Genomic DNA, 56,201 nt, shown 5'->3' on the forward strand with positions numbered 1-56,201 from the left:
CGACAGGACGTTCAACCTGGTGTCCGTCAGCTCGGGCAAGTGCGTGACACCCAGCGGCGGTTCGTCCGCGTCGAACACCAACCTCGTCCAACTCCCGTGCGCCACCGCGAACGGCAGGGTGTGGCGGCTGCCCGGCTTCACCAGCGGCGGCGGCACGGGCACGCACACCTTCACCAACCCGCTGTCCCAGCACGGGCCCGACCCCTGGCTGACGTACTACGACGGCTACTACTACCTCGCCACGACCACCTGGAACTCGACGGTCACCATGCGCAAGGCGAGCACCCTCGCCGGGCTCGCCACGGCCACCGACCAGGTGATCTTCAACCTGACCCGGCCCAACGGCGCCGGCACGATGTGGGCCCCCGAATTCCATCTGCTCGACGGCCCGAACGGCAAGCGCTGGTACTTCTACTACACGGCCGGACGCGAGCCGTACGACCTCGGCACCCAGCGCATCCATGTGCTGGAGAGCGCGGGCCTGGACCCCATGGGGCCCTACAGCTTCAAGGCCGACCTGCTCGACCCGACTCAGGACAACACCTGGGAACTCGACCCGGGCATCCTCCAGTTGAACGGTCAGCTCTATCTGCTGGGCACCTTCTACAACGGTTCGCAGCCCATGTTCATCCGGCCGTTGTCCAACCCGTGGACGGCGAGCGGCACCCGCCGGGTGCTGTCCACCCCGACCCTGAGCTGGGAGACGGTCGGCGGCGCGGTCAACGAGGGCGCCGAGGTGCTCCAGCGGAACGGGAAGACGTTCATCGTCTACTCGGCCAGCCACTGCTCCACGCCCGACTACAAACTGGGGATGCTGACGTACAACGGAACCGGCGACCCGCTCAACTCCTCGTCCTGGGTCAAGTCGCCGAACCCGGTGTTCCAGCGGTCCAACGCCAACGGTGTGTACGGGCCGGGCCACAACGGGTTCTTCAAGTCGCCCGACGGCACGGAGGACTGGATCGTCTACCACGCCAACAACTCCGCCTCCGGCGGCTGCGACATGAACCGCACCACCCGGGCGCAGAAGTTCACCTGGAACGCCGACGGCACACCGAACTTCGGCACGCCGGTGGCGCTCGGCGTCACACTGACCGCGCCTTCGGGCGAGTAACGGCCTTCTCGGAGGCCGGAGTCGCAGTACCGGTCGGTGCGCAGGCCGACGGTTCGGGAACCACGACCTCCCGGACCGTCGGCTTGCGGATGAGGAGCAGCGCCGCGTCGTCGTGGAGCCGACCGCCCACATGTGCCAAGAGTTCGTCGTGGAGCGCGTCGAGGGTACGGGAGGGGTCGTCACCGGCGTGGCGGACCAGTCCTTCGTGGAGCGGGTAGAAGGCGCGGCCCCGGTCGCGGGCCTCGGTGACTCCGTCGGTGTACAGCAGGAGCTGGTCGCCGTCGGTGAAGGGCAGCACCTGGAGGTCGGGGGCGTGGCCGGTCATGGCGCGCAGTCCGAGAGGCGGGGCCGGATGATCGGGCTCCACGGCCGAGAGGGCGCCGGAGGCGCGCACCAGCAGCGGAGGCGCGTGTCCGCAGTTCACCACTTCGAGCTGCCCGGTCCTCGGGTATCCGGCGACGACGGCGGTGACGAAGTCGTCCGCGCCGAGGTTGCGGGCGAGGCTGCGCTCGATCCGGTCGACGACGGCGAGGAGATCGGGTTCGTCGTAGGCGGCCTCCCGGAAGACGCCGAGCACCAGTGCGGCGGTCCCCACTGCCGGCAGCCCCTTGCCGCGCACATCGCCGACGATCAGTCTCACCCCGTACGGCGTGGGTATCAGCGCGTACAGATCACCGCCGATCCTGGCCTCGGCCGCCGCCGCGCTGTAGCGGACGGCCACCTGGAAGGGGCCCACCGTCGCCGGGACGGGGCTGAGCAGTGCGTGCTGGGCGGTCTCCGCGACCGAGCGGACGGCGGCGAGCACCCGCTCCCTGCGTCCGCGCAGCGCGCTGGCCAGACCGCTCGCCAGGGTGACGGCGACCAGGGCGGACAGTACGGCGGCCAGTTCCGGGGCCGGTATGCCGTCCCAGCGGCCGAGCGCCGCGCCGAGCACACCGGCGAGGAGGCCCACGCCGAGGACACCGCGCGGCCCGTTGGTGGTGGCGGCCAGCGCCGGCCCGGCGACGAGCAGGGGCAGCCAGTTCGTCCCCGCTCCGCCGAGGAGGTCGCCCAGGACCACGGCGGCGACGATCAGTACGGGCAGCACGGACACACGGTTCCTGAACACTCGTGTCCGTCGATGGTCTCGACCATGCTGTCGGGCCTGACTCATGTTCTGTCCGCAGTCCTCACCTGTGTCCGGGGTGAACCCCGAAATGCCGGTTTCGTCCAGGTGTCCAGGAAACGCGATCAGCCGGGGCCGCTACAAGAAGCGGATTTTCAGATAGTGAGCGAAAGACTCCTGGTCACCCGGTCGGCGATCGGAAGCAGCCGCGCCCTGATCTCCGGCAGCCTGGTGAGCCGGTCCGCGGGCAGGGAGACGCCGAGCGAGCCGATCGTGTCGCCCCGGTAGACGGGGACGGCGACACAGACCGTGCCGAGGGAGTACTCCTCCAGGTCCGTGACGGCCGGGGCCACGGGTGAGGAGTCGATGCGTCGGAGCAGTTCCAGTCGGCTGGTGATCGTTCTCGGGGTGAGGTCGTTGAGGTGGTGGCGGGAGAGATAGTCGTCGCGGGAGGTGTCGTCCAGCTCGCGCAGTACGGTCTTGCCCAGCGCGGTGGCGTGGCCCGCGTCCTCGAAGCCCACCCACAGGTCGACGCGGGGCGCCCGGGGGCCGTCGACGATCTCGGCGACCCGGATCTCGCCCTCCTCGTAGAAGGTGAGGTAGGCGGCGGTCGCCAGCTCGTCCCGCAGCGCGGCGAGCGTGGGACGGACCCGGCTGAGCAGCGCCTGCCCGCCTCCCGCGACCTGCAGCGACCCCAGCTTCTCCCCCAGGATGAACCCGCCGTCGTCCAGTTTCCGCAGGTAGCCGTCGTGGACCAGGGTCCGCAGCAGATGGTAGGCGGTGGCCAGTGGCAGCCCCGTCTCACGGGCCAGCAGCTTCGCCGGCGCCCCGTTCTCATGCGCGCTCACCGCCTCCAGCAGGCGAAAGGCCCGCTGGACGGAGGTGATCAGCGTGGGGCCGTCATGCGCAGCCATAGGACCAGCGTGCGCCCGGCGCCCAGCGCGGGCAAGGTGTGAGGGGCCTCTCGTGAAGCCGGGTGTCGCCGGTCGCCGGAAGGCACCGAGCATCCGGGGCGAGGCCCGGAGCGCGGGCGCTACCGAACACTTGCCCAGTGCTCCACCCTTCAGGGTGGAGGTGAAGGGCATCCTGCCCATCGCGGCCCGGAGGGCCGCAGCGCCATTGCTAGAGTCGCCCTGTCCGACAACGTAGTTGGCGGACCTACCGCCGGACTGGCGGGAAGTCAAGCCTGTGGAGACCTTGTCAGACCACCTTCGGGTGGCAGGGGCCGATGAAGCAGGAACCCAAGGGAGCACCGCGATGGGGGTCCCCCCGGCTCGAGCGAAGCCGAGAGTTGGGGGAGGTGCTGACCGGAATCGCCTGCGTTCACGCAGGCGAGGATGTCAAATGAGGTCCGGTACACCCCGGGTTCCGGCGCGTTCCGACCCGCCACCGGGCCGACGCTACCGTGCGCAGAAGGGGCAGCGGTGAGCCGTGGCCGACGGCCGGTGGCCGACGGCGGCCCATCGCCCTCGCCGGTGGCCCGCGGTGGCTCATCGCCCTCGCCGGTGGCCCGTGGCCCGTGGCCGCTGGCCCGTGGCCCATAGCCGCTGGCCAGCGTCATAGCAGCGCCGCCGGCCTCCGCCCCGTCCACCCACGCCGACCGCTCGGCCCCCCGCCCTGGGACCCCGTCCAGCCGGCTCGCGGCCGGGACCCGGTCAGGCCCTCGTCTTACCGCGTACCCGGCGGCGCCGTGCTCTGCCGCACGACCAGCCTTGTCGGTACCAGCGTCGTGCCGTGTTCTGTCGCGTCCTGTCTCATCTGTCGCAGCACGCCCTCCACGCACAGCCGCCCCACCTCGGCGAAGTCCTGGTGGACGGTGGTGAGCGGCGGCAGGAACGAACCCGCCTCCGGGATGTCGTCGAAGCCGATCACGCTGACGTCCTCCGGCACCCTGCGACCGCTCTCGTGCAGCGCCCGCAGCAACCCCAGCGCCATCTGGTCATTGGCCACGAACACCGCCGTGCAGTCCGGCAGTTCGGCGATCCGCAGACCGGCGTGGTAGCCGGACTCCGCCGACCAGTCGCCGCGCACCAGGGGCGGTGCGGTCCGTCCGGCCGCGAGGAGTTCGGCGCGCCAGGCGTCGGTGCGGCGCTGCGCCGCGTACGAGCCCTCGGGGCCGGCCAGATGCCAGACCGTGCGATGCCCGAGGTCCAGGAGATGCCGTACGGCGGTCCGCGTGCCGCCCGCCTGGTCGGTGTCGACCACGGTGTAGCGGTCGCCCGCGTCGGAGTCGGCGACGACCACCTGGACGTGCGGGGGCATGGAGAGGGTCGAGTCGTCGAGGAGGTGTACCTCGAGGATGACGATGACGGCGTCGACGGCGAGTTCACCGAGCCGCGAGAACGCGCCGCGCACCTCGTCCTGCGTCGGCACGGCGACCGGCAGCAGGGTGACCGAGTACCCCTCGTGCGCGGCCGAGGTGGCGATCGCCTCCAGCGTGCGGACGTTTCCCGTGGTGGACAGGCCGAAGGTGATGACGCCGATGGTGCGGAACTCACCGCGTTTGAGGGCACGGGCGGCGCTGTTGGGCCGGTAGCCCAGCTCCTTCATCGCCGCGAGGACCTGCCGGCGGGTCTCCTCGTTGACGCCCGGGAAGCCGTTGGACACCCGGGAGACGGTCTGCGAGGACACTCCGGCGACCCTGGCGACGTCCGCCATGGACGCACTCTGCGTACGACGGGCGGCCCGTTTCCTGGTGCGCGCCCGCGCCCGCGCCGGATCCGCCGAGGTGCCGTCAGCTGTGTCCACCCGTCAATCCTCGCTCTCGGTCCACCATTGCGCCCGACGACCCTTGACCTGCGTCCGGGGAGCGGTGTAGACATGCCGCCATCAGATGTTTACGTAAACATAACAGCCCGTGACCTCTTGTGGGGGTTTCCGCGAGCAGGAATGTTTACGCAAACATCGGGGCGGCGGCGGACCAGCGCCGGTTCGAGACGGACGAGCGAGGCACGACAATGACAACCCTAGAACCGCCGGTGGCCGTCAAACGCGCCCCGGCCCGGCCCGCGGCGAAGAGGGACCGCCGCTCATGGACGGGATGGGGGTTCATAGGCCCGTTCGTGGCGGTGTTCGCCCTCGTCTTCCTGGCACCCATCGGATACTCGATCTACCTCAGCCTCTTCAGGGACCAGCTGATCGGCGGCACGAGTTTCGTCGGCCTGGACAACTACACCCAGGCCCTGAAGGACGACCAGTTCTGGGACTCCCTGGGCCGGGTGTCGCTCTTCCTGGCCGTGCAGGTGCCGATCATGCTGGGCATCGCCCTGCTGATCGCCCTGGCCCTGGACAGCGGACGCCTCTACGGCAAGGACTTCTTCCGCATCGCGATCTTCCTGCCGTACGCCGTGCCCGCCGTGGTCGCCACCCTGATGTGGGGCTTCATGTACGGCACCAAGTACGGGCTGGTGGGTGACATCAACAGCGCGTTCGACGTGACCCTGCCCGACCCGCTCTCCAGCGGTCTGGTCCTGGCGTCGATCGGCAACATCGTCACCTGGGAGTTCATCGGCTACAACATGCTGATCTTCTACTCCGCGCTGCGGGTCATCCCGCTCTCGCTCTACGAGGCCGCGGAGATCGACGGCGCCGGTCAGTTCCGCGTCATCACCGCCATCAAGCTCCCCGCGATCCGCGGTGCCCTCGTCATCGCGACGATCTTCTCGATCATCGGCAGCTTCCAGCTCTTCAACGAGCCGGCCATCCTGCGGCCCCTGGCGCGCAACGCCATCACGACCGACTTCACCCCGAACTTCTACACGTACTCGCTGTCCTTCAACGGCCAGCAGCACAACTACTCCGCGGCGGTCGCCATCATCATGGGGCTGATCACCATGGTCATCGCCTATGTCGTGCAGCTCCGCGGCATGCGCAAGGGAGCGTGAACCATGAGCAGCTCCGTCACCACCACCTCCCCGTCCGCATCCGCGCCGGACACCGCCGGTTCCAAGAGCGCGCCCCGGCTGCGCACCGGCCGTAAGCACACTCCCGGCCGCCCCAAGCGCAGCATCCTGCTGACCGTGCTCACCGGGCTCATCCTGGTCTACACGGTCGTACCCCTGATCTGGCTGGTCATCAGTGCCACCAAGACCCAGGACGGGCTGGCCAATTCGTCCGGGATGTGGTTCAGCGACGACTTCGCCCTCTGGTCCAACATCCACGACACGTTCACGTACCACGACGGCATCTTCGTCCGCTGGCTGCTGAACACCCTGCTGTACGTCGTGCTCGGCGCCGGCGGTGCCACTCTGCTGGCGATCCTCGGCGGCTACGCGCTGGCGAAGTTCACCTTCCCCGGGAAGCGCGCCGTGTTCGCCGTGGTCATCGGTGCCGTCGCCGTCCCCGGTACGGCCCTGGCGGTGCCCACCTTCCTGATGTTCAGCAAGATGGGCCTGACGGACACCCCGTGGGCGGTGATCATCCCCTCGCTCGTGTCGCCCTTCGGTCTGTATCTGATGTGGGTCTTCGCGACCGAGGCCATCCCCACCGAACTGATGGAGGCGGCCCGTATCGACGGAGCGGGCGAGGTGCGCACCTTCTTCCAGGTCGCCCTGCCGCTGCTCGCCCCCGGCACCGTGACCGTCCTGCTGTTCACCACGGTCGCGACCTGGAACAACTACTTCCTGCCGCTGATCATGCTCAAGGACCCGAACTGGTATCCCCTGACCCTGGGTCTGGACGCCTGGAACTCCCAGGCCCAGACGATCGGCGGCGACGTCGTCTTCAACCTGGTGATCACCGGATCCCTGCTCACCATCATCCCGCTGATCGCCGCGTTCCTGCTGCTCCAGAAGTACTGGCAGTCCGGCCTCGCCGCCGGAAGTGTCAAGGAGTGACACGCCCTCAGGCCCCACAAACCCCCCTCGGCTTCACCGCAGTCAACCCTCACCAGTCCCACCCACGAAGAAGTGGAAGCATCTCGATGCGTAGAACCACCGGCCGCCTGATGCGCGGCATAACCCTGCTCTCCGTCCTCGCCCTCGGCGCGACCGCCTGCGGTGGCTCCGACGACGACAGCTCGGACCAGAAGGCCGTCTCCGCCGCGGACATCCAGGCGGCTCTCAAGAAGGGCGGCACGGTCAACGTGTGGGCCTGGGAGCCCACGCTGAAGTCGGTCGCCGCCAACTTCGAGAAGAAGTACCCCAAGGTCAAGATCAACCTGGTGGCCGACCGGTCCGGCGACAAGCACTACACCGCCCTGTCGAACGCCATCGCGGCCAAGAAGGGTGTCCCGGACGTCGCGCAGGTCGAGTACTTCGCGCTGAGCCAGTACTCCCTCACCAAGGGCCTGACCGACCTGGCCCCCTACGGTGCCGACAAGCTCAAGGCCAAGTACACGCCCGGCCCGTGGAACGCCGTGAACGACGGCGACAAGGTCTACGGCCTGCCGATGGACTCGGGCCCGATGGCGATGTTCTACAACAAGAAGGTCTTCGACAAGTTCAAGATCGCCGTCCCGACCACCTGGGACGAGTACGTCGAGGCCGCGCGCAAGCTGCACAAGGCCGACCCGAAGGTCTACATCGCCAACGACGCCGGCGACGCGGGCTTCACCACCAGCATGCTGTGGCAGGCCGGTTCGCGCCCCTACAAGGTCGACGGCACCAAGGTGACGATCAACTTCGACGACGCGGGCGCCAAGAAGTACACGGACACCTGGCAGAAGCTCATCGACGAGAAGCTCGTCTCGCCGATCAACGGCTGGACCGACGACTGGTACAAGGGCCTGGGCGACGGCACCATCGCCACCCTGACCACCGGCGCCTGGATGCCCGCCAACTTCGTCACCGGTGTCCCGAACGCGTCCGGTCAGTGGCGTGCGGCCCCGATGCCGGCCTGGACCAAGGGCGACAAGGCGAGCGCGGAGAACGGCGGCAGCTCGCTGACCCTGCCCGCGCTCGGCAAGAACAAGGAGCTCGCCTACGCGTTCGTCGAGTACGCGAACGCCGGTGACGGTGTGCAGACCCGGGTCGACGAGGGCGCCTTCCCGGCGACCACCGCTCAGCTCCAGGACCCGGCGTTCCTGAGCAAGAAGTTCGACTACTTCGGTGGCCAGGAGGCGAACAAGATCTTCGCCGACTCCGCCGCCAACGTCGCCAGCGACTGGTCGTACCTGCCCTTCCAGCAGTACGCCAACTCGATCTTCAACGACACCGTCGGCAAGGCCTACGTCTCCAGCGAGAAGCTGGCCGCCGGTCTGAAGGCATGGCAGGACGCCTCCGTCAAGTACGGCACGGAGCAGGGCTTCACCATCGAGAAGTAACAGCTGGGCAGTAACAGCCGAGGAGCGGCCGGACAGCGTCAACGCCGGCCGCTCCTCGTACCCCCCGTACCTGGAAGGACCACCATGACCTCCGCCTCCCCGTCCCGTCTGCCGTACGGGCCGGACGGTGACTCCGCGCCCCGTCTCGCGTACGGCGCCGACTACAACCCCGAGCAGTGGCCTCGGGAGGTGTGGGAGGAGGACGTACGGCTGATGCGCGAGGCCGGTGTCAACATCGTCTCGGTGGGGATCTTCTCCTGGGCCCGTATCCAGCCGGACGCGGACACCTGGGACTTCGGCTGGCTCGACGAGGTCATGGACCTGCTCCACGAGGGCGGGATCGGCGTCGACCTGGCCACCGCGACCGCGTCCCCGCCGCCGTGGCTCACCACCGCGCACCCGGAGATCCTCCCGGTGACCTCCACCGGCGAGACGGTCTGGCCGGGCGCGCGCCAGCACTGGCGCCCCACCTCACCGGTCTTCCGCAGCCACGCGCTCGGTCTGGTCCGGAAGATGGCGGAACGATACGCCAACCATCCGGCCCTGGTGGCCTGGCACATCTCCAACGAGCTGGGCTGCCACAACATCTACGACTTCTCGGACGACGCGGCCCGCGCCTTCCGCGACTGGCTGCGCGCCCGCTACACCACCCTGGACGCCCTCAACCACGCCTGGGGCACGGCGTTCTGGTCGCAGCGCTACAGCGACTGGGCACAGATCCTGCCGCCCCGGCTGGCCGGCTCGCACCCGAACCCGACCCAGCAGCTGGACTTCAAGCGGTTCTCCTCGGACGCGCTGAAGGACTACCTGGTCGCGGAGCGGGACATCCTGCGCGAGTACACGCCCGAGGTTCCGATCACCACCAACTTCATGGTGATGGGCGGCACGAAGGGCATGAACTACCCCGACTGGGCCGGCGAGATCGACTTCGTCTCCAACGACCACTACGTCCACCCCGGCCCGCAGGACCGCGACGAGCTGTCCTTCTCCGCCAACCTGACCAGCGGTATCGCGGGCGGCCGTCCGTGGTTCCTGATGGAGCACTCCACCAGCGCGGTCAACTGGCAGCACGTCAACGTGGCGAAGCGGCCGGGTGAACTGGCCCGCGACTCGCTGCTGCACGTCGCGCACGGCGCGGACGCCGTCTGCTTCTTCCAGTGGCGTCAGTCGGCGGCAGGCGCCGAGAAGTACCACTCCGCGATGGTGCCGCACGCCGGCGCCGACAGCGAGGTCTTCCGCGCGGTGGCCGCCCTCGGCCAGACCCTCAAGGACCTGGCGCCGATCACGGGCTCCGAGCGCGAACCGGCCCGCGTCGGCATCGTGTTCGACTGGGACTCCTGGTGGGCCAGCGAGCAGGACTCGCACCCCACCGCCCTGCTCGACTACCGCCAGGAGGGGCTGAACTGGTACTCGGCGCTCCTCGCCCTCGGCATCCGCGCCGACGTCGTCACCACGCGCACCGAGTTCAGCCGCTACGACGTGCTGATCACCCCGGTCCTGCACATGGTCCCGGCGACCCTCGCCAAGGAGCTGACCCGGTACGCGGAGACCGGCGGCCACCTGATCACGACGTACTTCTCCGGTGTCGTCGACGAGAACGACCACATCTGGCTCGGCGGCTACCCGGGCGCCCTGCGTGACGTCCTCGGCATCCGCGTCGAGGAGTTCGGCCCGCTGCTCGAGGGCGACTCCGTCGAGGTGGACGGCGGCGGTACGGGCACGGTGTGGACCGACCGGATCGACGTGACCGACCCCGAGGTCGAGGTCCTCGCCCACTACCGCTCCGGCGCGTACGCGGGCCGCCCGGCGGTCACCCGCCGTACGACGGGCACCGGTTCGGCGTCGTACGTCTCCACGCGCCTCGGCGCCGACGGTCTCGCGGCGCTGCTGCCGGGGCTGCTCGCGCCGGCCGGGGTCGACAGCGAGCTGCCCGAACCCGCCCGTGGGCGCGTCGAGTTGACCGTACGGCAGGGCGGCGGAAGCCGGTTCCTGTTCCTGGTGAACCGGAGCGAGGAGGAGGTGCCGCTGCCGGGCCTCGACGGAGAGCGCCTCTCCGGCGGTTCCGACGCCGACGGTGTTCTCGTCCTCGCGCCGAGGGAGGTCGCCGTACTGCGCCGGCCCGCCCTCTGACCGGCACCCCGCACCACCCCTGTACCACCCCCTGAACTCCCCTGATCCAAGGGGCACACCGTCGTGCCCCGTCCGTGCGCACCCGCGCACGGTGCGGGCACGGCGGTCCACCGCAGCGACCACATCCGAGTTGGGAGCACACGTTGGCACGCCGTACCCGCACACGACACCTTCTGGGTGTCGTAGGCATCACCGCTCTGGCCACTTCGGCCGCCCTGGTCAGCGCGCCTTCACCGGACGCACAGGCGGCTGTCGAGGCAGCGGCCTCGTCCGTCACGGTCACCCCCGATCCCTCGTACAAGCAGGAGAGTTTCGAGGGCTGGGGCACCAGTCTGGTCTGGTTCGCGAACGCGACCGGCGACTATCCCCCGGCGATCCGCGAGAAGCTCGCGAAGCTGCTGTTCGGCGACGACGGGCTGGCGCTGAACATCGCCCGTTACAACATCGGCGGCGGCAACGCCCCCGACGTGAAGGACTACCTGCGGGCCGGCGGGGCCGTCGAGGGCTGGTGGAAGGCGCCCGCGGGCACCACCCGCACGGACACCGACTGGTGGAGCGCCGACGACGCGGCCGACTGGAACCCGAAGGCGGACCAGACCCAGCGCTGGTGGGTGGACCGCATCAAGAAGGACATCACCCACTGGGAGACGTTCAGCAACTCGCCGCCCTGGTTCATGACCGAGAGCGGCTACGTCTCCGGCGGTTTCAACGCCAACACCGACCAGCTGAAGGCCGATTCGGTCGACGACTTCGCCGCCTACATGGCGGGGGCGACGAAGCGGCTGGAGAAGGCCGAGGGCATCAAGGTCGACACCGTCGACCCGTTCAACGAGCCCAACACCGGCTACTGGGGCACCAGGCTGGGTGCGGACGGCCAGCCCGTCGGCGGCCGTCAGGAGGGCGCCCACATCGGCCCCGCGCTTCAGGAGAAGGTGCTCGCCGCGCTGGCGCCCGCCCTGAAGAAGGCCAAGGTCAAGTCCGAGATCTCGGCGATGGACGAGACCAACCCGACCATCTTCGCGAACAACTGGAACTCCTACTCGCAGGGCTCCAAGGACCTCGTCGACCAGATGAACGTCCACACCTACGGCACCGGGCAGCGCACCACCGTGCGCGACCTCGCCAAGGCGGCCGACAAGCCGCTGTGGATGAGCGAGGTCGAGGGCGACTGGGGCGACGGGCAGAGCTTCACGGACATGCGTCCGGGTCTCGGTCTCGCCCAGCAGATCGTCAACGACCTGCGTGAACTGGAGCCCAAGGCCTGGGTGTTCTGGCAGCCGGTCGAGGACTACGACAACATGAAGCCCGGCGGCGAGTCCGCCAAGGGCGGCAACTGGGGCAGCATCCAGCTGTCGTTCAGCTGCAAGTCCACGGACACACTGGCGTCCTGCCCGATCTACACGAACACCAAGTTCGACACCGCCCGCAACTTCACGCACTTCATCAAGCCGGGCGACAAGCTGATCAAGGTGGACGACACCTCCAGCGCCGCCGCCGTGACCAAGGACGGCAAGGGCGCCTCGCTCGTCCACGTCAACAGCACCACCGCGGCCCGTGAGGTCACCATCGACCTCTCCAAGTTCCGCACCATCAAGGGCAACGCGACCGTCACGCCGACGGTGACCAGCGCCGACGGCAAGCTCAAGCAGCAGGCCCCGGTCAAGGTCGTCGACGGCAAGGCCACGTACACCGTCCCCGCGCAGTCCGTGACCTCCTTCGCCGTCAAGGGCGTCTCGGGTGTCGCGAAGAACGCGGGCCTGTTCAGCAAGGGCCACTCCTACACGCTGACCGGCGTGCAGAGCGGCAAGGCGGTGACCGTCGCCGCCAACGGCAAGAGCCTGGTCATCGGCTCCGCCAACGGCACGGTCGCGCAGAACTGGCAGCTCGTCGCCCGGCACGGCGACAAGGGCGCCCGCCAGCGGTACGTCTTCGCCAACCCGGCCGAGGGCAAGCGACTGGCCGTCCGCGACAACGTGCCCGTGGTGGAGCCCGACACGGGCAAGCGGGACCCGGCCACCGAGTGGATCATGTCGACCACCGGTGACGGGACGTGGACGCTGATCAACGTGGCCACCGGCCGTCTTCTGGAGGTCGGCGGCCAGGCGACCAACGAGGGCGCCGCCGTGACCACCTGGATCGCCAATTCCGGCTCGAACCAGCGCTGGAGGGTCACGGACGTGACCGCCAAGAAGTGATCGGATAGTCCGTCTCCCCGAAGGCCGCTTCTCCGCGCACCCCGGAACCCGGGTCGCGGAGAGGCGGCCTTCGCCGTGCCCGGCCCGTCCGACGCGGCCCGCAACCCTCTCGCAACGTCCCGCGCGGTCCACTATGGCGGTGAAGATGCCCGAGGAGAGCCCGCGCGTCGAACTGACCCCGGCCGCCGCCGATCTGCTGCGGCGCCTGCACGCGACGCACGGCCCGCTGATGTTCCACCAGTCCGGCGGCTGCTGCGACGGCAGCGCGCCCATGTGCTACCCGGCGGGCGAGTTCCGGACCGGCGGCTCCGACATCCTGCTCGCCGAACTGGTGGTCGAGGGTGTCGTCGAACCGGTGCCGTTCTGGATGTCGCGCAGCCAGTTCGAGGTGTGGAGTCACACCCGGTTGATCGTGGACGTCGTACCGGGGAGGGGCAGTGGTTTCTCGCTGGAGGCACCCGAAGGAGTGCGCTTCCTGATCCGTTCCCGTGTAGTCAACACCTAGCCTTCCGCGCGCCCCCGGCGCAGCTCATCGTCATCTGGTGTGCTCCCCCAGCGCCCTGCAACAGTTGACGGGACATCAGGGGGGGCTGAATGCGTGGCAGCGGACGGTTCGGAACGGGGAGATCCGCGGTCTCGGCCGTCGCGGTGATCGCGACGGTGGCCGGCGCGACCCTGACAGGGGCGGCACCGGCCGGCGGCGCCTCGAGAGCCGCCGGGATCGCGCCGGGCGTGCGCTACGCCCAGTTCGACATCAGGGCGGCCAAGGGAACGACCCACGCCCATCTGCTGAGCGTCGACCTCGGCCACGCGCGCGTCAGGGTCAACCTCCTGCACCCGGGTGCGGTGGCGGCACGGGCCGCCGTCTCCCGGATGAGCGACGCCCACGGGGCTGTCGCGGCTGTCAACGGCGACTTCTTCAACATCAGCGAGACGCAGCATCCCGGGGTCGCGGCCACGGGGGCGCCCGTCGGCCCGGCGATCGCGAGCGGCGCGGTGCTCAAGGCGGCGGTGCCGAACGGTCAGCGCTTCGGGCCCTCGATGCCGCCCGGCGTCACCACCACGGCCGTCCTCGGGGTGGGCACCGACAGAAGGGCCCGGCTGGACAACCTCGCCCTGTCGGGCAGCGTCAGTACGCCGGTGGGGAGCTTCTCGCTCGGCGGGCTCAACCAGTACGCGCTGCCGGTGGGTTCCGTCGGCGCCTTCACGCAGGCCTGGGGCAGCGTCTCCCGGGAGCGGGCGGTGTGCGGCACGGACACGGACCGGGCCGCTCCGTGCGGCACGGACGCCTACGAAGTGACCGTGCGGCGCGGCAGGGTCGTACGGATGACGGAGTCCGCCGGCAGCGGTGCCATCGCCGCCGACACCACGGTTCTGCTGGGCCGGGAAGCGGGCGCGCGGCAGCTGCGGAAGCTGTTCGTCGGCGCGAAGGTCAAGATCAAGAGCCGTCTCGTGGCGGCCAGGAGCCGGGTCCCGTACCGCTTCGCCCTCGGCGGGTATCCGGTACTGAGAGACGGTCGGCCACTGGCCGGCCTCGACACCAGCACCTCCGCCGTGCGCACCGCCGTCGGCATCGCGGACGGCGGGCGCAGACTGCTGCTGCTCGCGGTGGACGGTGCGCCCGACCACCGCAGCGGCCTGACGGCCTCCGAAGTCGCGTCCACCATGCGGAAGTTGGGCTCGGTGGACGCCTTCAACCTGGACGGCGGCGGCTCCACGACCCTCGTCGCCAGAGCGCCCGGAGCGAACAGGGTCACCGTCCGCAACCATCCGACCGGCGGCGCCGAACGTCCCGTCCCGAACGCGATCGGGGTATTCCTGACGTCGTGACGTCCTGCCCCTCAGGGCTTCAGGCTGCTCACGATGTCCGCCGTCGCGGTCAGCCCGCTGTGGATCGTCGGCGCCACGTTCGTGCTCGCCAGATAGAACCCGAGCAGGACACAGACCACGGCGTGACTGGGCTTCAGCGCTCCGTTGCGCAGGAAGACCACCGCCAGGATCAGGAGCAGCACCACCACAGAGATGGAAATGGCCATCGTCAACCTCCTCCGCCACGCCCACTTCGCGGCTTTCGGCCGCAAGTGTGACGTAGCGGAGGGTTCGTCCGTGCGGCTGACATGACGGCCGAACGTGTGGTGTCGCGTGACTACGGGGAAGCCCTGCGTCAGGGGGCGCGCAGGTCGACCAGTTCGGCCAGTGCCTCCCGGTGGGCGCCCGCCGTGCCGTAGGCGATGGAGTCGGCCTTCGCCCGCTTCAGATACAGGTGGACCGGGTGCTCCCACGTCATACCGATGCCGCCGTGCAGTTGCAGCGCCTCCTCGGCCGCTCGGACGGCGACGGGGGCCGCGTAGGCCTGGGCGACGGCGACCGCCACATCGGCGTCGACCCCGTTCGTCAGGGCGTCGGCCGCGTTCCGCGCGGCGGCTCGCAGGCTGACGACCTCCAGCCACAGCTGGGCGAGCCGGTGCTTGAGCGCCTGGAAACCGCCGACGGGCCGGTTGAACTGCTTGCGCTCCTTGAGATGACGGACCGTCTCGGTCAACGTCCATTCCGCGAGGCCGAGTTGTTCGGAGGCGAGCAGTCCTGCTCCGGCACGCAGGGCGCGGCGTACGGCGGGTTCGGCGTCGCCGAGAAGGCGGCACGGCGCCCCGTCCAGGACGACCTTCGCCACCGGCCGGGTCAGGTCGAGGGACACCTGCGGGGTGACGGTGGCCGCGGCGGCGTCCACCGCGTACAGGCCGCCGTCGTCGGCGGGCACCAGCAGCACGTCGGCGACGGCCGCGTCCGCGATACCGGTCAACTCCCCGTGCAGGCCGCCGTCTTCGAACCGTACGACGGGGTAGGCGCTCCCGGCGGGAACGCTCAGCGGGATCGCGAGGGCGCCGATCGTCGTCGCGGACGCCAGCTGGGACAGCAGCTCGTCGGCTCCGCACTCCAGCAGCGCCTCGGTGGCGACGACGGCACTGGTGAGATACGGGACGGGCGCGACCGCCCGCCCCAACTCCTCTATTACGACGGCGACTTCGCGGTGCGTGGCACCCTGGCCGTCCAGTTCCTCGGGGACGAGCAGGCCCGCGAGCCCCATCCCCTCGGTGAGGGACTTCCAGAGCGGGATGTCGTGCGGGGTGTCCGACTCGACGCGGGCGATCACACCCGCCGCCTCGCAGTGGTCGGCCAGCAGATCGCGGACGGCCGCGCGGAGGGCGTCCTCCTCCTCCGAGTACAACAGGTCGGGCTGGGTGCTCATCGGGCGAGGTCCTTCCAGGCGACGTCCTTGTCGGTGCGCGGTTCGCTGGGCAGGCCCAGGACGCGTTCGGCGACGATGTTCAGCAGGACCTCGCTGGTCCCGCCCTCGATGCTGTTGCCCTTGGAGCGGAGGTAGCGGTAACCGGCGTCACGGCCGACGAAGTCCACCAGTTCCGGCCGGCGCATCGTCCAGTCCTCGTACAACAGGCCTTCCTCGCCGAGGAGTTCGACCTCGAGGCCGCTGATCTCCTGGTTGAGGCGGGCGAAGGACAGTTTCATGCCGGCGCCCTCGGGGCCGGGCTGGCCGACGGCGAGCTGCTGGCGCAGCCGCTCCCCCGCGAGCCGGGCGACCTCGGCCTCGACCCACAGCTTGAGCAGCCGCTGATGCAGGTCGTGGGTGCGCAGCTCCGGACGCTCGCGCCAGGTCTTCGTGACCGGGCCGATCATGCCGCCCTCGCGGGGCAGGCGCATGCCCCCGATGGCCACGCGCTCGTTGTTCAGCGTGGTCTGCGCGACCCGCCAGCCGTCGCCGACCTCACCGAGACGGTGGGCGTCCGGGATGCGGACGTCGGTCAGGAAGACCTCGTTGAACTCGGCCTCGCCGGTGACCTGCCGCAGCGGCCGTACCTCCACGCCGGGGTCGGTCATGTCGCAGACGAAGTAGGTGATGCCCTTGTGCTTGGGCACGTCCGGATCGGTGCGGGCGATGAGGATGGCCCAGCGGGCGAGGTGGGCGCTGGACGTCCACACCTTCTGCCCGTTGACGGTCCAGTGGTCCCCCGACCGGACGGCCCGGGTGCCCAGCGCGGCCAGGTCGGAGCCGGCCCCCGGCTCGGAGAACAGCTGGCACCAGACCTCCTCCCCCACCCACAGCGGCCGCAGGAACTGCCGCTTCTGCTCCTCCGTGCCGAAGCGGAGGATGGTCGGGGCGGCCATGCCCAGACCGATACCGATGCGCCGTGGGTCGTTGTCGGGAGCGCCCGCGGCCTCCAACTCGGCGTCCACGACGGCCTGGAGGGCGCGCGGCGCACCGAGCCCGCCCAGCCCCTCCGGGTAGTGCACCCAGGCGAGGCCGGCGTCGAAGCGGGCCTTGAGGAAGTCGAGCCGGTCGGTGGTGGCGGGCGGCTGTGCGGCCAGCAACTCCCGTGTCCGGCGGATGAGTTCAGCGGCGTCGGTCATGCGGCGGCTCCGTTCTCCAGCGAGGGCAGCACGGCGACCCGCCCGGTGGTGGCCCCGTCGGCGACACGCTGCACGGCGGCCGAGGCCCCGCTCAGCGGCACGCGCTCGCTCACCAGCGGGCGAATCGCGCCCTGGGCGGCCAGCTCGGTGAGCTGCTCGTGGCAGTGCTGGACCAGCTTCGGGTTCTTGGTGTTGTAGAGGCCCCAGTGCAGTCCGAGGATCGAGTAGTTCTTCACAAGGGCGTGGTTGAGGCCGGGGCTGGGAATGGCCCCGCTCGCGAACCCGACGACGACGATCCGCCCCTCGAAGGCGACGGCCTTGGCGGACTGGGTGTAGGCCTCCCCGCCGACGGGGTCGTAGATCACGTCGGCCCCCCGCCCCCCGGTGGCTTCCTTCACCGCCCCGACAACGTCCTCCGTACGCCGGTCGATGACGACGTCGCAGCCCAACTCCCGTGCCACGGACACCTTTTCGGCCCCGCCGACGACCCCGATGACGGTGGCTCCTGCGGCCTTTCCGAGCTGTACGGCCGCGCTGCCGACCCCGCCGGCGGCGGCGTGCACGAGCAGTGTCTCGCCGGCCTGCAGGGCGGCCCGCCGATGCAGTCCGAACCAGCCCGTCTGGTAGCCGATGAGAAGGGCGGCGGCCTCGGCGTCGTCCAGCGCCTCGGGGGCCGTGAACAGCCCCCGGGAGTCCGCCACGACGTACTCGGCGAAACCGCCGTACGGCAGGGCGGGGTTGGCGATCACCCGGCGTCCGTCCTCGGTCTCGCCGCAGATCTCGACGCCGGGGGTGAACGGCAGCGGCGGCCTGACCTGGTACTCCCCGCGGCACATCAGCACGTCCGGGAAGTTGATGTTCGCGGCCCGCACCTTCAGCAGCACCTGGCCCTCACCGGGCACCGGCCGCTCCACCTCACCGAGGACCATCACCTCGCCCGGCTCACCGTTCTGGTGCACTTGCCATGCCTGCATGGGGGGCCTCCACGGGACTGCGTTCGCTTGTTCACCTGACCGGACTCGACCGCATACTAAGCGGTCGCTTGCACATCAGGGAACCGTCGAGGAGCGGTCGACGGCAGTCGCGTACGTCACGACCGCTGACCCTTCGCACGAGCGGGCCGCGCCCGTACGTGCATCCGCTCCCCCTGCGGCCCGAACAGGCTGAGGAACTCCACGGGCCCGTCCCCCATCGACCCGAACCAGTGCGGCACGCGCGTGTCGAACTCGGCGGCCTCTCCGGACCCGAGCACCACGTCGTGCTCCCCGAGCACGAGCCGTAGCCGCCCCGCGAGCACGTACACCCACTCGTACCCCTCGTGCGTACGCGGATCGGGCTCCTGGCTGCCGGCCGGGAGGATCACCTTGTAGGCCTGGAGTCCGCCCGGCTGCCGGGTCAGCGGAAGATACGTCCGCCCGTGCCGTTCGATCGGCTTGGCCCGCACCCGGGGATCGTCGACCGGCGGAGCCCCGACCAGCTCGTCGAGCGCGACCCGGTGCGCACGCGCGATGGGCAGCAGCAACTCGAGACTGGGCCGCCGCAGCCCCGACTCCAGCCGCGACAGGGTACTGACGGAGATACCGGTGGCGGCCGAAAGCCCGGCGAGGGTCGCCCCCCGTTCCTTCCGGATCCGCCGCAGACGGGGGCCCACCTCGGCGAGTACCTGGTCGGCGGCGGGCTCGTCGTTCGTGGCATTCATGCCGCCATTGCAGTTTCGGCAAAGAGGTTTGTCAATACGGCAGGGCCGGAGCGACGCTCGCGGTGGAGGTGGTCACCATGACCGAGCAGTACGAGGCGGACACGTACGAGGCCGACATGTACGAGGTCGTCGTCATCGGAGGCGGCGCGGCCGGGCTGTCGGCCGCGCTGGTCCTCGGCCGGGCCCGTTGCCGCACACTGGTCGTCGACGCGGGCGAGCCGCGCAACGCGCCGGCGGCACACATGCAGGGCTATCTGTCCCGCGACGGCATGCCGCCGGCCGAGTTCCTGGCGGTGGGGCGTGCGGAGATCGCCCGGTACGGGGTGGAGCTGGTCGTCGACCGGGTGCTGGACGTCGTCAAGGGCGAGGACTTCACGCTGACGCTGGCGAGCGGGGACCGGACGGTACGTGCCCGGCGGCTGGTCGTCGCGACGGGGTTGCGCGACGAACTCCCCGAAGTACCGGGCGTCGCCGAGCACTTCGGACGGGACGTGCTGCACTGTCCGTTCTGCCACGGCTGGGAGGTGCGGGACCGGGCGTTCGGCGTGCTGGCCTCGACCCCGGCGAGCGTGCACCAGGCGATGCTGGTCGCCCGGTGGTCGAAGGACGTGACGCTGTTCCTGCACACGGTCGCGGAGGAAGAACTCACCGACGAGGCCCTGCGCGGGCTGGCGAGGGCAGGGGTGAAGGTCGTCCCCGGTGAGGTCGAGTGCCTCACGTCGGACGCCGGCCGTGTCACCGGCGTACGCCTCAGGAACGGCACGACGCATGCCCGGGAGACGGTGTTCGTCGCGCCCCGGGCCGTCCCGCGCAACGCCCTGTTCGAGACCCTGGGCGCGGAACTGACGGAGACCCCGTTCGGCACGTACCCCAAGGTGGACGCGACGGGCCTGACGACCGTGCCGGGCGTCTGGGCGGCCGGGAACGCGATCGGCTTCGGCGAACAGGTGATCCACGCGGCGAGCGGCGGCTACCGCGCGGCCACAGCGATCGTGGCGGACCTGGTGTTCTCGGAGGTGTCACCCGGTATGTAGCGCCCGCGGCGGAGCGGGGGCGCCGACCGTGCCGTTTCGACCAGCATCGAAACCATGGCGGCGGACGCGCCCCCGCACGGAGCATGTCGTGGCCAGGCTCAAGTGGAACCCGTGAATTCAGGAGGAATCATCGTGACCCACTCACCTGCCCACGAGACTCAGGCCCGCCCCGAGAGCCGACCGTCCGTCGAGGAGGACCTCGACCTCGTGATCGGCGAACTGGAGCAGCAGATCCCGGATCGCACCCGTGCCGCGGCCAACACCTGCCAGGGCTGGTACTGCGTCTGATCCTGGCCCCGGCCACCACGCCCCACCGGAGAAGCGCGGTGCCGCCCAGCCGAACGGGGGGCGGCACCGCGTATGGGATTCTCAGTCCCCGCCGGGCCCGGCCCAGTCGACCCCCGCCCGGGTGTGCATCCGCCACCCCCGTTGCACCATGGCTGCATGCTTCTGACCAGGCTCGCCCACGTGTCCCAGGAAGTCGCCGCCACCTCCGCCCGGTCACGCAAAATCGCGCTGCTCGCCGAACTGTTCCGGGACGCGGGCCCGGACGACGTGCCGATCGTCATCCCCTATCTCGCCGGCCGTCTGCCGCAGGGCCGGCTCGGCATCGGCTGGAAGGTGCTGGACCAGCAGGTCCCCGGCGCCGCCGAGCCCACCCTCACCGTCCTCGACGTGGACGCCCGGCTCACCGCGATCGGCGCGGTCACCGGAGGCGGCTCCCAGGCCGAACGCAGGCGTCTCATGGGCGAGTTGCTGGCCGCCGCCACCGCGGACGAGCAGCGTTTCCTGTTCGCGCTGATCACCGGCGAGGTACGGCAGGGCGCGCTGGACGCGGTCGCCGTGGAGGGACTGGCGGCGGCCACCGAGGCCCCGGCCGCGGACGTACGACGGGCGGTGATGCTCGCCGGCGCCATCCAGCCCGTCGCGCAGGCACTGCTCGCCGACGGACCTACCGCGCTCGCCCGTTTCCGGCTCACCGTGGGCCGGCCCGTCCTGCCGATGCTCGCGCACAGCGCCTCCTCGGTGCGGGAGGCCGTCGAGAAGCTCGGTGCGTGTGCCGTCGAGGAGAAACTGGACGGCATCCGGGTCCAGGTCCACCGGGACGGCGACGACGTACGTCTCTACACCCGCACGCTCGACGACATCACCGACCGACTGCCCGAACTGACCACCGCCGCACGGACGTTGAGAGGCGAGCGGTTCATCCTGGACGGCGAGGTGATCGCCCTCGACGCGACCGGGCGCCCGCGTTCCTTCCAGGAGACCGCCGGGCGCGTCGGCTCGCGCGTGGACGTGGCAACGGCGGCCCGGGAGACACCCGTGTCGCCCGTCTTCTTCGACGCCCTGTCGGTCGACGGCCACGACCTCCTCGACCTGCCGTTCGCCGAGCGGCACACGGCTCTGGCCCGCCTGGTCCCGGAGCCGATGCGGGTACGGCGTCTGCTGGCCGGCGGCCCCGCCGATCTGCCCGCCGCCGAGCAGTTCCTCGCCGACACGCTCGAGCGCGGCCACGAGGGTGTCGTCGTCAAGGCCCTCGACGCCGCCTACAGCGCGGGCCGGCGCGGTGCGGCCTGGCTGAAGGTCAAGCCCGTCCACACACTCGACCTGGTGGTGCTGGCGGCCGAATGGGGGCATGGACGCCGTACCGGCAAGCTGTCGAACCTCCATCTCGCGGCCCGTAACCCCGACGGGTCGTTCGCCATGCTCGGCAAGACCTTCAAGGGCATGACCGACGCGATGCTGACCTGGCAGACCGAACGGCTCAGGGAGCTGGCCGTGTCGGACGACGGCTGGGTGGTGACCGTACGGCCCGAACTGGTCGTCGAGATCGCCTACGACGGCCTCCAGCGGTCCACCCGCTACCCGGCCGGTGTCACCCTCCGCTTCGCCCGCGTCGTCCGCTACCGGGAGGACAAGACGCCGGAGGAGGCGGACACGGTCGAGACCCTGCTCGCCGCGCACCCGGAGGCGACCCGGTGACGGAGAGGGCGCCCGCGCGGGTGCGGCGCAGCGCCGGCCTGCTGCTGTTCCGGCGGGCCGCGTCCGGTCGGGAGAGCGACGGTCTGGAGGTCCTGCTCGGGCACATGGGCGGGCCCTTCTTCGCCCGGCGCGATGCCGGGGCCTGGACGATTCCCAAGGGCGAGTACGGGGACGGGGAGGCGGCCTGGGACGCGGCGCGCCGCGAGTTCCGGGAGGAACTGGGGCTGGCGCCGCCCGACGGTGAGGCCGTACCGCTGGGCGAGGTCAGGCAGGCCGGCGGGAAGCTGGTCACGGCGTGGGCGGTCGAGGCGGACCTCGACCCGGCCACCGTGGTGCCGGGCACCTTCCGGATGGAGTGGCCCCGGGGGTCGGGCCAGGAGCGGGAGTTCCCCGAACTGGACGAGGTGCGGTGGTTCGGGCTCGAAGCGGCGCGAACGGTGATCGTGAAGGCGCAGGGCGGGTTTCTGGACCGGCTGACGGAGCACTCGGGGCGCTGAGACCGTGCCGGTGGCCGGCCGCGTACACGTTGCGGGGGCCGTCGGCGCGCGGGAAGGTCTAAGGACAGCTTTCGAGCAGGAGGCACGGCATGCCCATCGCGACGGTGAACCCGGCGAACGGCGAGACGCTCAAGACGTACGAGGCGATGAACGGCGAGGAGATCGAGCGCAGGCTCGCGACCGCCGAAACCGCCTTCCGTACGTACCGTACGACCGGCTTCGCCGAGCGTGCCCGGCTGTTGGGCCGGGCCGCGGCCCTGCTCGACGAGGACCGGGACGACATCGCCCGCACCATGACGACCGAGATGGGCAAGCCGGTCAAGCAGGCCCGCGCGGAGGCCGCGAAGTGCGCGAAGGCGATGCGCTGGTACGCCGACCACGCCGAGGAGCTCCTCGCCGATGAGAAGCCCGCCGAGGCCGACGTCAAGGACTCCGGCGGGTCCCGGGCCGTGGTCCGTTACCGGCCGCTGGGGCCGGTGCTCGCGGTGATGCCGTGGAACTTCCCGCTCTGGCAGGTGATCCGCTTCGCCGCGCCGGCGCTGATGGCGGGCAACGTGGGCCTGCTCAAGCATGCCTCGAACGTCCCGCAGACCGCCCTCTACCTGGAAGATCTGTTCCGGCGGGCGGGTTACCCCGAGGGCTGCTTCCAGACGCTGCTGATCGGGTCGGGCGCGGTCGAGGAGATCCTGCGCGACCCCCGGGTACGGGCGGCCACGCTCACCGGCAGCGAGCCCGCCGGGCGCGCGGTGGCGTCAGTCGCCGGGGACGAGATCAAGCGGACGGTCCTTGAGCTGGGCGGCAGCGACCCGTACATCGTCCTGCCGTCCGCCGATGTCGAACGGGCCGCGCAGGTGGCGGTCACCGCGCGTGTGCAGAACAACGGGCAGTCGTGCATCGCCGCCAAGCGGTTCATCGTGCACACGGACGTCTTCGACGCGTTCACGGAACACTTCCGGGCGGCCATGGCGGCGCTGAAGGTCGGCGATCCGCTGGCCGAGGACACGGAGGTCGGACCGCTCGCGAGGGAGCAGGGGCGCGCGGATCTGGAGGAGCTGGTCGACGAGGCCGTGGAGAGCGGCGCGACGGTCGTGTGCGGTGGCGAACGTCCCGAGGGGTTCATGGACAACGGCTGGTATTACGCGCCGACCGTCCTCGCCGACGTGACACCCGAGATGCGCATCCACCAGGAGGAGACGTTCGGCCCGGTCGCGACGCTGTACCGCGTGGCCGACCTGGACGAGGCGTTGGCGATCGCCAACGACACGCCCTTCGGCCTCAGTTCGAACGTGTGGACCCGCGACGAGGCCGAGGTGGACCGCCTCGCACGGGATCTGGAGGCGGGCGGCGTGTTCGTCAACGGGATGACCGCGTCCCACCCGGCGTTCCCGTTCGGCGGCGTCAAGCGGTCCGGATACGGGCGTGAGCTGTCGGGACACGGAATCCGAGAGTTCTGCAACATCACCACGGTATGGCACGGAGCGTGAGCGTTCCGCGGCTACGATCGCCCTTGTGAACCGCGAAGTGACTCTGCCTCTGATCGTCGACGACCGCGGCACGTTGCAGGTTGCCGCCTCCGACGTCAGCAAACTGCTGCGCACGGTCGGCGGTCGCTGGCTGCATCTGGTGGAGGCCGGCCAGGACCTCGACGAGGACACCGTGGCTGCCCTCACCATCGAACTGGCCAAACTGGCCGACCGCATCGACGTGGCCTGCATCGCCCACAGCAGCGGGAGCGCCCCATAGGGGCGCGGGGAACTGCGCGACCAGCCACAGCGCACCCGCAGCCCGCACACGACCGCACCCGCACGGCGCTACCGAATCGGCATCCCCGCAAGCGTTCGCGCAATCACCAACCGCTGAATCTCACTCGTACCCTCAAAAATGGTGTAGATCGCCGCATCGCGGTGCATCCGCTCGACCGGGTACTCCCGGGTGTACCCGTTCCCCCCGAGTATCTGAATCGCCTGCCCGGTCACCTTCTTCGCCGTCTCGCTGGCGAACAGCTTCGACATCGACCCCTCCGCCGCCGTGAACGGCTTCCCGTTGATCGCCATCCACGACGCCCGCCACGTCAGCAGCCGCGCCGCGTCGATGGACGTACGCATGTCGGCGAGCTGGAAGGCGACGCCCTGGTTGTCGATGATCGGGCGGCCGAACTGCTCACGGGTCCGCGCGTAGTCGAGGGCGACCTCGTACGCGGCCCGGGCGGTGCCCACGGCCATCGCGGCGACGGCCGGCCGGCTCGCCTCGAACGTGGCCATCGCCGCGTTCTTCACCCTCCCCCAGCCTCCGGCCGGGGGGACCCCCATCTCGCTTCGCTCGCCGCCGGACTTGGCACGCTCGTGGGCCCGGGCGAGGCGCTCGTCGAGCTTCTGCTTGCCGCCGAGCAGGCAGGAGCCGGGAACGCGCACGTTCTCGAGGACGACCTCGGCGGTGTGCGAGGCGCGGATGCCGTGCTTCTTGAACTTCTGGCCCTGGGACAGGCCGGGCGTGTTCGGCGGGACGATGAACGAGGCGTGGCCCTTGGAGCCCAGGTCCGCGTCGACCACGGCGACGACCACGTGGACGTTGGCGATGCCACCGTTGGTCGCCCAGGTCTTCGTACCGTTGAGGACCCACTCGTCCTTGGCCTCGTCGTACACGGCACGCGTGCGCATGGAGGCGACGTCGGAGCCTGCGTCGGGCTCGGAGGAGCAGAAGGCGGCGACCTTGACATCGTTGGCGTCGCCGTACATCTGGGGGATCCAGGTGCCGACCTGCTCCTCGGTGCCGTTGGCGAGGACGCCTACGGCGGCGAGGCCGGTGCCGACGATGGACAGGGCGATGCCCGCGTCACCCCAGAAGAGTTCCTCCATGGCCATCGGGATGCCGAGTCCGGTGGGGTCGAAGTACTGCTGGGCGTAGAAGTCCAGCGAGTAGATACCGACCTTCGCGGCCTCCTGGATGACCGGCCAGGGAGTCTCCTCGCGCTCGTCCCACTCGGCGGCGGCGGGCCGGATCACATCGGCGGCGAACCCGTGGAGCCAGTCGCGGACCTCTTTCTGTTCGTCGTTGAGCTCCATGGTGAATTCGGCCATGACCCCTCCATCGCTGCACTAGCATGTTACCTACGGTAACTGGAGTCTGTTACCCGCCGGTAGGAAAAGTCAACTCCCAGACGACGGTCGGCAGCCCGTTCGATGAGCATGAGCCGATCAGTGCTAGTTTGCGCAAGCGTCACCGAAATCAGCACGGGTGGGGAGAAACCATGGACACCACGCAGCAGAACGATCAGCAGCGGTCCGCCGACCGCCGCCGGCGCGAGCTGCTGGAGGCCGCGGACCGGGTCGTGCTGCGCGACGGCCCCGGCGCCTCGATGAACGCCATCGCCGCCGAGGCCGGCATCACCAAACCGATCCTCTACCGCCACTTCGGTGACAAGGGCGGACTCTACGCCGCCCTGGCCAAGCGGCACACGGACGCCCTGCTCGACTCCCTGCGGGCCGCGCTGGACGCTCCGGCGGAGCGGCGGGAGCGGGTCGAGGCCACCCTGGACACCTACCTCGCGGCGATCGAGGCGCGGCCCCAGGTGTACCGGTTCCTGATGCACCCCGCGGACGCGGTGTCACCCGGTGATCCCGGGTTCGATGTGCGGAAGCACTCGTTGCCGTTGCTGCGGCTGATGGGTGAGGAGTTGGCCCAGGTGATCGAGGATCGGCTGGATCTTGGTCCCGGGAGTCAGCAGTTGGCTCGGGTGTGGGGGCACGGGATAGTCGGGATGATGCATGCGGCCGGGGACTGGTGGTTGGGGGAACAGCCCTGTTCCCGGGCCGAGTTGGTGCGGAGTTTGGCTGATTTGTTGTGGGGGCGGTTGGCTGCGGCCGGGGATCGCGTGGGGGGTCCGGGGTTCTGAGGGTTGTGTGTTGTCCGCGGGCCGGTGGGGGCTTGTCGCCCAGTTCCCCGCGCCCCTAGGTGAGTTCACTGGCCCTGTGCCAAGAAGCTCGGGTTGCTTGTCGCATGAGTTTCTTGTGGCGCCAGCCCGTTACTCGGTCCGCGTATGTCCTGCCTTCCAAGTGGTCGATCTCGTGTTGAAGGCAGCGGGCGAAGAAGCCCGTGCCCTCGATCCGCACCGGGTCGCCCGTCACCGTGAAGCCCTCGACCACCGCCTCGTCGTGGCGTTCCGTGCCTGCCTCCAGGCCGGGGAGGGACAGGCAGCCCTCGGGGCCCCGCAGGACCAGGCCGTCGGCCCGCACCAGGCGTGGGTTGACCACATGGCCGACGTGGCGGACGTCCTCGTCGTCGGGGCAGTCGTAGACGAAGACCCTCAGGGGGCGGCCGATCTGGCTCGATGAACGCCATCGCCGCCGAGGCCGGCATCACCAAACCGATCCTCTACCGCCACTTCGGTGACAAGGGCGGACTCTACGCCGCCCTGGCCAAGCGGCACACGGACGCCCTGCTCGACTCCCTGCGGGCCGCGCTGGACGCTCCGGCGGAGCGGCGGGAGCGGGTCGAGGCCACCCTGGACACCTACCTCGCGGCGATCGAGGCGCGGCCCCAGGTGTACCGGTTCCTGATGCACCCCGCGGACGCGGTGTCACCCGGTGATCCCGGGTTCGATGTGCGGAAGCACTCGTTGCCGTTGCTGCGGCTGATGGGTGAGGAGTTGGCCCAGGTGATCGAGGATCGGCTGGATCTTGGTCCCGGGAGTCAGCAGTTGGCTCGGGTGTGGGGGCACGGGATAGTCGGGATGATGCATGCGGCCGGGGACTGGTGGTTGGGGGAACAGCCCTGTTCCCGGGCCGAGTTGGTGCGGAGTTTGGCTGATTTGTTGTGGGGGCGGTTGGCTGCGGCCGGGGATCGCGTGGGGGGTCCGGGGTTCTGAGGGTTGTGTGTTGTCCGCGGGCCGGTGGGGGCTTGTCGCCCAGTTCCCCGCGCCCCTAGGTGAGTTCACTGGCCCTGTGCCAAGAAGCTCGGGTTGCTTGTCGCATGAGTTTCTTGTGGCGCCAGCCCGTTACTCGGTCCGCGTATGTCCTGCCTTCCAAGTGGTCGATCTCGTGTTGAAGGCAGCGGGCGAAGAAGCCCGTGCCCTCGATCCGCACCGGGTCGCCCGTCACCGTGAAGCCCTCGACCACCGCCTCGTCGTGGCGTTCCGTGCCTGCCTCCAGGCCGGGGAGGGACAGGCAGCCCTCGGGGCCCCGCAGGACCAGGCCGTCGGCCCGCACCAGGCGTGGGTTGACCACATGGCCGACGTGGCGGACGTCCTCGTCGTCGGGGCAGTCGTAGACGAAGACCCTCAGGGGGCGGCCGATCTGGTTCGCGGCGAGGCCCACGCCCTGGGCGGCGTACATCGTTGCGAACATGTCCTCTACGAGCCGCGCCAGTTCGGCGTCGAAGTGTGAGACTTCCGCGCAGGGGCTGTGCAGAACCGGGTCGCCGAGCAGTGTCAGGGGGCGGACGCGCCCTCGGGTGCCCGGGATGGAGCCTTGTCGCATGGCCGCAAGGGTACGGTCACCCATGTCGCGCGGGTGCCGTGGTGGTGCCGCGATGCGGATCCGGTAATCGGATCTCGATAGGCTGAGGTCCACACCACGTGGCCGGAGGCAGAGGCGCGGCGCGTACGCAAGGAGGATCGAGATCTGATGGCAGGCAACTCGGACCCGCTCACTCCGCGGGCCAAGCTGGCGGTGACGGCCGGCAAGGCCGTCGCGGCGGCATCGCGTGCGGCAGGGCGCGGCAGCGGGTCGGTGATCGGCGGCAAGGTAGCCCTCAAACTCGACCCCGATCTCCTCGCCCGACTCGCGCAGAACCTCGACGTGATCCTCGTCTCGGCGACCAACGGCAAGACCACGACCACGCGGCTCATCGCGGAGGCCCTGCGGGCCGCCGGGCCGGTCGTGTCGAACGCGCTCGGCGCCAACATGCCCGCGGGCATCACCTCGGCGCTCGCGGGCGGTTCGGACGCCAAGTTCGGGGTCATCGAGGTCGACGAGAAGTACCTCGCCGGTGTCGCCAGGGACACGGACCCCAAGTGCATCGCGCTCCTCAACCTCTCGCGCGACCAGCTCGACCGCGCCGCCGAGACCCGCATGCTCGCCGAGAACTGGCGTGAGGGGCTCGCCGGTTCGAAGGCCGTGATCGTCGCCAACGCCGACGACCCGCTGATCGTGTGGGCCGCCTCCTCCTCCCCCAACGTGATCTGGGTCGCCGCCGGCCAGATGTGGAAGGACGACGCCTGGTCCTGCCCGTCCTGCGGTGGCGTGATGCAGCGCCCCGGCGACGACTGGTTCTGCGGTCAGTGCGGCTTCCGCCGCCCGACGCCGAGTTGGGCCCTGTCCGGCGACCATGTGCTCGATCCGCACGGGTCCGCCTGGCCGATCCACCTCCAGCTGCCCGGGCGCGCCAACAAGTCGAACGCCGCCGCCTCCGCGGCTGTCGCGGCCGTGTTCGGCGTACCGCCGCAGGTCGGCCTGGAGCGCATGTACCAGGTGCAGGCCGTGGCCGGACGGTACGACGTCGTGCAGTTCATGCAGCGGGATCTGCGGCTGCTGCTCGCCAAGAACCCGGCCGGCTGGCTGGAGACGTTCTCCCTGATCGACCCGCCGCCGACCCCGGTCATCCTCTCGGTCAACGCGCGGGGCGCCGACGGCACCGACACCTCGTGGCTGTGGGACGTCGACTACACGCAGCTCACCGGGCACCCGATCTTCGTCATCGGCGACCGCAAACTGGACCTCGCGGTGCGCCTCGAGGTGGCCAACCAGCACTTCCAGGTCTGCGAGAACGCCGACCAGGCCGTGCAGATGGCGCCGCCCGGCCGGATCGAGGTCATCGCGAACTACACCGCCTTCCAGGATCTGCGCCGCCGCGTCGGCAACTGACCACTGCCGCCAACGACCACTGAGGACGATCACTTCATGAGCGACAACCAGCTGCGTCTGGTGTGGATCTACCCGGACCTGCTCAGCACGTACGGCGACCAGGGCAACGCGCTCGTCGTGGAACGCCGGGCCCGGCAGCGCGGCCTCGACGTGGCACGGCTCGACGTGCGCAGCGACCAGCCGATCCCCACCTCCGGCGACATCTATCTCATCGGCGGCGGCGAGGACCGGCCGCAGCGGCTCGCCGCGGAGCGGCTGCGGCGCGACGGTGGTCTGCACCGGGCCGTCGGCAACGGCGCGATCGTGTTCTCGGTGTGCGCCGGGTACCAGATCCTCGGCCACGAGTTCATCAACGACCTCGGTCAGCGCGAGCCCGGCCTCGGACTCCTCGACGTGGTCTCCGTGCGCGGCGAGGGCGAGCGGTGCGTGGGCGACGTACTCGGGGACATCGACGCGCGCCTCGGCCTGCCTCCGCTGACCGGCTTCGAGAACCACCAGGGTGTCACCCACCTCGGCCCCACCGCCCGCCCGTTCGCGAAGGTGCGGCTCGGCAACGGCAACGGCACGGGGGACGGCACGGAGGGCGCGTACAACGACACGGTCTTCGGTACGTACATGCACGGGCCCGTGCTCGCCCGCAACCCGCTGATCGCGGACCTGCTGCTGAAGCTGGCCCTCGACGTCAACGCGCTGCCGCCGACCGACGACCGCTGGTACGAGGCACTGCGCAACGAGCGGATCACCTCGGCGCAGCAGCAGCCCGCCTGACCTGCGCGCACCCCCGCTCCCGCCGCGACCTGTACACCTGCCGTGCGCGTCGGCGACACCGGCCCGTCTGACGGGGTATCCGCACAGGTGAGCGCGGGTGTCCAGCACGCGGACGGGTGCTACGGCCCAGGTCCCCGCCGCCGGTATGGTGGCGGGGATCGAGCCGGACAGCGCCGTCCGGTCCCGGCCCACGTGGAGAAGGTTTACGGGCGATGCGCATTGGTGTCCTGACGTCCGGCGGCGACTGCCCCGGCCTGAACGCCGTCATCCGGTCCGTCGTGCACCGCGCCGTAGTGGACCACGGTGACGAGGTCATCGGCTTCCGGGACGGCTGGAAGGGCCTCCTGGAGTGCGACTACCTGAAGCTCGACCTCGACGCGGTGAGCGGCATCCTCGCTCGCGGCGGCACCATCCTCGGCTCCTCCCGGGTCCGCCCCGAGCATCTGCGGGACGGTGTGGAGCGGGCCAAGGGCCATGTCGCCGAGCTCGGGCTCGACGCGATCATCCCGATCGGCGGCGAGGGCACGCTCAAGGCGGCCCGGCTGCTGTCCGACAACGGCCTGCCGATAGTGGGCGTACCGAAGACCATCGACAACGACATCGCGGTCACGGACGTCACCTTCGGCTTCGACACGGCCGTCGGGGTCGCCACCGAGGCCCTGGACCGGCTGAAGACCACCGCCGAGTCGCATCAGCGCGTCCTGATCGTCGAGGTCATGGGCCGCCACACCGGCTGGATCGCCCTGCACTCCGGCATGGCCGCGGGCGCCCACGCCATCGTCGTCCCCGAACGCCCCTTCGACATCGACGAGTTGGCCGCGCGGGTCGGCGAACGCTTCGAGGCGGGCAAGCGGTTCGCGATCGTCGTCGCCGCGGAGGGCGCGAAGCCGCGCGAGGGCTCGATGGAGTTCGACGAGGGCGGCAAGGACGTGTACGGCCATGAGCGCTTCGCCGGGATCGCCCGGCAGCTCTCCCTGGAGCTGGAGGAGCGGCTCGGGAAGGAGGCGCGGCCGGTGATTCTGGGGCATGTGCAGCGGGGTGGGACGCCCACGGCGTATGACCGGGTGCTGGCTACCCGGTTCGGGTGGCATGCGGTGGAGGCTGTGCATCGGGGGGAGTTCGGGCGGATGACGGCGCTTCGGGGTACGGACATCGTGATGGTGTCGTTGGCTGAGGCTGTGGAGACGTTGAAGACGGTTCCTGAGGCTCGGTACGCCGAAGCCGAGTGTGTGCTTTGAGGTTGTACGTCGAGTGCCGGTCCGGTGGGGGCTTGTCGCGCAGTTCCCCGCGCCCCTAAAGGCCAAAGCCCTGCCCCGCCCCCGGTTCAAGTCGTGACCGGGGGCGGTTCTACTCTTGGGGGATGGAGCACAGCGGGCACGGTATGACCATGGATCTTCCGCCCTTCACCTTGGGGCGGGGGCTCGGGTGGTCCGCCGATCCGTTCTTTCTGGTCGCCTGTCTTGTCGGGCTAGCCCTGTACGCGTGGGGGGTCGTACGACTGACCCGGCGCGGGGACTCGTGGTCCGTCGGGCGGACCGTCTCCTTCGTGCTCGGCGTGCTGACTGTCATGCTCGTCATGTGCACCAGGCTCAACGACTACGGCATGGTCATGTTCAGCGTGCACATGGTGCAGCACATGGTGATCAGCATGGTCTCCCCGATCCTCATCCTGCTCGGCGCACCCATCACTCTCGCGCTGCGGGCGCTGCCGGTCGCGGGCCGGGGCCGGAAGGGGCCGCGTGAGCTGCTGCTCGCGCTGCTGCACAGCCGGTACATGCGGATCATCACGCATGCCGCGTTCACCATCCCGCTGTTCATCGCCAGCCTCTACGCCCTGTACTTCACGCCGATCTTCGACTTCCTGATGGAGTCGAAGGCCGGGCACATCACGATGATGTGTCACTTCCTCGCCGTCGGACTGATCTTCTTCTGGCCGATCATGGGCGTCGACCCGGGCCCGAACCGGCCCGGCTATCTGATGCGGATGCTGGAACTGTTCGCGGGCATGCCGTTCCACGCGTTCTTCGGGATCGCGCTGATGATGGCGTCGACGCCGATGGTCGACTCGTACAAGAACCCGCCCGCCTCGCTCGGCATCGACGCGCTCTCCGACCAGAACGCGGCCGGCGGGATCGCCTGGGCGTTCAGCGAGATCCCGACCGTGCTCGTCCTGCTGACGCTGCTCTTTCAGTGGTACGGCTCCGAGCAGCGGCAGGCCAAGCGGCGGGACCGGGCCGCCGACCGCGACGGCGACAAGGAACTCGAGGCGTACAACGCCTATTTGGCCTCACTGAACGCACGTGGGCGCTGAATCAACTTTTATTCCCGTCACCTGAAACCCTTTTTCATTCAGTAGCATGGACGTGATGTATCCGCCGGGGGGAGCGGTATGACACTTCGTGCTTTCAGGAAACTCGGGCTTCGGCGAATGTTCGTCGCACTGTTGTGCGTTCTGGGCGTTCTGTTCGTCAGTAGTTGCGAAAGAGAGGCGCCGCCGACGGTGGTGAGGGCGGTCGCCTCGGGAGTGGCCTCTCTTGCGCCGTTCTTCGACGAGAGCAGCGGCCTCGGCCATGACGCCCAGGTCCGTTCGCGGCCCGCGCACGGCAGCAGCCTGCAGCGGGGCAGCACGCCCGGGCTGTACGGGGGCACCAGGAAGCCGACGGTCTGTGACGTCGACCGGCTGCGGCAATTCCTCACCGACCCCGGCAACAACAGGAAGGCCCAGGAATGGGCACGTGTGGTCGATATTCAGCAGAGCGGGATTCCCGCCTATCTCGACCGACTCACACCCGTTCTCCTGCGCCACGACACCCTCGTGAAGAACCACGACTACAAGAAGGGAAAAGCGGTCCCGTACGACGCGCTGCTCCAGGCCGGAATCGCGGTACTCGTCGATGAGGCGGGAGTTCCCGCCGTGAAGTGTTCATGCGGAAATCCGCTGAAGCCGTTCCAGGGCGCCACGGACCGTATTTCCGTCGAGTTCGAGGACGGCAACAAGAAGTGGCGGGACTACGACGCCGACGAGGTCGTGCTCGTACGTCCCGCTCCCGGCAAGGTCGACCGGTTCGCGCTCGTCGACGTCGACGAGCCGGAGCGGGGCATCTACCGCCGGCCCGGCACCGAGGGCGAGGCCGACCAGGTCTTCGACACACGCGAGCGGCATCAGGTGCCTCGCCTCGCCGGAACGACCTTCGGTGCCGCGAGCAGCCGCCTGACGGGTCTGGGCCTGGCGACGGCGTACGACACCGGAGGACTCCCCCCGTCCGACGCCACTGTCACCGGTTCGGACCCGGCCCCCGGCGCGGCACTCCCGTTCGGCGCGTACGTCACTCTCGGCGTGCACATCGAGTCGGGCTCCCCCGACGACGGCAGCGGCGGAGGAACCGGCGGCGGCGCGACTCCCTCCGAGTCGGCCACGAGGCCACCGTCGACGCCGGCCTTGGAATCGGAGCCACCGGCCACCGGGCCGACCTCGACGCCGCCGCCGGTGCCGGAGTCCGACACCCCGTCCCCCGAGACGACCGAACCCTCGTCGCCACCCCCACCGAGCGTCGAGCCCCCACCCCCTACGCCCGACCCCACCAGCGAGGCACCCTCCCCGGAACCGTCTCCCCCACCGCCGAGTGACACCCCAAGCCCACCACCCCCCGACCCAAGCAGCCCACCTCCGCCATCCCCCACACCTCCGCCGAGCTCGGAATCCCCGAGTGCGTAACCGCGCCTTCAAGGGGCGCGGGGAACTGCGCGACAAGCCCCCACCGGCCCGCGGACAACAACACGCCCATACCTCGGGAGGTCACTCGGATGCCCTCAGGCTCCCCCACCTCAGGAGTAGGCCGGGTAATCGCCGGCCGCTACCTCCTGCTCAACCAACTCGGCAGCGGCGCCATGGGCCACGTCTGGCTCGCCCACGATCAGCGACTCGCCTGCGAGGTCGCCCTCAAGGAGATCGCGTTCCGCGACCCCACCGAGCCCACCGCAGCACGCACCGCCCGGGTCGCCCGGGCGCGCGCCGAGGCCCGGCACGCGGCCGTTCTGCGCGGCAACCCCAACGTGGTGACCGTGCACGACGTACTCGAGCACGAGGGCCTGCCCTGGATCGTCATGGAGTACGTGGCGGGCGCCCTGGACCTGCGCGACCTGGTCGGCATGCGCGGCCCCCTCGCACCGGCCGAGTGCGCCCGGATCGGCCTCGCCGTACTGGACGCGCTGACCGCCGGACACGAGCAGGGCATCATGCACCGGGACGTGAAACCCGCGAACATCCTGCTGGCGCCGGACCGGGCCGGAACGCCGCACGCCCGGACCCTGCTCGCCGACTACGGCATCTCGGTACAGCCGGACGCGGCCGAGCCCCGCTACACGCTGACGTCCACGCTGGTCGGCACGGCGGGGTATCTGGCGCCCGAGCGGGCCACCGGCGGGCCGCCGACCGCCGCCGCCGACCTGTTCTCGCTGGGCTGCACGCTGTACTACGCCGTCGAGGGAGTCGGGCCGTTCGAACGGGACACCCCTCTCGCGGAGATCACCGCCGTGATCATGGAGGAACCCCGGAAGCCGGAGCGGGCGGGGGCGCTGGGACCGGTACTGGAGGCGATGCTCACGAAGGACCCCGCTCAGCGGATCACGGCGGCCCGGGTGGAGTCGGCCCTGCACCTGATCGTCACGCCCCAGGCCGACCCGTACGAACGCGCCAGGACGGACCCGGAGTCCTTACCGCCGTGGGGTGCGCCGGAGCTGCTGTACGGGTCCCGGCAGGCGCCACCGGTCCCGCCCATGGAACCGCACACAGAACCGGACATGAGGCTCGTGCCACCGCCCTCCCCTCGTCGCCGGGCCCTCCCCGCCGCGCTGGGCGCCCTGCTGGGGGTCGCCCTGGCCGGTGTCGGGGTCTGGTTCACGCTGGGCGACCCGCCGGGCGGCGCCGCGCAGGCCATGGGGAAGCCGTACGGCGGGCCTGTCGGTCTCGCCGAGCCGCTGGCGGAGGGCGACTGTGTGATCGCCGACTGGCCCGGCGGTACGCGCTTCAAGGGGGCGCCTCGGCTGACCGTGGACCCGACCTGCCGGGACGCCTCCCCGGACGGGCAGGTGCTGGCGGTCGTGGCCGCCGGGTCCGTCGCCGAGGCACGGGCCCAGGGGCCCGCCCAGTGTGAGGAACTGACCGGGGATCTGCGGGAGAAGCTGGCCGACGTACGCGGATACGCCGTCGTGCCGGCCGAGGACGGGTTCGGGACGGCCCAGGGGCGTACGGCCTGTCTGCTGCTCGGCGCGCACGGGCCGGTGTACGGGCCGCTCGGGCCGTTCCGTGAGCCGGGGCAGTCGTTCGGCGACACGGCCTCCATGCAGAAGCGGGACTGTCTGCGGTCGCCGTCCGGGCGGGAGGCACGGCTGGTCGCCTGTACCGAGCCGCACGACGAGCAGGTCCTCGGGTTCACGAGGCTGGACGCCCGCGTGCCCTTCGAGAAGGCGCGGGACATGTCGGACACTGCCTGCGCGAGGGACGTGCCGCCGACCGACTACGGCTTCGATCCGTCGGTCTACCGGGCCGGGTCCTGGACGAGTCGTGGAGCGTGGGACTCCGGAACGCATTTGGTCGTCTGCACTGTTTCGAGGCAGAACGGGGGCACCATGGAGGGAGAAGAGCCATGAGGAGGGTGTTGCGATGCCCGGTTCCACGAACGGTTCCACGAAGACCATGGGGGTGCTCACCGTAGGCGGGCTCGTCGTGGTGACGGCCTACACGGTGGCGCTCGGCAGCAACGGCTGGCTGTGGTTCGGCTGGGTGGTGCTGGGTCTGATCACGCTCGGGATGGTCGTCACCCGTCCCACGTGACCTCCTCCGTACACCTGAATGGCCTAGCGGCCGGGTCGGTTCGGGTCAGTTCTCGAAGAGTCGGCCCGCGGAGTGCACGCCCGGCTGGTATTTCGGCAGCCGGGCGGTGATCTTCATGCCTGCGCCGAGCGCGGTCTCGATGACAAGGCCGTGGTCGTCGCCGTAGACCTGGCGGAGTCGGTCGTCCACGTTCGAGAGACCGATGCCGCCGGACGGGCTGATCTCGCCGGCGAGGATACGGCGGAGCAGTACCGGGTCCATGCCCACGCCGTCGTCCTCGATGACGACCAGGGCCTCGGCGCCCGCGTCCTGCGCGGTGATGCTGATGTGGCTCTTGCCGGCCAGGCCCCCCTTGCCCTCCAGGCCGTGTTTGACGGCGTTCTCCACGAGGGGCTGGAGGCAGAGGAAGGGGAGCGCGACCGGGAGCACCTCGGGGGCTATCTGGAGGGTGACGGAGAGGCGGTCGCCGAAGCGGGCCCGGACTAGGGCCAAGTAGTGGTCGATGGCGTGGAGTTCGTCGGCGAGGGTGGTGAAGTCGCCGTGCCTGCGGAACGAGTAGCGGGTGAAGTCGGCGAATTCCAGGAGCAGTTCGCGGGCGCGCTTGGGGTCGGTGCGCACGAACGAGGCGATCACCGCGAGCGAGTTGAAGATGAAGTGCGGGGATATCTGGGCGCGAAGTGCCTTGATCTCGGCCTCTATCAGACGGGTGCGGGACTGGTCGAGGTCCGCCAGCTCCAGTTGGACCGAGACCCATCGCGCGACCTCTCCGGCGGCGCGGACGAGGACGGCGGACTCGCGGGGCGCGCACGCCACGAGGGCGCCGTGGACGCGGTCGTCGACGGTGAGGGGCGCCACGACGGCCCAGCGCAGGGGGCAGTCCGGGGCGTCGCAGGTGAGCCGGAAGGCTTCGCCGCGCCCGGTCTCCAGGGGTCCGGCGAGGCGTTCCATGATCTCGGCGCGGTGGTGTTCGCCGACGCCGTCCCAGACGAGGACCGACTCCTGGTCGGTGAGGCAGAGGGCGTCCGTGCCGAGCAGGGTGCGCAGGCGCCCGGCCGAGCGTCCGGCGGTCTCCTCGGTGAGGCCCGCGCGCAGCGGGGGCGCCGCGAGGGAGGCGGTGTGCAGGGTCTCGAAGGTGGCGTGCTCGACGGGGGTGCCGAGGCCGCCGAGGCGTTCGGGGCGGGCCGCGCGGCGGCCGAGCCAGAATCCGGCGGCCAGCAGCGGCAGGACGGCCACGCAGAGTCCGGCGAGGAATCCGCTCACGTTCGGGTCACCTCCGTACGGGGGCCTCCCGCGAGGCCGTGGCCCGGGTGGCCGCCGTGGCCGCCGTGCGCCCCGGACAGCTCCTCCGGCAGGTGGAAGCGGGCCAGGATGGCCGCCGTACCGGCGGGGACCCGGGCCGGGGTGGCCAGGGACACCAGGACCATGGTGAGGAAGCCGAGGGGTACCGACCACAGGGCGGGCCAGGCGAGCAGGGCGTGCAGGGCGCCCGTGCCCGGGAAGCCCGCCATGGTGGCGGCCACGGCGAGGAGCGCGGAGCCCCCGCCGACCAGCATCCCGGCGGCGGCGCCCGGCGGGGTCAGGCGGCGCCACCAGATGCCGAGGACGAGCAGCGGGCAGAAGGACGACGCGGAGACGGCGAAGGCGAGCCCGACGGCGTCGGCGACCGGGAGTCCGCCGACGATGACGCTGGCGGCGAGCGGTACGGCCATGGCGATGACCGTACCGAGGCGGAAGTGCCGTACGCCGCGCGAGGGCAGGACGTCCTGGGTGAGGACACCGGCGACGGCCATGGTGAGCCCCGACGCGGTGGACAGGAACGCGGCGAAGGCACCGCCGGCCACCAGTGCGCCCAGCAGGTCGCCGCCGAGGCCGCCGATCATGCGGTCGGGCAGCAGGAGGACGGCGGCGTCGGCGTCGGAGGTGAGGGCCAGTTCGGGGGCGTAGAGGCGGCCCAGGGCGCCGTAGACGGGCGGGAGGAGGTAGAAGGCGCCGATGAGGGCGAGTACGGCCACGGTGGTGCGGCGGGCGGCGACGCCGTGCGGGCTGGTGTAGAAGCGGACCACGACGTGTGGCAGGCCCATGGTGCCGAGGAACGTGGCGAGGATCAGGCCGTACGTGGCGTACAGCGGGCGTTCCTCGCGGCCTTCGGCGAGGGAGGTCGACATGCCTCCGTTGGTGCCGCGGTCGGCCTGCGGGACGGCGGCGCCCTTGGCGAAGGTGAGGAGGGTGCCTCGGTCGATGTGGTGGGTGCCTGCGGGGAGTTGGAGGACCTGGTTCGTGTGCGGGCGGCCGTCGACCGTGCCGGTCACGGTGACGGTGAGCGGGGCCTTCAGCTTCAGGTCGAGGCCGTCCCCGACCCGGACGACACGCTGTTCGCGGAAGGTGGCGGGTTCGTCGAAGGCGTGGCGCGGGGCGCCGTCGCCCTGCCAGGCGAGGGCGAGGAAGAGGGCCGGGACGAGCAGCGCGGTGAGCTTCAGCCAGTACTGGAAGGCCTGTACGAAGGTGATGCTGCGCATGCCTCCGGCGGCGACGGTGGCGACCACGACGACGGCGACGATGACCCCGCCGACCCAGTCGGGCGCGTCGGTCAGGACCGCCAACGTCAGTCCGGCGCCCTGGAGTTGGGGCAGCAGATAGAGCCAGCCGACGCCGACGACGAAGGCTCCGGCGAGTCGTCGTACGGCCTGCGAGGCGAGGCGGGCCTCGGCGAAGTCGGGGAGTGTGTAGGCGCCGGAGCGGCGCAGCGGGGCGGCGACGAAGAGGAGCAGCAGGAGGTAGCCGGCGGTGTAGCCGACCGGGTACCAGAGCATGTCGGGGCCCTGGACGAGGACGAGGCCCGCGATGCCGAGGAAGGAGGCGGCGGAGAGGTACTCGCCGCTGATGGCGGTGGCGTTGAGGCGGGGGCCGACGGTGCGGGAGGCCACGTAGAAGTCGGAGGTGGTGCGGGAGATGCGCAGGCCGAACGCGCCGACGAAGACCGTCGCCACGACGACGAGGGCGACGGCCGGGACGGCGTAGTTCTCGTTCATGTGGAGCGGTTCCCGTTCGTGGTCCTGTTCGCGTTCATGGCGTCAGCGGTCCCGGTCCTCGACCAGCCGGACGAAGTCCCGCTCGTTACGTTCGGCGCGCCGTACGTACCAGCGGGCGAGCAGCACCAGCGGCGCGTAGAGGCCGAATCCGAGGATCAGCCACTCCAGGTGGTGGGCGTCGGGCATCGCGGCGAAGAGCAGCGGCAGCGGGGCGACGAGCAGGGCGAGTACCGCGAACACCACGAGGGCGGCGCGGAGTTGGGAGCGCATCAGGGAGCGGACGTAGGTGTGGCCGAGGGTGGTCTGTTCGTCGATCTCGGTGCGTGGCCGGTAGTAGCCGGAGGTGCGGCGGGCGCGGCGGGGCGGTCCGGTGACGACGACGCGGCGCTCGGCGGGGTCCTGGGGCACGGGAAGGCTCCGCCTCTCAGCTCGCGGGCCGGCGCATCAGCAGGTCCCGCAGCTCCCGGGCGTGGCGTCGGCTGACCTGGAGTTCCTCGGTGCCGACCAGGACGCTCACGGTGCCCGCGTCGAGGCGGAGTTCGCCGATGTGCCGCAGGGCGACGAGATGGCGGCGGTGGATGCGGACAAACCCGCGGGCGCGCCAGCGCTCCTCGAGGGTGGAGAGCGGGATGCGTACGAGGTGGCTGCCCCGGTCGGTGTGCAGACGGGCGTAGTCGCCCTGGGCCTCGACGTGGGTGATGTCGTCGACGGCGACGAAGCGGGTCACGCCGCCGAGTTCGACGGGTATGTGGTCGGGGTCGGGCTCGTGCACCGGTATGGGCGCGGGGAGGGGCGGGGTGTTGTCGCGGAGTTCGGCGGCCCTGCGGACGGCTTCGGCGAGGCGTTCCTTGCGTACGGGTTTCAGTACGTAGTCGACGGCCTTGAGGTCGAAGGCCTGGACGGCGAAGTCCTCGTGGGCGGTGACGAACACGACGAGCGGCGGTTTGGCGAACCCGGTGAGGAGCCGGGCCAGGTCGAGGCCGTCGAGGCCGGGCAGGTGGATGTCGAGGAACACGACGTCGATGGCCTCGGGTCCGCCGGGTCCCGACTGCAGGGCGCGGTTGATGCGGCGCAGTGCCTCGGTCGCGTCGCCCGCTCCCTCGGCGCTGTCGATGCGTGGGTCCGCGTGCAGCAGATACAGCAGCTCCTCCAGGGAGGGGCGTTCGTCGTCGACGGCGAGGGCGCGCAGCATGAAGGTGGAGTGTAGGTGGAATTCGTACGTGTGCACATGTGCCGGGTGTGCGGGCCGCCGCCGGCGCTGTGTTCATCGTCGTCGGATCGCCGTCGCTGGATACAGTGCCCGGATGAACAGCAGGCCGGCGCCTTTCGACGGAGTTGACCGGAAGATCATCACCACCCTGATGGCGAACGCCCGTACGAGCTTCGCCGAGATCGGTGCGGCGGTCGGGTTGTCGGCCACCGCGGTGAAGCGGCGGGTGGACCGGCTGCGGGAGGCGGGTGTGATCACCGGGTTCACCGCGACGGTGGAGCCCTCGGCGCTCGGCTGGAGCACGGAGGCGTACGTGGAGGTGTACTGCGAGGGCGCGGCGCCGCCGAGGCGGCTGGCGGAGGTGGTGCGCAACCATCCGGAGATCACGGCGGCGATGACGGTGACGGGCGGCGCGGACGCGCTGCTGCATGTGCGGGCGACGGATGTGGAGCACTTCGAGAACGTGCTGGAGCGCATCCGTACGGAGCCGTTCATCCGGAAGACGATCAGCTACATGGTGTTGTCCCACCTCCTCCCGGAAAGCCCGGAGGCGGGGGCTACCCATCCTGCTCCGAACAACACTTCGGACGGCGCATCAGACCTGCGTTGATGGCGTCAAAGACGCAGGATTCCTGCGCGGACACGCAATCGTTGTCGCTTGTCGGGCGTCGGGCTCAGTTCCTACCGTGGTGTCATCCCACTTGGAACATCGCAGGAAGCGGAGGAACCCCTCTGTGCCCGACAGCCGTGTGCCGCGCCCCCGGCGCTTTCTCGTCTGTGAACCCAGACATTTCGCCGTGCAGTACGCGATCAACCCCTGGATGAACCCCGACACCAGGGTCGACATCGATCTGGCCCAGGAGCAGTGGCGCTCGCTGATCAGCGCCTACCGCGCCCACGGCCACACCGTGGACACCGTGGAGCCGGTCCCCGGCCTGCCCGACATGGTGTTCGCCGCGAACTCGGCGGTCGTCGTCGCCGGCCGTGTCTTCGGCTCCTCCTTCCACGCCCCCGAGCGCCGCCCCGAGTCGACCGCGTACGAGACGTGGTTCAAGTCGGCGGGCTTCGACGTGTACCGCCCCGAGTCTGTGTGCGAGGGCGAGGGGGACCTGGTCCCGGCCGGCCGCTGGATTCTCGCGGGCACGGGCTTCCGTACGACCCGTGCGGCCCATCACGAGGTGCAGGAGCACTTCGGCGTCCCGGTGATCGGCCTGAAGCTGACGGACCCGTACTTCTACCACCTGGACACGGCGCTGTTCGTCCTCGACGAGGGCCACGACGGGCACGACGGAAACATCGCGTACTACCCGGACGCGTTCTCCCCGGGCAGCCGCGAGGTGCTGGCGCGGCTCTACCCGGACGCGGTCGTCGCGACCCGTGAGGACGCGCTCACGTTCGGTCTGAACTCGGTCTCGGACGGCCACCACGTCTTCATCGACCCGGGCGCCACGGCCCTCGCCGCCGAGCTGACGCGCCACGGCTACCTCCCCGTCCCCGTCGACCTGTCGGAGTTCCGCAAGGCCGGCGGCGGCATCAAGTGCTGCACTCAGGAGATCCGCTCATGACCGCACCGACGAGCACGACCACGGGCGCAGGCGCAAGCACGGGTGCAGGCACGGGCACCGGCGCACGCACCTCCGCGGACCTGATCCGCGCCGAGGAGCCGGTCCTCGCGCACAATTACCACCCGCTGCCCGTGGTCGTGGCCCGCGCCGAGGGTGCCTGGGTCGAGGACGTCGAGGGCCGCCGCTATCTGGACATGCTGGCCGGCTACTCGGCCCTCAACTTCGGCCACCGCCACCCGGCGCTGATCGAGGCGGCCCACCGCCAGCTGGACCGCCTCACCCTCACCTCCCGCGCCTTCCACAACGACCGACTGGCCCAGTTCGCCACTTCCCTGGCCGAGCTGACGGGCCAGGACATGGTCCTGCCGATGAACACGGGCGCCGAGGCGGTCGAGAGCGCGGTCAAGGTGGCCCGCAAATGGGCGTACGACGTGAAGGGCGTGCCCGCCGACCGGGCGACGATCGTGGTGGCGGCGGACAACTTCCACGGCCGTACGACGACGATCGTCAGCTTCTCGACGGACGAGACGGCCAGGGCCGGCTTCGGCCCGTTCACGCCGGGCTTCCGGATCGTGCCCTACAACGACCTGGCGGCCCTGGAGGAGGCGATCGACGAGACGACGGCTGCCGTCCTCCTGGAGCCCATTCAGGGCGAGGCGGGCGTCCTGATCCCGGACGACGGCTATCTGACCGGCGTACGCGAACTGACGCGCCGTACGGGCTGCCTGTTCATCGCCGACGAGATCCAGTCGGGCCTGGGCCGCACCGGCCGCACACTGGCCGTCGACCACGAGGGCGTCGTCCCGGACATGGTGCTCCTCGGCAAGGCACTGGGCGGCGGCATCGTGCCGGTGTCGGCGGTGGTCGCGCGCCGGGAGGTCCTCGGGGTGCTGCGCCCGGGCGAACACGGCTCGACGTTCGGCGGCAACCCGCTGGCGGCGGCGGTCGGCCAGGCCGTGGTCGAACTGCTGGAGACGGGCGAATTCCAGCGTCGGGCGGCCGAGTCCGGGGTCGTGCTGCGCGACGGCCTTACCGGGCTGGTCGGCAGGGGCGTCGTCGGATTCCGGTCACGAGGGCTGTGGGCGGGGGTCGACATCGACCCGGCCATCGGCACCGGACGGGAGATCAGTGAGCGGCTGATGCGGGAAGGGATCCTGGTCAAGGACACCCACGGATCGACGATCCGGCTGGCGCCGCCGCTGACGATCGGCGCGGAGGAACTGAGGACGGCCCTCGGAGTTCTGGAGAAGGTGCTGGCCCAGGGAACCTGATACCGGCCAAGTGACGACAGAGCGTGACCCCTGAAGGGTGACGTCCGACGACGGCCGCGCCTACACTGATCGCCTCCAGGGGAACAGAGGAGCGCCGGAGTGTTCTATTACGTGCTCAAGTACGTGTTGCTCGGTCCGCTGCTGAGACTTGTCTTCCGGCCGCGGATCGAGGGGCTCGAACACGTACCGTCGTCGGGCGCCGCCATCGTCGCCGGAAACCATCTGTCGTTCTCGGACCACTTCCTGATGCCCGCGATCCTCAAGCGGCGCATCACCTTCCTGGCGAAGGCCGAGTACTTCACGGGCCCGGGGCTCAAGGGGCGGCTGACCGCGTTCTTCTTCCGCAGCGCCGGCCAGATCCCGGTGGACCGGTCCGGCAAGGAGGCGGGGCAGGCGGCCATCCGGGAAGGGCTCGGGGTGCTGAGCAAGGACGAGCTGCTCGGTATCTATCCGGAGGGCACCCGGTCGCACGACGGGCGGCTCTACAAGGGCAAGGTCGGGGTCGCCGTCATGGCGCTCAAGGCCAAGGTGCCCGTCATTCCGTGCGCGATGATCGGCACCTTCGAGGCGCAGCCGCCCGGCAAGGTCATCCCGAACATCCATCCGGTGGGGATCCGCTTCGGCAAGCCTCTCGACTTCTCCCGGTACGAGGGGATGGAGGGCGAGAAGGCGATTCTGCGGGCCATCACCGACGAGATCATGTACGCCATCCTCGCCCTCTCCGAGCAGGAGTACGTCGACCAGTACGCGGCCGTCGTCAAGCAGGAAGAGGCCGCGCAGAAGGCCGCCGAGAAGGGGCAGCGAGGGCGCAAGTTCCCGCGTATGCCGCTCAGTTGAGACCTCCGGTGCCGTCCGGCGCTGTCCCACCTCAGCCGCGTCTGCTGACAGCTAATCTTCGCCGGGCCCGGCGATCACAGCGGTTACGGTCGCCCCATGAGACGAGCTGTGGTGATCGGAGCGACCGGGCAGATCGGACGGGTGGCCGTGCGGGCACTCGCCCGCGACGGATGGGAGGTGACCGCCGTCTCGCGGGGCGGCGGGCGAGACGACAGCTGGCCGGACGAGGTGCGGGTCGCGACCGCCGACCGGGCCGACGACGCGGCGCTCGCGTCGGTGGTGGGCGACGGGTGCGACGTCCTCGTGGACATGGTGGCGTTCGGGCCGGAGCACGCACGGCAGTTGACCGGCCTCGCCGGGCGGGTCGGATCGGCCGTGGTGATCTCCAGTGTGTCCGTGTACGAGGACGACAAGGGACGCAACTTCGACACACAGGCGGAGCCCGACGGCTTCCCCGAGTACCCGGTACCCGTCCCCGAGGAGCAGCGCACGGTCCCGCCGGGTGAGGGCTCGTACAGCACCCGGAAGGCTGGCCTCGAACACGAACTCCTCGCCGTCGCCGACCAGTTGCCGACCACGCTGCTGCGGGCGGGCGCCATCCACGGGCCGTACTGCCGGACCCCGCGCGAGCTGTACTTCGTCAAGCGCAACCTGGACGGGCGGCGCCGGCGCGTCCTTCCCTACGGCGGCGAGAGCCGTTTCCATCCGGCGAGCGTCCACAACATCGCCGAGCTGATCCGGCTGGCCGCCGTCCGGCCGGGCGCCCGGGCCCTGAACGCCGTCGATCCGGAGGCGCCGACGGTGGCGGAGATCGCCGGGGCCATCGACGCCGTGATGGGCGTCGAGGTGGAGAACGTGCTGGTGGACGGTCCGCCGCCGGCTCCCACGGTGGGCGACACCCCGTGGTCGGTCCCGGTGCCCGTGGTGTTCGACATGTCCGCCGCCGAACGGGAGTTGGGCTACCGGCCCGTCGTCTCGTACGCCCAGACCCTGCCGGAGACCGTCGCCTGGATCGAGGGGCGCCTGGCGGGGCGGGACTGGCGGGAGGCGTATCCCAAGATGTACGAGACGTACGGCGACCTCTTCGACTACGCGGCGGAGGACGCCTGGTCGGCGTGACGGGTGTGGGGCGGCCCGGAAGGATCTCCGGGCCGCCCCACACCTCGTACGACTGACTGACAGGGACTACTGCTGCCGCCGGCTGCCGACCGCTACGGCTTCGGGGTGGCGTGCGGGGCGCAGGTCACGTCCGCCGCGTCCACCTTGCCGGTGAGCAGGTAGGTGTCCACCCGCTCGTTGATGCACGGGTTGACGAGCCCGGTCACGCCGTGGGAGCCCGCGTCCTTCTCGGTGATCAGCCGGGAGTTCTTGAAGCGCTTGTGCAGTTCGACGCCACCTTCGTACGGGGTGGCCGCGTCACGCTGGGACTGCACGATCAGCACGGGCGGCAGGCCCTTGCCGGACTTCACGTTCACCGGGGTCTGCTGCTTGACCGGCCAGGTCGCGCACGGCAGGTTCATCCAGGCGTTGGCCCAGGTCAGGAACGGGTAGTTCTTGTGCAGCCGGGTGTTGTCGCGGTCCCACTTCTTCCAGCTCGTGGGCCACTTGGCGTCGGTGCACTCGACGGCCGTGTAGACGGCGTTCCCGTTCTCGGAGGACGCGTTGCCCGCGGTGTCCGTGAGGTCGGGGGCCGCCGCGTCGACGAGCGCCTGGGTGTCGCCCGCGAAGTACTTGCTGAACACGGTGGCGACCGGAATCCACGACGAGTCGTAGTAGGGGGCGCCCTGGAAGAAGCCGATCAGCTCGGCCGGTCCGACGAGCCCGCCGATCGGGTTCTTCTTCGCGGTGGCCCTCAACTCCAGCCACTTCGCCTGCACTTGGGCCCGTGTGGTGCCGAGGTGGAAGACGGCGTCGTTCTTCGCGACCCAGTCCTGCCAGTCGTTCCAGCGCATCTCGAAGGCGACGTCCTGATCGAGGTTGGCCTCGTACCAGATCTTCTCGCGCGACGGGTTGACCACACTGTCCGCGATCATGCGGCGGACGTGCCCCGGGTAGAGCGTCCCGTAGACGGCCGCGATGTACGTCCCGTACGACACACCGAGGAAGTTGAGCTTCTTTTCCCCCAGCGCGGCACGGATCACGTCCAGGTCGCGCACGGTGTTCGGGGTGGTCATGTACGGCAGCATCTCGCCGCTGCGCTCGTAGCAGCCCTCGGCGTACTCGCGGGCCGACTTGCGCTGGGCGCGCTTGTCCGCCTCCGAGTCCGGCACCGGGTCGGGCTTGGGCGCCTTCACGAACTCCTGCGGGTCGACACAGGAGATGGGCGCCGAGTGGCCGACTCCCCGCGGGTCGAAGCCCACGAAGTCGTAGGCCTTCGACACGTTCGTCCACAGCGGGTTCTTCGTGGTGACCCGGCGCGGGAAGCGCAGCCCGGAGCCGCCGGGACCGCCCGGGTTGTAGACGAGCGCGCCCTGCCGCTCCTCCTTGGTCCCCGTGTTGCCGATGCGGTCGACGGCGAGCTTGATCTGCTTGCCGTACGGCCTCGCGTAGTCGAGCGGCACCGTGACCCAGCCGCACTGGATCGGCTTCTCCAGGCCCCAGTCGGCCGCGCAGTCCTGCCAGTCGATTCCGGCCTTCGCGGCTCGTGCGGCGGCGATCGTCGCGCCGCGCGTCTCCCGGTCCTGGCCGTGGCGGGCGTCCGCGCTGGCCGAGGGCGCCGCGACGGCGCCGGCTATCAGGGTCGCCGTGACCAGTGCTCCGGCAGAACCGAGCCCCGCGGCTCTCTTCGTCGCCTGCGTGCCTCTCAAGTGGGGCCTCCCCGTACGTGGTTGTTGTCGGTCGGTGACGGGGACCGATCCTCGCCGCTGTGCGGGACCTGTGAACAGGGGGTGGACGTCGTTCTTTACCATTCCGATAAACGGTGAAGTCGGTTTCGCTCAGCGGACATTCGGTGCGGTGTGTGGATTTGCCGTGATCGACCGGGGCGAGGCACAGGCCCCGGTCGATCAGCTACCGCCGGACGGCTCCAGGGCCGCGAGACCCTCGTCCAGCACCCGGCGCAGCCGCAGCGCGTCCGGCGCGAGCGCGGTCACCAGCGCTGCGGGTCCGGCGAGCGGTACGAGCGTGGCGCTCCCGCCCAGCATCCGAGCCTCGACCGGGGTGTTAGCGAACTCCGGCCGCACGACGACGAGTTGACCGATCGCGCGATGCCCCGCCAGTACGGCCGGACCGTCCCAGCCGCCCGGCGCTCCGGGTCCGCAGGCCAGTTCCTGGTCGAGGACGACCCGCCCCCCGACCCGCACCGTGAGACGGCTGCCGAGCCGTCCGGGTTCCTCACCGGAGCGCCCGAGCACCTGCTCCTCCCGGAACACGAACCGGGCCCCGGACGCGAGATCGACCCGCGTGCCGACATACAGCTCGCTGCCCTGGGCGCAGATCAACTGCTCGGGCAGCCACCGGAGTTCGCCGCCGTCGGCGACCTTGATCCGTACGTCGTAACGGGCCTCGCCCTTCGCCTGGCCCGGCAGTGCGATGGTGGCCGCGGCCGACGCGAGGTGCAGTCGGGCGCCCTCCCCCACCTCCGCCTCGACGGCGAGGTGGTCGCCGCCGAGCGGCCCGCTCATGGCTCCGACCAGCATGACGCGGGCCTCGTCGCCGTGCGCGCGGACACGGCGCAGCGCCAGCGGTCCGTCGCCGTCGAGCACCGGCAGGGCGGTGCCGCCCCGGCCGTCCGCGCGGGCGACGATCCGCGCGGTGGCCCGTACGCCGACCGTCATGCCGTCCACGCCGTGAGCTGCGCCCGCACCCAGAGGGCGACCTCCGTGACGCCGGCCTCACTGCGCAGCGACTGGAACACGACGGGCATGTCCCGGCGCGCCGCCTTCGCGTCGGCGGCCATCCGGCCGAGGTCGGAGCCGACGTACGGTGCGAGGTCGGTCTTGTTGACGACGAGCAGGTCGGCGGTGGTGACGCCGGGGCCGCCCTTGCGCGGGATGTCGTCCCCGCCGGCGACGTCGATGACGAAGATCTGCGCGTCCACGAGTCCCTTGGAGAAGGTGGCGGTGAGGTTGTCGCCGCCGGACTCGACGAGGACGATGTCGAGGGGCCCGACCTCGTCCTCGAGGTCCTCGACGGCTTCGAGGTTGGCGGAGATGTCGTCGCGGATCGCGGTGTGCGGGCAGGCGCCGGTCTCCACGGCGGTGATCCGCTCGGGCGGCAGCACGGCCTCGCGCAGCAGGAAGTCGGCGTCCTCGCGGGTGTAGATGTCGTTGGTGACGACCGCGAGGGAGAGGGTTTCGCGCAGGGCGCGGCAGAGGGCGGCGACGGTGGCGGTCTTTCCGGAGCCTACGGGGCCGCCGAGGCCGATGCGGAGCGCTCGGCGGGTGCCGTCGGGGCGGCGCGCGTCCGCGCTGACGGCTGCGCCGGCGTGGGGGTGGGAGTGGTCGAGGTGCATGGAATACGGCTCCGGTTTCTCGTTCTGGTTTCGGTCACTGGTTTTTTCTTCGCCCCCGCCGCCCCTACCCGTCCCATCCCTGGGGGCTGCGCCCCCAGACCCCCGCTTTCGCGCTGAACGCTCTCGTCCTCAAACGCCGGACGGGCTGAAAGATCAAGCCCCGGCCGGCACCGTCCAGCCCCTCCGGCGTTTGAGGAGCGGGGTCTGGGGCGGAGCCCCAGGGATGGGACGGGTAGGGGCGGCGGGGGCGGAGAAAGCCCTACGACGCGAACAACCGCACCGTCCACCCCGCATGCCCCTCCGCCCCCACCTCCAACATCGGCGCCGCCCCCGCAGGCAACGCGTCCACCTCCCCCAACGCCGCCACCTCCACCGCGCGATCCACCACCCGGTCCAACTCCGGCGCCAACCGAGCCAACACCCCCGTCGCATCGAACGGATCAAGGCTCAGCAACCGCACCACCGCCGTCGCGGGCCCACTGACACACTCGTACACCGAGCAGTACGCCGCGTCCTCCGCCCCCAGCCCCGCCGCCCGCGCCGCGAGCCCCAGCACCACCGGCTGATGCGCGCCCTTGGGGAACTCCCGGGCCAGCGCGTCGAGTTCGACCGACGGCCAGGTGGCCCGCGCCGCCCGCATCAATTGCCGCCCCAGCCTGCGCGCGGCGACGCGCAACGCGGGGGACGGTGTCCGCGCGTCCGCGGCAGCGTCGAGGGCCACCGGATCGGTCCCGCCGGCGGCGGCAGCGGCCAGCGCGGCCGACACCAGCCCCGTCGTGTGCAACCGCCCCCGGCAGAACTCCTCCAGGCTCGCGGCCCCGGTGATACGACCCGCCTTGACGGCGGCCTCGGCCCCGCCGGAGTGCGCGTGCCCTCCGGCGGGGAAGCGGCCGTCGGCCAGGACGAGCAGTGCTGCCCTGCTCATCACACCCCGCCCATCAGAAGAGGAAGTACCGCTGGGCCATGGGCAGTTCGGCGGCCGGCGTGGCCTCGACCAGTTCCCCGTCGATGTGCACGGCGAAGCTGTCGGGGTTGATCCGTACGTCCGGACGCGCGTCGTTCTCCCGCATGTCGGCCTTGGTCACCGCGCGGGTGGACTCGATCGCGACGAACCGCTTGCCGAGCTGGAGCCGTTCCGGCAGGCCGTCCTCGATCGCCAACTGCGCCACGAAGTTGAAGGAGTTGGAAGCCGGCGCGCGGCCGATCGCGCCGAACATCGGGCGGGGCAGGATCGGCTGCGGGGTCGGGATCGAGGCGTTCGCGTCGCCCATCTGCGCGTACGCGATCTGGCCGCCCTTGATGACGAGCTGCGGCTTCACCCCGAAGAACGCGGGCTCCCAGACGACCAGGTCGGCGAGCTTGCCCGTCTCCACGGAGCCGATCTCCCGCGCGAGGCCCTGCGCGAGGGCCGGGTTGATCGTGTACTTGGCGACATATCGACGTACACGATGGTTGTCGGCGCTGCCGTCGCCCGGGAGAGCGCCCCGGCGCCGCTTCATCACATGGGCGGTCTGCCAGGTCCGCATGATGACCTCGCCGACCCGGCCCATGGCCTGGGCGTCGGAGGAGATGATGGAGATCGCGCCCAGGTCGTGCAGGATGTCCTCCGCCCCGATCGTCGAGGGCCGGATGCGTGACTCGGCGAACGCCAGGTCCTCCGGCACCGCCGCGTTCAGGTGGTGGCAGACCATCAGCATGTCGAGGTGTTCCTCGGCGGTGTTGACGGTGTACGGCCGCGTCGGATTGGTCGAGCTGGGCAGGACGTGCGGCTCGGAGACCACGGACATGATGTCCGGCGCGTGCCCGCCGCCCGCACCCTCGGTGTGGTAGGCGTGGATGCCCCGGCCCGCGATGGCCGCGAGCGTGTCGGCCACGAATCCGGCCTCGTTGAGGGTGTCCGTGTGGATGGCGACCTGGATGCCGGTGCGGTCGGCGACGGTGAGGGCCGCGTCGATGGCGGCCGGGGTCGAGCCCCAGTCCTCGTGGATCTTCAGGCCGAGGGCGCCGCCGCGGATCTGGGAGAGCATCGCGTCGTGCGAGACGGTGTTGCCCTTGCCGAGCAGGCCGAAGTTGAGGGGGTACTGCTCCATCGCCTCCAGCATCCGGGCGAGATGCCAGGGACCCGGGGTCACCGTCGTCGCCTTCGACCCCTCGGCGGGACCCGTGCCGCCGCCGACGAGGGTCGTGATGCCCGAGGCGAGCGCCTCGTCGGCGATCTGCGGGCAGATCAGATGGACGTGCGCGTCGATGGCGCCCGCCGTCACGATCCGCCCGTTGCCCGCGATGATCTCGGTCTCGGGGCCGATGACCAGGTCGGGGTGGATCCCGTCCATCGTGTCGGGGTTGCCCGCTTTGCCGATGCCGGTGATCCGGCCGTCGCGGATACCGATGTCGGCCTTGACGATCCCCCAGTGGTCGACGATCACGGCGCCCGTGATGACCGTGTCCGGAGTGCCGTCTGCGCGCGTAGCGCGAGCCTGGCCCATGGATTCGCGGATGACCTTGCCACCGCCGAACACCGCCTCGTCACCGGCGAGACCGGGGCCGCCGCTGCGGTCCTCCTCGATCTCGATCAGCAGGTCGGTGTCGGCGAGCCGGATACGGTCGCCGGTGGTCGGGCCGAACAGGTCGGCGTACGCGGCACGCGAGATCTCAGGCATCGAGGGCACCTCCGGTCTCCCCGCGCAGTCCGGGCACGATGCGCGCGCCGGTGAGCGGAACGAGTTCTACGTCGACGGGGATCCCGGGTTCGAAGCGTACGGCGGTGCCGGCGGCGATGTTGAGCCGCTTGCCGCGCGCTGCCGCGCGGTCGAACTCCAGGCCGGGGTTGGCCTCGGCGAAGTGGTAGTGGGAGCCGACCTGGACGGGCCGGTCGGCGGCGTTCAGCACGGTCATCGACGTGACCTCGCGGCCCTCGTTGTACACAACGGGGCCGTCGGCGAACAGGATCTCTCCGGGAATCACGACAGCCCCTCAGACGATCGGGTCGTGGACGGTGACGAGCTTGGTGCCGTCCGGGAAGGTCGCCTCGACCTGTACGTCGTGGATCATCTCGGGGATGCCCTCCATGACGTCTTCCCTGGTCAGCAGCGTGCGACCGGAGGACATCAGCTCGGCGACCGTACGGCCGTCACGGGCACCCTCGAGGATGTGCGAGGTGATCAGCGCGACCGCCTCGGGATGGTTCAGCCTGAGCCCACGGGCCCGGCGCTTCTCGGCCACGTCCGCCGCCACATGGATCAGCAGCCTCTCCTGCTCGTGCGGGGTCAGTTGCACGGCTTCCCACCTCACATTCTCGCTCCGGACCGTGCGGGGTCCGGTGGCCCGGTGCCACCAAAACCGCTGGTGGCGAGATGGGCACGCTAGTTGGCCGGAGTTTCAAGGACGTTAACCGGCCTGTGATCCACTCTCGTCGCTCCGAACGGGCGCGCCCATGCTCATCAGACCGCGCAAACCGTCCTGAAGCACTTCCACCGGCGCGACGCCGAAGAGGGCCATCTGCGCGACGAAGCCCTGAGCCGCGGCGATCATGGTCCGCGCGACGCTCTCGGCGGATACGTCGGCACGCATCATCCCGGCTTCCTGATAGCGCTCGACGAGCAGCACCCACGGCTCGCGGATCTTCGCGTAGCCCGAGTTGAGCACCTTCGACAGCTCGGGATCGCGCAGCGTCTCACCCCACACCTGGACGATCAGCCGGGGGTAGATGGCCGCCCCTTCGTGCGTCAGCCCCGGGCGCAGGCCCATCATCCTGCCCATCACCTCGCCCACGATCACGTCCGGCGGTGGTGGCGGGTTCTGCTCGCCCGCCGTCTCGAAGGCGTTACCGACCTCCTGGAGCACCTCGGTGACGATGGCGGCGATCAGCTCCTCCTTGCCGCTGAAGTAGCGGTAGACGGCCCCGGCGGAGAGATCGACCTCCTTGAGCACGTCCTGCATCGAGGTGGCGTGGAAGCCGTTGCGGGCGAAGCAGAGGGCCGCCCCGTCGAGGATCTGACGGCGTCGGGCGTCGAGGTGTTCCTGGGATACGCGGGCCATGCCGCACAAACTAAAACGAACATTCCTTCTTGACAAGACCGGCCGATCGCAGGACGGTGGTGACGCACCAAAAACGAACGATCCTTCTTTTTACTCCGTCGATTCGAGGGACCCCATGCCCACCACGTCCGCGGCGTCGCCCCAGGCGCACCGCCGCCACATGATCGCCGTAGTCGTCCTGGCCCCCGTCCTGGTCGCGCTGGCCCTCTGGGCCTTCGCTTGGCCCGCCTCCCGCACCGCGCCTCGCGACCTGCCCCTCGGCGTGGCGGGCCCGGCCACCGCGGTCACCCAGGTGGAGCGGCAGCTGTCCGCCCACGAGGGCGCCTTCGAGATCCACCGGTACGCCGACGAGGCCGCCGCCCGGGAAGCCATCGAGAACCGGACCGTATACGGCGCCGTCGTCGTCACCGCGCAGGGCCCGGAGCTGCTCACCGCGTCGGCCGCGAGCCCGGTCGTCGCGCAGCTCCTCCAGCAGGCGGTGGCCCAACAGGCGGCGGCGTCGGGTGGATCCGGCGCCCAGGTCAGGACCGTGGACGTCGTTCCGGCCGCCGCGAACGACCCGCGGGGCGGCGCGTTCAGCGCGAGCGTGCTGCCGCTGGCGCTGGCCGGCGTGGCCGCCGGCGCGGTGGTCACCCTGCTCGGGGTACGCGGGCTGCGCGCGACCGGCACCCTGGTCGCCGCCGCCGCGCTGGTCGGGGTCGTCGCCGCCGCGGTCGCGCACAGCTGGCTCGGCGTGCTCACCGGTGACTGGTGGGCCGAGGCCGCCTCGCTGGCCCTGACGACCCTCGCCGCGAGCTCCGTGATCGCCGGACTGGCCGCACTGTTCGGCACCGCGGGCATCGCCCTCGGCGGCCTGACCGTCATCCTGCTCGGCAACCCGTTCTCCGGGGCCTCCAGCGCCCCGCAGCTGCTGCCCGAGCCGGTCGGCACGATCGGCCAGTGGCTGCCGCCGGGCGCGGGCGCCTCCCTGCTCCGCTCGGTGTCGTTCTTCGACGGCGCGGCGGCCCTGGGCCCCGCCCTGACCCTGACCTGGTGGGCAACGCTGGGCCTGGGCGCGGTCCTACTGGGCAGCGCGCTCAAGCGCCGCACGGAGGACGGGACCACCGAGCCGGCACCCGCCGCCGAACGGGAACCGGCCCTGTCGAACTGACCGAACCGATCTCACCCGCCCCGGGTGCCCCAGCCACACGGCCAGGGCACCCGGTTCTCGCTGATACTCCGCCGCGATACCGAACCACTACAGCTCGACCGACGCGGCGGCGACCTCCAAGACGCTGCCGGGCAGCACCGGGACCTGGGCGTACGGAGTACCGGAACAGCGGGCGGATCGGCTACCGCCGCCGAACGGGACCGGCCCTCGCGAAACGCACCGAACAGACCGGATTCCGCTACCGCAGACAGGCCAGCCGCACCTTGTCGCGCTCCGCGCCGCCGCCCGTCGGCAACACCCGCTGCTCAGCGCGTTCCGGACCGCTGGTGCTCCGCCGCGATACCAAACCGCTGCCGCCGACCGGCGCGGCGCGGCGACCTCCCGGACGCCCTGTGGGCGCCACCGGGACCTGGGCGGTGTCCCGCTCGATGGCGGTGCGCAAGAGGCGTCCGGAGGACGCGAACCGCAGGCGGGTGGCCTACCTTCGTCGAACAGGGTCCGACCCTCGCGAACCGACCGAACCACCCGGAACCGCCGCCGCTCTACCGCGTGCTCAAGAGGCATACGGAGGACGGGAACCACGGCCGGGGTTTGGCTACCGCCGCCGAACGGAAACCGGCCCTCGTGAAACCGACCGAACCGCCCTCCACCCGCTACGGCGGACAGGGCGCCCAGCGCCCTTTCGCGTTCCGCGCCGCCGTCCGTCGGCGGCACCCTCGCTCAGCGTGCTCCGGGTCGCTGGTGTTCCGCCGCGATGCCGAACCGCTGCCGTTCGACCGGTGCGGTGGCGACCTCCCGGACGCTGGAGACCGCGCTGATGACCTGCTCCTCCGCCGCGTCGAGTTCGTCGAGGCGTTCCAGGTCGGCCGCGGAGACGAGGGCGACCAGGGGCTTGCCGTGCCGCGTCACGACGACGCGCTCACCGCCGTACACCACCTTGTTGATCAGGTCGGCGAGCTCAGCCCTGGCTTGCGTCACCGGAATCTCGTAGGCCATGTGTTCCAGCTTAGACCCGCCTCCCCGAGCCCCCGCAGAGCGGACGAACCCCGTGGGGCCCGCCGCTCCGCGGGGTTTCGCCGTCAGCGAGCAGGTCTCGCGGCCCCTCGCGCGGCACTCTGTACGTCCTGTACATTTTTTACGGAAGCCATTGAGGAGGCGCACGCCATGAACGACATCGACGTCCCGTCGGCCCGCCATGTACTGCCCGAGTTCACCGAACGCACCAGCTCCGGGTCCCGGACGCTGGATCCGTACTCGAAGCTCCTCGAGGAGCGGATCGTCTTTCTCGGGACCCCGGTCGACGACATCTCGGCGAACGACGTGATGGCACAGCTCATGCATCTCGAATATCTGGCGCCCGAACGGGACATCTCGCTGTACATCAACTCCCCCGGCGGCTCGTTCAGCGCGATGACGGCGATCTACGACACGATGCAGTTCGTCACCTGCGAGGTGGAGACGATCTGTCTGGGCCAGGCGGCCTCCGCGGCGGCCGTACTGCTGGCCGCAGGAACGCCGGGCAAGCGCAGCGCGCTGCCGGGGGCCCGGGTGATGATCCACCAGCCCTCGCTGTCCGAGCCGATCCAGGGTCAGGTGAGCGATCTCGCCATCCAGGCCCAGGAGTTGGCCCGGGTCCGTAACCTGCTGGAAGAACTGCTCGTACGGCACACCGGCCGGAGCCCGGAGCAGGTCGCCGCAGACATCGAGCGGGACAAGATCCTGGATGCCCAGGGCGCGCTGGAATACGGGCTGGTGGACCGGATCGTGCCCAGCCGCAGGTCCTCGGACCCCGCCCCCGGCACGAGGTGAGCCCACCGATGCTTCCGCCCGAACTGCCTCCGCTGCCCGCTCTGACGCGCGCGGAGGGCGAGTTGATCGACCGTTACCTCGAAGTGGCCGATCTGCTCGGCCGTATCAACCCGGCGTATCACGGGGACACGTACCGCGGACTGCGGGCCGCGCAGGCACTGGTCGCCAAGGCGGTCGCCCTGCGGGACGCGCTGGAGTTGATGCATCAGCGGGGCGAGGCGGAGGTCCACGCGGATACGCTGGCGCGTGCGCTGCGCGTCCTGGACGGGGAGCGCCGCACGGCGCGTGTCATCGTTCCGCGTGAGCCCGCCAGTTGACGCATCCGGTCTGCCGGTCCGTACCGGGCGCGCCCAGGTGCCCCGGTGACGCGCTTGTCCAAAACGGGCCGGGAGACGGCCGAAAGCCATCCCCCGTTCGGAGTAGACGAAGGTCCGCCGATTAGACCGGCCGAGTTGCTCGACACGCGCGGTCGACATGCGGAATCGAGGCGTTTCGGCCCTGGTCCGAGGGTGCGCGACCCCATCGAAAGTCGTGCCAGGGTACGGGTGTCCACCCGAACGGGTCAGCGGTGAGTAACGCCACAAAGCCCCGATTCCATTGGGATTTTCCCACTTCCATGAGCCAAGATCCCTTCCTGACGACAAGCCCCCGCCACAAGCGGCGGGGCGATCCGGGCGGACGCCGAGTCCTGCCGCCGCCCGGATGACCGGTCGACAGATGTGCATCGGCAGGAGTGGAGGACCCAAGCACGACGGGTCGCCGGAACGGTCACGCCATGACCGGGCCGAGCAGCCCTTGGGGTGAAGCCGCGTCAGCGGCCGGGCAACTTCGCCAGCCCGAATCCGACAGGTCATCCTTCACAGGCGGCTGACGAAGGGTTGCGCATGTCTGCGCTCAATCGTGTCCCGTCGATGATGACCCGGGCCGGTACGGT

General features: G+C 70.5%; 54 protein-coding genes, 2 pseudogenes and 1 riboswitch (2 of these 57 cut by a window edge). Of the genes and pseudogenes, 32 read left to right on the top strand and 24 right to left on the bottom strand.

Annotated elements, in window-relative coordinates:
- Positions 1-1,114, top strand: the 3' portion of a protein-coding gene (locus tag PV396_RS12665; RefSeq protein ID WP_319203746.1) for a family 43 glycosylhydrolase. The gene continues 389 nt to the left of window position 1, outside the view; the window shows 1,114 of its 1,503 coding nt (coding positions 390-1,503); its start codon lies beyond the left edge, outside the window; its stop codon occupies positions 1,112-1,114.
- On the opposite strand, the gene PV396_RS12670 is transcribed toward PV396_RS12665, so the two are convergent.
- The 3 genes from PV396_RS12670 to PV396_RS12680 form a co-directional block, all read right to left on the bottom strand.
- Positions 1,086-2,267 (bottom strand): PP2C family protein-serine/threonine phosphatase, encoded by a 1,182-nt coding sequence (locus tag PV396_RS12670; protein ID WP_319203749.1) that lies wholly within the window; start codon positions 2,265-2,267, stop codon positions 1,086-1,088. The genes PV396_RS12665 and PV396_RS12670 overlap by 29 nt on opposite strands.
- A gap of 107 nt (positions 2,268-2,374) precedes the next feature.
- Positions 2,375-3,133 (bottom strand): IclR family transcriptional regulator, encoded by a 759-nt coding sequence (locus PV396_RS12675; RefSeq protein ID WP_319203751.1) that lies wholly within the window; start codon positions 3,131-3,133, stop codon positions 2,375-2,377.
- A gap of 754 nt (positions 3,134-3,887) precedes the next feature.
- A complete protein-coding gene (locus PV396_RS12680; RefSeq protein WP_416071386.1) occupies positions 3,888-4,967 on the bottom strand; it encodes a LacI family DNA-binding transcriptional regulator in 1,080 nt (359 codons plus the stop codon).
- A 209-nt stretch (positions 4,968-5,176) separates the two neighbouring features.
- Here PV396_RS12680 and PV396_RS12685 point away from each other — a divergent pair, with 209 nt between their 5' ends.
- The 7 genes from PV396_RS12685 to PV396_RS12715 all read left to right on the top strand — a co-directional run bounded on the left by PV396_RS12685 (position 5,177) and on the right by PV396_RS12715 (position 14,636).
- Positions 5,177-6,103, top strand: coding sequence for a sugar ABC transporter permease (locus PV396_RS12685; RefSeq protein ID WP_319203753.1), 927 nt, complete (start codon positions 5,177-5,179; stop codon positions 6,101-6,103).
- 3 nt (positions 6,104-6,106) lie between these two features.
- The gene (locus PV396_RS12690) at positions 6,107-7,054 is read left to right on the top strand and encodes a carbohydrate ABC transporter permease (RefSeq protein WP_319203755.1); all 948 of its coding nucleotides are present in this window, start codon (positions 6,107-6,109) and stop codon (positions 7,052-7,054) included.
- Positions 7,055-7,140: 86 nt separating this feature from the next.
- The gene (locus tag PV396_RS12695; protein WP_319203758.1) at positions 7,141-8,481 is read left to right on the top strand and encodes a sugar ABC transporter substrate-binding protein; all 1,341 of its coding nucleotides are present in this window, start codon (positions 7,141-7,143) and stop codon (positions 8,479-8,481) included.
- An 84-nt stretch (positions 8,482-8,565) separates the two neighbouring features.
- Positions 8,566-10,611: a beta-galactosidase gene (locus tag PV396_RS12700; RefSeq protein WP_319203760.1), complete on the top strand. Its 2,046-nt coding sequence runs from the start codon at positions 8,566-8,568 to the stop codon at positions 10,609-10,611.
- 143 nt (positions 10,612-10,754) lie between these two features.
- A complete protein-coding gene (locus PV396_RS12705) occupies positions 10,755-12,806 on the top strand; it encodes a glycoside hydrolase (protein WP_319203762.1) in 2,052 nt (683 codons plus the stop codon).
- Between the two features lie 145 nt (positions 12,807-12,951).
- Complete coding sequence (locus tag PV396_RS12710) at positions 12,952-13,311, top strand: DUF779 domain-containing protein (protein ID WP_319204094.1); 360 nt, start codon at positions 12,952-12,954, stop codon at positions 13,309-13,311.
- A gap of 89 nt (positions 13,312-13,400) precedes the next feature.
- Positions 13,401-14,636 (top strand): phosphodiester glycosidase family protein, encoded by a 1,236-nt coding sequence (locus tag PV396_RS12715; RefSeq protein WP_319203764.1) that lies wholly within the window; start codon positions 13,401-13,403, stop codon positions 14,634-14,636.
- An 11-nt stretch (positions 14,637-14,647) separates the two neighbouring features.
- On the opposite strand, the gene PV396_RS12720 is transcribed toward PV396_RS12715, so the two are convergent.
- The 5 genes from PV396_RS12720 to PV396_RS12740 form a co-directional block, all read right to left on the bottom strand.
- On the bottom strand, positions 14,648-14,842 hold the full coding sequence (locus PV396_RS12720; protein ID WP_319098300.1) for a hypothetical protein: 195 nt from the start codon (positions 14,840-14,842) through the stop codon (positions 14,648-14,650).
- 128 nt (positions 14,843-14,970) lie between these two features.
- Positions 14,971-16,053, bottom strand: coding sequence for an acyl-CoA dehydrogenase family protein (locus tag PV396_RS12725; RefSeq protein ID WP_319203766.1), 1,083 nt, complete (start codon positions 16,051-16,053; stop codon positions 14,971-14,973).
- Positions 16,050-17,231 carry an acyl-CoA dehydrogenase family protein gene (locus PV396_RS12730; protein WP_319203768.1) on the bottom strand — a complete coding sequence of 394 codons (1,182 nt, stop codon included), beginning with the start codon at positions 17,229-17,231 and terminating at the stop codon, positions 16,050-16,052. Before PV396_RS12730 ends, PV396_RS12725 begins: the two co-directional genes overlap by 4 nt.
- Complete coding sequence (locus tag PV396_RS12735) at positions 17,228-18,205, bottom strand: NADPH:quinone oxidoreductase family protein (protein WP_319203770.1); 978 nt, start codon at positions 18,203-18,205, stop codon at positions 17,228-17,230. The genes PV396_RS12730 and PV396_RS12735 overlap by 4 nt, the downstream gene beginning before the upstream one ends.
- Before the next feature lie 116 nt (positions 18,206-18,321).
- A complete protein-coding gene (locus tag PV396_RS12740) occupies positions 18,322-18,930 on the bottom strand; it encodes an XRE family transcriptional regulator (protein WP_319203772.1) in 609 nt (202 codons plus the stop codon).
- A 77-nt stretch (positions 18,931-19,007) separates the two neighbouring features.
- Here PV396_RS12740 and PV396_RS12745 point away from each other — a divergent pair, with 77 nt between their 5' ends.
- The 6 genes from PV396_RS12745 (at position 19,008) to PV396_RS12770 (ending at position 24,187) form a co-directional block, all read left to right on the top strand.
- Positions 19,008-19,964, top strand: coding sequence for an NAD(P)/FAD-dependent oxidoreductase (locus PV396_RS12745; protein ID WP_319203774.1), 957 nt, complete (start codon positions 19,008-19,010; stop codon positions 19,962-19,964).
- Between the two features lie 132 nt (positions 19,965-20,096).
- On the top strand, positions 20,097-20,252 hold the full coding sequence (locus tag PV396_RS12750; RefSeq protein ID WP_319203776.1) for a hypothetical protein: 156 nt from the start codon (positions 20,097-20,099) through the stop codon (positions 20,250-20,252).
- Positions 20,253-20,408: 156 nt separating this feature from the next.
- Positions 20,409-21,947, top strand: a complete 1,539-nt coding sequence (locus PV396_RS12755; protein WP_319203777.1) for an ATP-dependent DNA ligase — start codon at positions 20,409-20,411, stop codon at positions 21,945-21,947.
- On the top strand, positions 21,944-22,444 hold the full coding sequence (locus PV396_RS12760; protein ID WP_319203779.1) for an NUDIX domain-containing protein: 501 nt from the start codon (positions 21,944-21,946) through the stop codon (positions 22,442-22,444). The genes PV396_RS12755 and PV396_RS12760 overlap by 4 nt, the downstream gene beginning before the upstream one ends.
- A gap of 89 nt (positions 22,445-22,533) precedes the next feature.
- On the top strand, positions 22,534-23,928 hold the full coding sequence (locus PV396_RS12765) for an NADP-dependent succinic semialdehyde dehydrogenase (RefSeq protein ID WP_319203781.1): 1,395 nt from the start codon (positions 22,534-22,536) through the stop codon (positions 23,926-23,928).
- Positions 23,929-23,953: 25 nt separating this feature from the next.
- Positions 23,954-24,187, top strand: a complete 234-nt coding sequence (locus PV396_RS12770; RefSeq protein WP_319203783.1) for a DUF6213 family protein — start codon at positions 23,954-23,956, stop codon at positions 24,185-24,187.
- 68 nt (positions 24,188-24,255) lie between these two features.
- On the opposite strand, the gene PV396_RS12775 is transcribed toward PV396_RS12770, so the two are convergent.
- Positions 24,256-25,521 (bottom strand): acyl-CoA dehydrogenase family protein, encoded by a 1,266-nt coding sequence (locus PV396_RS12775; RefSeq protein ID WP_319203785.1) that lies wholly within the window; start codon positions 25,519-25,521, stop codon positions 24,256-24,258.
- Positions 25,522-25,691: 170 nt separating this feature from the next.
- Between PV396_RS12775 and PV396_RS12780 the strand changes: the two genes are divergently transcribed.
- Positions 25,692-26,336: a TetR family transcriptional regulator gene (locus PV396_RS12780; RefSeq protein WP_319203787.1), complete on the top strand. Its 645-nt coding sequence runs from the start codon at positions 25,692-25,694 to the stop codon at positions 26,334-26,336.
- 55 nt (positions 26,337-26,391) lie between these two features.
- Here PV396_RS12780 and PV396_RS12785 read toward each other — a convergent pair.
- Positions 26,392-26,775 (bottom strand): annotated as a pseudogene (locus PV396_RS12785) (peptide deformylase); the annotation flags it as partial.
- On the opposite strand from PV396_RS12785, the pseudogene PV396_RS12790 reads away from it, so the two are divergent.
- Positions 26,757-27,308, top strand: a pseudogene (locus PV396_RS12790) (TetR family transcriptional regulator); the annotation flags it as partial. The pseudogenes PV396_RS12785 and PV396_RS12790 sit on opposite strands and share 19 nt — an antisense overlap.
- A 55-nt stretch (positions 27,309-27,363) precedes the next feature.
- Here the strand turns inward: PV396_RS12790 and def are convergent.
- Positions 27,364-27,918 (bottom strand): peptide deformylase, encoded by a 555-nt coding sequence (gene def / locus PV396_RS12795; RefSeq protein ID WP_319203790.1) that lies wholly within the window; start codon positions 27,916-27,918, stop codon positions 27,364-27,366.
- 147 nt (positions 27,919-28,065) lie between these two features.
- Here def and PV396_RS12800 point away from each other — a divergent pair, with 147 nt between their 5' ends.
- From PV396_RS12800 to PV396_RS12830, 7 genes are all read left to right on the top strand, one after another.
- Positions 28,066-29,304 (top strand): MurT ligase domain-containing protein, encoded by a 1,239-nt coding sequence (locus PV396_RS12800; protein WP_319203792.1) that lies wholly within the window; start codon positions 28,066-28,068, stop codon positions 29,302-29,304.
- 36 nt (positions 29,305-29,340) lie between these two features.
- A complete protein-coding gene (locus tag PV396_RS12805; RefSeq protein ID WP_319203794.1) occupies positions 29,341-30,072 on the top strand; it encodes a type 1 glutamine amidotransferase in 732 nt (243 codons plus the stop codon).
- Between the two features lie 212 nt (positions 30,073-30,284).
- The gene (locus tag PV396_RS12810; RefSeq protein ID WP_319203796.1) at positions 30,285-31,310 is read left to right on the top strand and encodes a 6-phosphofructokinase; all 1,026 of its coding nucleotides are present in this window, start codon (positions 30,285-30,287) and stop codon (positions 31,308-31,310) included.
- Positions 31,311-31,432: 122 nt separating this feature from the next.
- Positions 31,433-32,383: a cytochrome c oxidase assembly protein gene (locus PV396_RS12815; RefSeq protein WP_319203798.1), complete on the top strand. Its 951-nt coding sequence runs from the start codon at positions 31,433-31,435 to the stop codon at positions 32,381-32,383.
- 213 nt (positions 32,384-32,596) lie between these two features.
- Positions 32,597-33,787, top strand: coding sequence for a PASTA domain-containing protein (locus PV396_RS12820; RefSeq protein ID WP_319203800.1), 1,191 nt, complete (start codon positions 32,597-32,599; stop codon positions 33,785-33,787).
- A gap of 89 nt (positions 33,788-33,876) precedes the next feature.
- Positions 33,877-35,721, top strand: a complete 1,845-nt coding sequence (locus PV396_RS12825) for a serine/threonine-protein kinase (RefSeq protein WP_319203802.1) — start codon at positions 33,877-33,879, stop codon at positions 35,719-35,721.
- A 13-nt stretch (positions 35,722-35,734) separates the two neighbouring features.
- Positions 35,735-35,905 (top strand): hypothetical protein, encoded by a 171-nt coding sequence (locus tag PV396_RS12830; RefSeq protein WP_107090993.1) that lies wholly within the window; start codon positions 35,735-35,737, stop codon positions 35,903-35,905.
- A gap of 45 nt (positions 35,906-35,950) precedes the next feature.
- Here PV396_RS12830 and PV396_RS12835 read toward each other — a convergent pair whose 3' ends face one another.
- Genes PV396_RS12835 through PV396_RS12850 form a run of 4 tightly spaced genes read right to left on the bottom strand, consistent with a single transcriptional unit; the run spans position 35,951 to position 40,126 of the window.
- Positions 35,951-37,165, bottom strand: coding sequence for a sensor histidine kinase (locus PV396_RS12835; RefSeq protein WP_319203806.1), 1,215 nt, complete (start codon positions 37,163-37,165; stop codon positions 35,951-35,953).
- On the bottom strand, positions 37,162-38,934 hold the full coding sequence (locus PV396_RS12840) for a cation acetate symporter (RefSeq protein WP_319203809.1): 1,773 nt from the start codon (positions 38,932-38,934) through the stop codon (positions 37,162-37,164). The genes PV396_RS12835 and PV396_RS12840 overlap by 4 nt, the downstream gene beginning before the upstream one ends.
- A 42-nt stretch (positions 38,935-38,976) precedes the next feature.
- Entirely contained in the window at positions 38,977-39,342 is a 366-nt protein-coding gene (locus PV396_RS12845; protein WP_319203811.1) for a hypothetical protein, read from the bottom strand.
- Positions 39,343-39,358: 16 nt separating this feature from the next.
- Positions 39,359-40,126: a response regulator transcription factor gene (locus PV396_RS12850; protein WP_319203813.1), complete on the bottom strand. Its 768-nt coding sequence runs from the start codon at positions 40,124-40,126 to the stop codon at positions 39,359-39,361.
- A 112-nt stretch (positions 40,127-40,238) separates the two neighbouring features.
- Here PV396_RS12850 and PV396_RS12855 point away from each other — a divergent pair, with 112 nt between their 5' ends.
- From PV396_RS12855 to PV396_RS12875, 5 genes are all read left to right on the top strand, one after another.
- A complete protein-coding gene (locus PV396_RS12855) occupies positions 40,239-40,754 on the top strand; it encodes an Lrp/AsnC family transcriptional regulator (protein ID WP_319203815.1) in 516 nt (171 codons plus the stop codon).
- 124 nt (positions 40,755-40,878) lie between these two features.
- Positions 40,879-41,709 (top strand): dimethylargininase, encoded by an 831-nt coding sequence (ddaH, locus tag PV396_RS12860; protein ID WP_319203818.1) that lies wholly within the window; start codon positions 40,879-40,881, stop codon positions 41,707-41,709.
- Entirely contained in the window at positions 41,706-42,980 is a 1,275-nt protein-coding gene (gene rocD / locus PV396_RS12865; protein ID WP_319203820.1) for an ornithine--oxo-acid transaminase, read from the top strand. The genes ddaH and rocD overlap by 4 nt, the downstream gene beginning before the upstream one ends.
- A 99-nt stretch (positions 42,981-43,079) precedes the next feature.
- Positions 43,080-43,817, top strand: a complete 738-nt coding sequence (locus PV396_RS12870) for a lysophospholipid acyltransferase family protein (RefSeq protein ID WP_319203822.1) — start codon at positions 43,080-43,082, stop codon at positions 43,815-43,817.
- 108 nt (positions 43,818-43,925) lie between these two features.
- On the top strand, positions 43,926-44,936 hold the full coding sequence (locus tag PV396_RS12875; RefSeq protein ID WP_319204096.1) for an NAD(P)-dependent oxidoreductase: 1,011 nt from the start codon (positions 43,926-43,928) through the stop codon (positions 44,934-44,936).
- A gap of 92 nt (positions 44,937-45,028) precedes the next feature.
- On the opposite strand, the gene PV396_RS12880 is transcribed toward PV396_RS12875, so the two are convergent.
- From PV396_RS12880 to PV396_RS12915, 8 genes are all read right to left on the bottom strand, one after another.
- Positions 45,029-46,624, bottom strand: a complete 1,596-nt coding sequence (locus PV396_RS12880) for an alpha/beta hydrolase (RefSeq protein ID WP_319203824.1) — start codon at positions 46,622-46,624, stop codon at positions 45,029-45,031.
- A gap of 198 nt (positions 46,625-46,822) precedes the next feature.
- Positions 46,823-47,593 (bottom strand): urease accessory protein UreD, encoded by a 771-nt coding sequence (locus tag PV396_RS12885; RefSeq protein ID WP_319204098.1) that lies wholly within the window; start codon positions 47,591-47,593, stop codon positions 46,823-46,825.
- Positions 47,590-48,270, bottom strand: a complete 681-nt coding sequence (gene ureG / locus PV396_RS12890) for an urease accessory protein UreG (protein ID WP_319203826.1) — start codon at positions 48,268-48,270, stop codon at positions 47,590-47,592. The genes PV396_RS12885 and ureG overlap by 4 nt, the downstream gene beginning before the upstream one ends.
- A 259-nt stretch (positions 48,271-48,529) precedes the next feature.
- Positions 48,530-49,195 carry an urease accessory protein UreF gene (locus PV396_RS12895; protein WP_319203828.1) on the bottom strand — a complete coding sequence of 222 codons (666 nt, stop codon included), beginning with the start codon at positions 49,193-49,195 and terminating at the stop codon, positions 48,530-48,532.
- 13 nt (positions 49,196-49,208) lie between these two features.
- A complete protein-coding gene (locus PV396_RS12900; protein ID WP_319203830.1) occupies positions 49,209-50,930 on the bottom strand; it encodes an urease subunit alpha in 1,722 nt (573 codons plus the stop codon).
- Positions 50,923-51,234: an urease subunit beta gene (locus PV396_RS12905; RefSeq protein WP_055535474.1), complete on the bottom strand. Its 312-nt coding sequence runs from the start codon at positions 51,232-51,234 to the stop codon at positions 50,923-50,925. Before PV396_RS12905 ends, PV396_RS12900 begins: the two co-directional genes overlap by 8 nt.
- A 9-nt stretch (positions 51,235-51,243) precedes the next feature.
- Positions 51,244-51,546, bottom strand: coding sequence for an urease subunit gamma (locus tag PV396_RS12910; protein ID WP_053744439.1), 303 nt, complete (start codon positions 51,544-51,546; stop codon positions 51,244-51,246).
- A gap of 111 nt (positions 51,547-51,657) precedes the next feature.
- Complete coding sequence (locus PV396_RS12915) at positions 51,658-52,308, bottom strand: TetR/AcrR family transcriptional regulator (RefSeq protein ID WP_319203834.1); 651 nt, start codon at positions 52,306-52,308, stop codon at positions 51,658-51,660.
- Positions 52,309-52,423: 115 nt separating this feature from the next.
- On the opposite strand from PV396_RS12915, the gene PV396_RS12920 reads away from it, so the two are divergent.
- Complete coding sequence (locus PV396_RS12920) at positions 52,424-53,458, top strand: ABC transporter permease (RefSeq protein ID WP_319203836.1); 1,035 nt, start codon at positions 52,424-52,426, stop codon at positions 53,456-53,458.
- Between the two features lie 720 nt (positions 53,459-54,178).
- On the opposite strand, the gene PV396_RS12925 is transcribed toward PV396_RS12920, so the two are convergent.
- Positions 54,179-54,454, bottom strand: coding sequence for a type II toxin-antitoxin system Phd/YefM family antitoxin (locus PV396_RS12925; protein WP_319203838.1), 276 nt, complete (start codon positions 54,452-54,454; stop codon positions 54,179-54,181).
- A gap of 168 nt (positions 54,455-54,622) precedes the next feature.
- Between PV396_RS12925 and PV396_RS12930 the strand changes: the two genes are divergently transcribed.
- The 3 genes from PV396_RS12930 to PV396_RS12940 form a co-directional block, all read left to right on the top strand.
- Complete coding sequence (locus PV396_RS12930) at positions 54,623-55,267, top strand: ATP-dependent Clp protease proteolytic subunit (protein WP_416071387.1); 645 nt, start codon at positions 54,623-54,625, stop codon at positions 55,265-55,267.
- An 8-nt stretch (positions 55,268-55,275) separates the two neighbouring features.
- The gene (locus PV396_RS12935; protein WP_307629372.1) at positions 55,276-55,584 is read left to right on the top strand and encodes a hypothetical protein; all 309 of its coding nucleotides are present in this window, start codon (positions 55,276-55,278) and stop codon (positions 55,582-55,584) included.
- A 384-nt stretch (positions 55,585-55,968) separates the two neighbouring features.
- Positions 55,969-56,148, top strand: a riboswitch (cyclic di-AMP (ydaO/yuaA leader).
- Between the two features lie 3 nt (positions 56,149-56,151).
- Positions 56,152-56,201 carry the beginning of a C40 family peptidase gene (locus PV396_RS12940; RefSeq protein ID WP_319203844.1) on the top strand. Its footprint extends 424 nt past the window's final position, so 50 of the gene's 474 nt are visible here — the first part of the coding sequence; its start codon is at positions 56,152-56,154; its stop codon lies off the right edge, out of view.

Source organism: Streptomyces sp. ME02-8801-2C, assembly GCF_033793965.1.
GTDB lineage: Bacteria > Actinomycetota > Actinomycetes > Streptomycetales > Streptomycetaceae > Streptomyces.

Excerpts from the sequence above, each read along its gene's own strand:
- PV396_RS12740 (WP_319203772.1), bottom strand. The coding sequence starts at position 18,930 with ATGAATGCCACGAACGACGAGCCCGCCGCCGACCAGGTACTCGCCGAG.
- PV396_RS12730 (WP_319203768.1), bottom strand. The coding sequence starts at position 17,231 with ATGACCGACGCCGCTGAACTCATCCGCCGGACACGGGAGTTGCTGGCC.
- PV396_RS12780 (WP_319203787.1), top strand. The coding sequence starts at position 25,692 with ATGGACACCACGCAGCAGAACGATCAGCAGCGGTCCGCCGACCGCCGC.
- PV396_RS12690 (WP_319203755.1), top strand. The coding sequence starts at position 6,107 with ATGAGCAGCTCCGTCACCACCACCTCCCCGTCCGCATCCGCGCCGGAC.
- PV396_RS12915 (WP_319203834.1), bottom strand. The coding sequence starts at position 52,308 with ATGGCCCGCGTATCCCAGGAACACCTCGACGCCCGACGCCGTCAGATC.
- PV396_RS12755 (WP_319203777.1), top strand. The coding sequence starts at position 20,409 with ATGCTTCTGACCAGGCTCGCCCACGTGTCCCAGGAAGTCGCCGCCACC.
- PV396_RS12930 (WP_416071387.1), top strand. The coding sequence starts at position 54,623 with ATGAACGACATCGACGTCCCGTCGGCCCGCCATGTACTGCCCGAGTTC.
- PV396_RS12675 (WP_319203751.1), bottom strand. The coding sequence starts at position 3,133 with ATGGCTGCGCATGACGGCCCCACGCTGATCACCTCCGTCCAGCGGGCC.
- PV396_RS12825 (WP_319203802.1), top strand. The coding sequence starts at position 33,877 with ATGCCCTCAGGCTCCCCCACCTCAGGAGTAGGCCGGGTAATCGCCGGC.
- PV396_RS12885 (WP_319204098.1), bottom strand. The coding sequence starts at position 47,593 with ATGACGGTCGGCGTACGGGCCACCGCGCGGATCGTCGCCCGCGCGGAC.
- PV396_RS12670 (WP_319203749.1), bottom strand. The coding sequence starts at position 2,267 with ATGAGTCAGGCCCGACAGCATGGTCGAGACCATCGACGGACACGAGTG.
- PV396_RS12685 (WP_319203753.1), top strand. The coding sequence starts at position 5,177 with ATGACAACCCTAGAACCGCCGGTGGCCGTCAAACGCGCCCCGGCCCGG.
- PV396_RS12695 (WP_319203758.1), top strand. The coding sequence starts at position 7,141 with ATGCGTAGAACCACCGGCCGCCTGATGCGCGGCATAACCCTGCTCTCC.
- PV396_RS12735 (WP_319203770.1), bottom strand. The coding sequence starts at position 18,205 with ATGCAGGCATGGCAAGTGCACCAGAACGGTGAGCCGGGCGAGGTGATG.
- PV396_RS12805 (WP_319203794.1), top strand. The coding sequence starts at position 29,341 with ATGAGCGACAACCAGCTGCGTCTGGTGTGGATCTACCCGGACCTGCTC.
- PV396_RS12925 (WP_319203838.1), bottom strand. The coding sequence starts at position 54,454 with ATGGCCTACGAGATTCCGGTGACGCAAGCCAGGGCTGAGCTCGCCGAC.
- PV396_RS12840 (WP_319203809.1), bottom strand. The coding sequence starts at position 38,934 with ATGAACGAGAACTACGCCGTCCCGGCCGTCGCCCTCGTCGTCGTGGCG.
- PV396_RS12715 (WP_319203764.1), top strand. The coding sequence starts at position 13,401 with ATGCGTGGCAGCGGACGGTTCGGAACGGGGAGATCCGCGGTCTCGGCC.
- PV396_RS12700 (WP_319203760.1), top strand. The coding sequence starts at position 8,566 with ATGACCTCCGCCTCCCCGTCCCGTCTGCCGTACGGGCCGGACGGTGAC.
- PV396_RS12765 (WP_319203781.1), top strand. The coding sequence starts at position 22,534 with ATGCCCATCGCGACGGTGAACCCGGCGAACGGCGAGACGCTCAAGACG.
- PV396_RS12810 (WP_319203796.1), top strand. The coding sequence starts at position 30,285 with ATGCGCATTGGTGTCCTGACGTCCGGCGGCGACTGCCCCGGCCTGAAC.
- PV396_RS12895 (WP_319203828.1), bottom strand. The coding sequence starts at position 49,195 with ATGAGCAGGGCAGCACTGCTCGTCCTGGCCGACGGCCGCTTCCCCGCC.
- PV396_RS12725 (WP_319203766.1), bottom strand. The coding sequence starts at position 16,053 with ATGAGCACCCAGCCCGACCTGTTGTACTCGGAGGAGGAGGACGCCCTC.
- def (WP_319203790.1), bottom strand. The coding sequence starts at position 27,918 with ATGCGACAAGGCTCCATCCCGGGCACCCGAGGGCGCGTCCGCCCCCTG.
- PV396_RS12850 (WP_319203813.1), bottom strand. The coding sequence starts at position 40,126 with ATGCTGCGCGCCCTCGCCGTCGACGACGAACGCCCCTCCCTGGAGGAG.
- PV396_RS12830 (WP_107090993.1), top strand. The coding sequence starts at position 35,735 with ATGCCCGGTTCCACGAACGGTTCCACGAAGACCATGGGGGTGCTCACC.
- PV396_RS12800 (WP_319203792.1), top strand. The coding sequence starts at position 28,066 with ATGGCAGGCAACTCGGACCCGCTCACTCCGCGGGCCAAGCTGGCGGTG.
- PV396_RS12710 (WP_319204094.1), top strand. The coding sequence starts at position 12,952 with ATGCCCGAGGAGAGCCCGCGCGTCGAACTGACCCCGGCCGCCGCCGAT.
- rocD (WP_319203820.1), top strand. The coding sequence starts at position 41,706 with ATGACCGCACCGACGAGCACGACCACGGGCGCAGGCGCAAGCACGGGT.
- PV396_RS12775 (WP_319203785.1), bottom strand. The coding sequence starts at position 25,521 with ATGGCCGAATTCACCATGGAGCTCAACGACGAACAGAAAGAGGTCCGC.
- PV396_RS12855 (WP_319203815.1), top strand. The coding sequence starts at position 40,239 with ATGAACAGCAGGCCGGCGCCTTTCGACGGAGTTGACCGGAAGATCATC.
- PV396_RS12745 (WP_319203774.1), top strand. The coding sequence starts at position 19,008 with ATGACCGAGCAGTACGAGGCGGACACGTACGAGGCCGACATGTACGAG.
- PV396_RS12920 (WP_319203836.1), top strand. The coding sequence starts at position 52,424 with ATGCCCACCACGTCCGCGGCGTCGCCCCAGGCGCACCGCCGCCACATG.
- PV396_RS12935 (WP_307629372.1), top strand. The coding sequence starts at position 55,276 with ATGCTTCCGCCCGAACTGCCTCCGCTGCCCGCTCTGACGCGCGCGGAG.
- PV396_RS12720 (WP_319098300.1), bottom strand. The coding sequence starts at position 14,842 with ATGGCCATTTCCATCTCTGTGGTGGTGCTGCTCCTGATCCTGGCGGTG.
- PV396_RS12815 (WP_319203798.1), top strand. The coding sequence starts at position 31,433 with ATGGAGCACAGCGGGCACGGTATGACCATGGATCTTCCGCCCTTCACC.
- PV396_RS12900 (WP_319203830.1), bottom strand. The coding sequence starts at position 50,930 with ATGCCTGAGATCTCGCGTGCCGCGTACGCCGACCTGTTCGGCCCGACC.
- ureG (WP_319203826.1), bottom strand. The coding sequence starts at position 48,270 with ATGCACCTCGACCACTCCCACCCCCACGCCGGCGCAGCCGTCAGCGCG.